Genomic DNA, 55,074 nt, shown 5'->3' with positions numbered 1-55,074 from the left:
GCGAAGTGGGTCAACCCCTTCGTGGGCACCCGGCCCGGCGGGGCCGACCACGGCACCGGGGGCGGCGCCGGCAACACGTTCCCGGGCGCGGTCGCACCGTTCGGGATGGTCCAGTGGAGTCCCGACACGGTGAAGTCCCAGCCCGGCGGGTACTTCTACGACGACAACGCCCTGACCGGGTTCAGCCTCACGCACCTTTCGGGCGCGGGCTGTTCGACCTATCAGGACATCCCGTTCATCCCTTATGTCGGTGAAGTGACGACTTCGCCCGCCACCGACCCGTCGCACTACACGTCGAAGTTCTCGCACGCCAACGAGCACGCGACCGCGGGCGCCTACGACGTCACCCTCGACAGCGGCGCGAAGGTCGAGCTGGCCGCGACCCAGCGCACCGGCTCCGCGCGGCTGACCTACCCGGCGGGCGCGTCCTCGACGCTGCTGGTCAACACCTCCGGCTCGGTCAACGGCACCGACGACGCGTCGATCACCATCGGCAAGGACACCATCAGCGGCTGGGCGACGAGCGGCCGCTTCTGCGGCGCGCAGAACAGCTACCGCGTGTACTTCTCGGCCAAGTTCGACACGCCGTTCGCGTCGATCGGCACCTGGAAGAACGGCGCCGTGACGCCGAACAAGGCCGCGGAAACCGGTGGCGCCAAGGCGAAGGTCGCGCAGCCCAACGGCGTGAACGCGTCGATCGCGCACACCGCCACGGCCAAGCAGCAGAACACCACCGTGTCGGGCCCGGGCAGCGGCGGGTACGTCACCTTCGCCAACCTCAACGGCGCGCAGGTGAACGTCCAGGTCGGACTGTCCTTTGTGTCCGTCGACGGCGCGAAGGCCAACCTCAAGGCCGAGAACACCGGCAAGTCGTTCGACAAGGTGGCCGCGGGCGCGCGGAAGGCGTGGAACGACCAGCTCGGCAAGATCGCCGTCACCGGTGGCTCGGACGCCGACCTGACGACGTTCTACACCTCGCTGTACCACTCGCTGATCCAGCCCAACGTCTTCTCCGACGTGGACGGTCAGTACCCGGGCTTCGATGGCCGGATCCACAAGGCCGACAAGGGCCACGCGATGTACACCAACTTCTCCGGCTGGGACATCTACCGCTCGGAAGCCCCGCTCCTGGCGACGATCGACCCGAAGGAGACGTCGGACATCGTCCGGTCGATGATGGCCTACGCCGAGCAGGGCGGGTCGTGGGACCGCTGGACGGTGGCCAACGACTACACCGGCGTCATGAACGGCGACCCGTACCACATCATCGTGTCGAGCGCGTACGCGTTCGGCGCCCGTGACTTCGACGCCCAGAAGGCGTTGCTGCTCATGATCAAGGGCGCCACCCAGCCGACGCAGGGCTACACCGAGCGGCCGGGCCTCGACGACTACCAGAAGCTCGGGTACGTGCCGGGCGCCGGCGCGGACACCCTCGAATACACCAGTGCCGACTTCGCCATCGCCGAGTTCGCGAAGCGGCTGGGCGACAGTGCGACGTACACGACGTTCATGAAGCGCGCGCAGAACTGGCAGAACCTCTACAACCCGGGCACCGGGCACCTGCAGCCGCGCAACGCGGACGGCTCGTTCGCCGGCACCTACGACCCCGCCAGCTCGCAGGGCTGGGTCGAGGGCAACGGCGCGCAGTACGAGTGGATGGTGCCCTACGACCTCGGCGGCGTCGTGACGGCGTTCGGCGGGAACACCGCGACCCAGTCCCGGTTGGACACCTTCTTCACCCAGCTGAACGCGGGCACGCAGGAGCCGTACGCCTTCATGGGCAACGAGCCGAACTCCAACGCGCCCTACGTGTACTCGTACGCGGGCGCGCCGGCCAAGACCCAGGCGATCGTGCACCGCTCGATGGACGAGCTGTACAACCCGCGTCCCGAAGGCCTGATCGGCAACGACGACCTCGGCCAGATGTCGGCCTGGTACGTCTGGTCGGCCCTCGGCGTCTACCCGGAGATCCCGGGCCGCGCCGAGACGCTGCTGGTGACGCCGCGCTTCGAGCACGCCGTGCTCACCACCGGGGCGGGCAAGAAGATCACCATCAACGCGCCGGGCACCGGTGACTACGTGGGCAGCCTGAAGGTCAACGGGACCGACGCCGCGAAGGCGTGGCTGCCGGAGGCGCTCATCTCCAGCGGCGGCAAGCTCGACTACACCCGGTCCGCCACGGCGACCGCGTGGGGCAGCGCCGCGGCCGACGCGCCGCCGTCGTTCCGCGAGCAGGAGAAGCCGAGCTTGTCCTTTGTGGACCCGGCGCGCGCGGTGACGCCCGCGGGGTCGACGTCGAAGGCGTCGGTGGGTGTCCAGGACCTGTCCGGCACCGCCCGGACCTGGACCTACAGCGCGGGCAGCGTCGACGGGATCACGCTGACGCCGGCGACGGGCAGCATCGCGGTGCCCGCCGCGGGCAAGGCGCAGGCGGAGCTGACGGTCAGCGTGCCCGCTGGGCTGGCCGACGGCGCCCGCCGCATCCCGGTGACGTTCTCCGCGCCGGGCGTGGGTTCGTCGCAGGCGGTCCTGACGGTGCTGGTGGCCCAGCCGAACAGCTGGCTGGCCACGGTGAACAACGCCGGCATCTCCCCGGACTCGAACTCGGGCGCGGCCAACTTCGACGGCGGCGGCTGGAGCTACTCGGCCGACGCGCTGGCCGCGGCCGGCGCCACCCCGGGTGGCACGGTCACCAGTGACGGCATCAAGTTCACCTGGCCGGCGTTCCCGGCCGGCGACCCGGACAACGTCGTCGCCGGCGGCCAGACGGTCAACGTGAGCGGCTCCGGTCGCTTGGCGCTGCTCGGCTCGGCGTCGAACGGCAACGCGTCCGGCACGCTGACCGTCACCTACACCGACGGCAGCAAGTCCACCGCGACCATCGGGTTCTCCGACTGGACCCTCGGTGGCGGCGGCGCGCAGCCGGCGTTCGGCAACCGGATCGTGCTGTCCACGCCGTACCGCAACGCTTCGGGCGGCGACCCGCAGCAGATCCGCACGATGGTGTTCGGCACCAACCCGATCACCCTCGACGCGGGCAAGACGGTGGCGAGCGTGACGTTGCCGGACAACGTCAACGGCGGCGCACTGCACGTGTTCGCGATCGGAATCGGCGCATGAAAAGCACCATCCTGGCGGGCTTTCTCACGCTGACCGCGGCCGCGACGGGGCTCACCCCCGTCGCGGCCGCGGCCGGCCGGGATACGCTCGAAGCCGTCAACACGTTCATCGGCACGCAGGACGAGGGCAACACCTTCCCGGGCGCCTCGGCGCCGTTCGGGATGACGCAGGTCAGCCCGATCACCTCGCACTACGCCGGCTACCGCTACACCGACACCGCGATCCGCGGCTTCGGCCACTTCTTCCTGTCCGGCGCGGGCTGCTGGGAGCAGGGCGGCCTCGTCTCGACGCTGCCGACGACCGGCGAAGTGGGGCCCGGCAAGGCATTCGACACCACGAAAGCGTCCACTTTCGACCAGAAGCAGTACGCCGCGCCGTTCACCCACGACGGCGAGGTCGGCAAGCCCGGCTACTACAAGGTCCACCTGACCGGCTACGGCGGCGTCGACGTCGAGACGACGGCGGCCACCCGCGCGGGCGTCGAGCGCTACACGTTCGCGAAGTCCGGTGACAACAACGTCTTCGTCAACGTCGGCCAGGCCAACGACAAGGAACCGGTCACCGGCAGCAGCATCCGCGTCGTCGACGACCGGACCGTCGAAGGCACCGTGGAGTCGCAGGCCTTCTGCGGCGGCAAGGCCTACACGACGTACTTCACCACGAAGTTCGACAAGCCGTTCAAGGCTTCGGGCACGTGGTCACCGGACGGCGGGACGCCGGGCAGCCGGTCGTCCGCGGGCGGGGCCGGCCTGCGTGGCGCCTGGCTGACGTTCGGCGGGCAGAGCCAGGTCACCGCGGCCACCGCGATCTCGCAGGTGGACGCGCAGGGTGCGCGGGTGAACCTGGCCTCGGAGCACATCCGGTCGTTCGATCAGGCCAAGGCCGACGCCCAGCGCACCTGGCGGCACGAGTTGTCCACTGTGGACATCAAGGGCGGGTCGACCGACGACCGCACGGTGTTCTACACCTCGCTCTACCACGCGCTGCTGCAGCCGTTGACCGCGAACGACGCCGACGGCCGCTACTACGGCTTCGACAAGAAGATCCACCGCGCGATCGGCTGGACGTACTACGACTTCTTCTCGCTGTGGGACACCTACCGCTCGCAGAACCAGCTCCTGGCGCTGCTGCGGCCCAGCCGCGCGAAGGACATCGCGAAGAGCATCCTGGCCATCCACGACCAGGGTGGCTGGCTGCCGCGGTGGGCGTACGCGAGCCAGGAGACGAACACGATGACCGGCGACCCGGTCACGCCGTTCCTGGTGGACCTGTGGCGCTTCGGCGCGTTGTCGGGCAACGAGATGCGCGCCTACCAGGCGTTGCTGCAGAACTCGACGCAGATCCCGCCTGCGTCGTCGCCGTTCCAGGGCCGCTCGGGCAACGCGAGCTACCAGGCCGACGGGTTCGTCCAGTACGACCCGGACTTCCCGAAGAAGGGGCAGGACACCGACCCGAACCACGGCGCGTCCGCGACGCTGGAGTACGCGCTCGGTGACTGTTCGCTGTCGGTCATGGCCGCGGCGCTCGGCAAGAAGGACGACGCGGCGGCGCTCGCCGCGAAGGGCCGGACCTACCGGACGCTGTGGGACGAAACGCAGACCGACCGCGGCTTCACCGGCTTCTTCCGGCCTAAGGTCGCGGGCGGCGACTGGTTCAGCCCCGCCGACAAGCCGTACAGCCCGCAGAGCCAGGACGGCTTCCACGAGGGCACGGCCTGGCAGTACCAGTGGCTCGTCCAGCAGGACGTGCCCGGCTTGGTGCAGCGCATGGGCGGCCCGGCGAACACCGGCAAGCGCCTCGACGACTTCTTCGCCTACGACGAACTGGTGAAGAACCCGGCGACGGCGGTCCGCGAGAACTGGGTCGTCGGGCCGTACGACTACTACGACCAGTTCCGGTACAACCCGAACAACGAGCCGGACCTGCACTCGCCGTGGATGTACGCGCTCACCGGGCAGCCGGCGAAGACGTCGACGGTCGTGCGGGCGGCGCACACGCTGTTCACCAACGCGCCCAACGGCGTCACCGGCAACGACGACCTCGGCACCATGTCGGCGTGGTACGTCTTCAGCGCGCTGGGGATGTACCCCGCCGTCCCAGGTACTGGGAACTTCGTGCTGAACGCGCCGCGGTTCGCGAAGTCCGTGCTGCACCTGGAGAACGGGCGCGACATCACGATCAAGGCGCCCGGCGCGGACGGCTCGAAGCTGCAGTACGTCTCGAGCCTCAAGGTCGGCTCTAGGCCCAGTGACAAGGTGTATGTGGGCTTCGACCAGCTGAAGCACGGCGCGACGCTGGACTTCGGCCTCACCACCGACGCCGCGTCGGCGACGTGGGCGACGTCACCGTCGTCCGCTCCGCCAGCACCCTGCGCGGGGTAGCCGGCACCGCTCACGGCCGTGGTCCAGACCACAGTGGACCACGGCCGTGAGCATCGTCACGGGCCCCGGTGTTCCCGTGAGGGCCGTCACGCCTCACACTGGTATCAGCACGTCCGACAGCGCCGTTGACGTCCACAGGCAGTCCGCCTTGGACGGTGCGTCGGACGTTTTTTGTGCCAAACAAACGTGGTGAGACCCCACAGGAGGAAGAAGTGTCCAGCAAGGCCGCTCTAGTTTTCCGCGTGGCCGCAGTCGCCGAAGCCCTGTCCTGGGCGGCGCTGCTTGTCGGGATGTTCCTCAAGTACGTCGTGCACTCCTCCGGTGAGGGCGGCGTGCCCGTCATCGGCATGGTGCACGGCGTGATCTTCGTCCTCTACGTGGTCGTCTCCCTGTCCGTGGCGAAGCCGCTCGGCTGGCGCCCGAAGACGCTGGTGCTGGCCCTGCTCGCGAGCATCCCGCCGCTGTTCACGTGGCTGTTCGAGAAGTGGGCGCTGCGCAACGGCAAGCTCGACGGCCCGCAGCGGCTGTCCCACGGCGGTGTCGGCCTGTTCCAGGTCAAGGAGCCCGTCGCCGCCTGATCCCGGCAGCTGAGAAAGGGCCCGCGCTCCGGCGCGGGCCCTTTCTGTCATTCGGTGAAGTCGCCGGCCGCGCGGCGGACCTTCGTCAGCAGGTCGGTGAGCTGCTCGGTCTGCCGGTCGGTCAGCCCGTTGAGGCCGAAGTCGATCTCCGTCACGGCCGCCGTCGCGGACTCGCGGCGCTTGCGGCCTTCGTCGGTGATCTCGACGAGCGTCGTGCGGCGGTCGGTCGGGTGCGGGACGCGCTTGACGAGCCCGTCCTTCTCCAGCCGGTCGACTATGTTGGTGACACTGGTGGGGTGCAGCTGGAGCCGCTCGCCCATCACCCGCATCGGCAGGCTGGCGCTGCGGGCGAAGGTGAGCAGCACCAGCGCTTCGTACCGGGCGAAGGTCAGGCCGTGCGGCTTGAGCGCGCCGTCCACCGCGGACTGGATGATCTGCTGGACGCGCATCACGCCGGTCACCGCGGCCATGGTGCCGGAGGGCCCGATCCGGTCCTCCCACAGCTGTGCCGCGCGGGCGATCGGGTCGAACGGCAGCGGACGGTTCATGACACGCGAAGTTACCAGCGGGTACCGGCGGGTGTCGCACGACCGGCGGAAAGAACACCGAAGAAGGGACTTCCGAGCATGATCGTCGCGTTCAGCGTGAGCCCGTCCGGCGGGGAGCCCGACGGCGGAGTCAGCGAAGCCGTCGCTCGCGCCGTCAAGGTGGTCCGTGAGTCGGGCCTGCCCAACTCGACCAACGCGATGTTCACGAACATCGAGGGCGAGTGGGACGAGGTGATGGACGTCGTCAAGCGCGCGGTCGAGGCCGCGGGGGAGGGCTCGGCCCGCGTCGGCCTGGTCCTGAAGGCCGACATCCGGCCCGGCTTCGAAGGCCAGCTCGAAGCCAAGGTGGACCGCGTCGAAGCCCACCTTCGCGAGTCCTGACCAAGCGCCCCAATGGGGTTGTTTCATCCTGATCGCTGCTGATCAGGGTGGGTTGACCGAGTCTGGTAATGCTCACCCCAGACCGAGGCGGGCACTGTCGCGGATGTTCTGCTCGTGCTGGGTGAGCACGAGCAAAGCCCGCAGCAACGTCGACGCATGACGGGCATTGAGACGGAGCCGGTCGAGGATGTGCCAGTGTTTGAGGGCGGCGAAGCCGCCCTCCACCGCGCACCGCATCGCCGCGAACGCGGCGTTGGCCTGCTTCTGCGCCTTGCTCAGCGGCCGGCGCGCCTCGGCCTTGTAAGGGGTGAGCACGACCTGCTCACATGCTCCGCCGCAGGCCGGGCAGTCGCGGGTGGTGCGGACGTCTTTGTGCCAGCCATGGAACCCTTTGTCCCCGGCCGGGGTCAGGCCGTGGGCGTGCAGCCGTTCGCGCAGGCGTAACCGGCGAGCGGCGGTGATGTCAGCGGTCTTGCCCGGCAGGGCTGCCGAGACCCACAGCAGCCGGCCCTGCTCGTCGGTCAGTCCGAGCGTGAGCAGGCCGTGCTGTTTGTGTTTGCCGCTGTAGTGGGCCCGGTTCGCTTGTCCGGTGCGGCGACGGGTCCGGATCAGGGTGCCATCCACCAGCACCACCTCACCACCCCGGGCGGCCTGGCGCCGCAGGACCCGGTTCAGGCGGGTGGCGCGGGCGGCGAGCAGGCCGATGACTTCCAGCACCCACCGCCGCACCGTGGACGCGGAGACGTTCATGCCGGCGCCGAGGTGGGCCAGTCGCGGGTCGTGACGCAGCACCGCCAGCACCGTCAGCGCCTGCCCGGCGGGGGTGGCTTTGCGCCAGCGAGACCGCAGCCGGCCTCGGTGGGCGCGGATCAGCCCGGCGACCAGCTGCAGGGTCTGACGAGACAGGGGAAGGGTGACCTGGTAGGAAAGAGCACCGAAGCCCTCGGCGGGTGATTGACTCACATCTCGATCTTGCCGAGGGCTTCACCTATGCCCAGGCTCGCCACGCCGGTCCCGCCACCACTTCCTGCCACCACAGGCAACCACAGGGACCTCAGCACCCTGACCAGCCACGTTCACGATGAAACAACCCCAATGTGGCCTTGGTTGCGTCTGACGCACCGAAGGCCACATTGGGGCGCTCGGGACTACGGAAGTGGCGGGGTGAAGGCGACCGTCCAGCGGCCGTCTTCACTCGTCACGTTCAGCGCGTAGCTGAACGGACGGCCGTCGCCGAGGGTGCCTTCGACCGTCGCGCGGGCCGGAGCCGCCGCGTCCGGGCCCAGCTCCACGCGCACGTCGTGGACACCGTGGTCGGCCAGCGCCGTCACGTAGTCCTTCGCGAAGTCGTCCCCGCCGGAGCCCGGGTAGTCGACCAGGCCGGCGAGGGCGTCCGCGTCGTGCCCGGACAGCGCCGACGCGAGCTTGTCGCGCAGCTCGCCGGGTGAGGACGCGCCTGGGTCCGGTTCGTGCACGATGAGCAGCGTCACCGCGCCGATCCACGCGAGCGCGGCCACGATGGACAGCCCCACTTTCACGTCACGCCGGATGTGCACCGGCCGAGCCTGCCCCACGCGGCGCCGTCCTGCCAAGCGATGGGCACCCGGTGAAAGCACGCGGCACGCGTGCCAGGATGGAAGCGTGACACAGCCACGCGGATCTGCAGCGAAGTCAGCGGCCCTGTCCGCCGCCCTGTCCGGCGCGGTCGACTTGTCCGCGCTCAAGGCCCGCGCCGAATCGGCGCAGAGGCAGCCGGCCCCGCCCGCCGGCCCGGCCGGCGGAGACGCTCCGCCGCCGTCCGCCCCGGGTTCGTCCGAGGCCGTGATCGACGTCACCGAGGCCACCTTCCAGCAGGAGGTCGTCGAGCGGTCCCTGCGTCAGCTGGTGATCGTCGACCTGTGGGCCGAGTGGTGCGGCCCCTGCAAGCAGCTGTCCCCGGTGCTCGAGCGGATGGCCGCCGAGTCCGGTGGCGCGTGGGTCGTGGCGAAGGTCGACGTCGACGCCAACCCGCGCATCGCGCAGCTGTTCGGCGCGCAGTCCATCCCCACGATCGTCGCCATCGGCGGCGGCCAGCCGGTCGACGCCTTCTCCGGCGCCCTGCCCGAGCCCGAGATCCGCAAGTGGATCAACGCGCTGCTCGAAGCCCTGCGAGACAAGCTGCCGGCGATCGCCGAGGCCGAGGCCAACGGCGGCGGCCCGATCGAGGAGCCCGAGGACCCGCGCTTCACCGAGGCGGAAGAGGCCTTCGAGCGGGGCGACTTCGCCGCCGCGCAGGCCGCCTACGAGCGCATCCTCGACGTCGAACCGGCCAACGAGCTGGCCAAGAACGCGCTGGCCCAGGTCAAGTTCACCGCCCGCGCGGAGAGCGCCGACCCGGACGCCCGCGCGAAGGCCGACGCCGACCCGGCCGACCTGTCGGCCCAGCTCGACGCGGCCGACCTGGAGATCGCGGAGAACGACGTCGAGGCGGGCTTCAAGCGCCTGATCGACACGGTCCGCCGCACCGCGGGCGACGACCGCAACCGGGTCCGCGAGCACCTGGTGGCGCTGTTCGACCTGTTCGACCCGGCCGACGAGCGCGTCATGAAGGCCCGCCGCAACCTGGCGAGCGCCCTCTTCTAGAACCCGCGAAAAGGCCCCCACCACGCGGTGGGGGCCTTTTTCACGCGCTCAGGCGGGGCTGCTCGCGAAGATGACGGCTCCCGGGACGTCCTCGTCCGGCCCGATGACGAGTTCGGCCTCGATCGTGAACCCCGCGTCACGCAGCCAGCCCGCGATCCGGTCCGGCGGGCGGTGGTGGCTGTCCACGTCGACCGGGCGGCCGGTGTAGCCCTCGGACGTGTGCTGCGTCCCGTCACCGACGTGAAAGCCGACCAGCAGCGGGCCTCCCGGCCGCAACACCCGGCGGAACTGCTCGAACACGCCGGGCACCGCGTGGTCGGGCACGTGGATGACGGACCAGAACGCGAGCACGCCGGCGACCGAACCGTCCGCCAGGTCGAGGTCGGTCATCGACCCGACCTCGAAGCGCAGGCCGGGGTGGTCGCGCCGCGCGATGGCGATCATCCCGGGCGAGAGGTCGATGCCGAACGCGTCCACACCGAGCTCTTGGAGGTGGCCGGTGACGTAGCCCGGCCCGCAGCCGACGTCGGCGACCGGCCCGCCTCCGGCGCTGTGCACCGCCTCGGCGAACAGCGCCAGGCTCGCGCGCAGGTAAGGCCGCTCGTCGAGCAGCCCACGCACCTTCTCGAGGTATCCGGGGGCGTCGGTGTCGTACGAGGAGCGCGTATCCGACAGCCACTTGTCAGCCATGGGCGACCTCAGGCGTACTGCTTCGAGCAGACCGACGAACCCTCGAGGTAGCCGCGCCGCAGCGACTCGACCCGGTCGAAACCGCTGTCCGGGCGCTTGCCGTTGACGTCGGCCGACACCAGGCTCTCCGGCTGCAGCAGGTCCGCGATCGCCTCGTCGAGGTCACCCGCGGACAGCCGCAGGTCGCCCGGGCGGTTCGTGAACGCCGCCCACGCGCCGACCAGGCAGGCCGTGCGCAGGCCCGCGTTCGCGTTGTCGATCGACGCGCCGACGCCCTTCTGGATGCCCAGCGCGTACCGCGAAGCGACCTCGGAGAAGGCCGCGAAGTCACCCATGCCGCCCGGGTCGTCGCCCTGCATCTCGGCCTTGCGGTCGATCGGCTGGGCCAGCGCGGACAGCTTGGCGAGGTCGATGCTCACCGTGTTGTCGTCCGGGCAGTACGACGCCGGCGGCGTGGTCTGGCAGCTGCCGCCGTCGGCGATCTCCGGCGCGGCCACCCCGGCGCCCTTGAACGCCTCGTCGAGGCTCTTCTTCAGCAGCTCGACGGCGGACTGGTTGAACTTCGTGTCGCCCTTGCCGGTGTCACCCTTGTCGAAGGGACGCTCGGTGAGCCGCGCCTTGACGTTCTCCGCGTTCATCGCCGCGCATTCCTTCGGGCCCTTCTCGAACCCGGTCTGGAAGGCGAAGGTGCGGTCGAACGCCGTGCCGTGCGCGCCGCGGTCGGCGCCGCTGGTGCCCGCGGTGTCGCGGATCAGGAACATCGCCGCCATGACCTGGTTCAGGCCCTCGGACGTCGACACGCGGTAGAACTTGCTCTTGTCCTCGGCGACCCAGCGGAAGTAGCCGCCGGCGAAGCAGTCGGCCTGCTGCTCCTTCACGACGGTCGGGGTGCTCTTGGCGATCCCGGCCTTGTCGCCCAGCCGGAACTGGACGGCGTGGCCGAACTCGTGCGCCAGCACGACGACCACGGACATCGGCCCGAACCGCTGGCGCAGCATCGGCAGCAGCACCCCGCGGTCCCAGGCCACCGAGTCGTCGGCCGAGCAGTAGAACGCGTTCACGAGCTTCTTGACGCTGCCGCAGCCGGTGGTCTCGGTGTCGGTGTCCGAGTCGTAGGACAGCAGCGACTTCACCGGCTCGAACTGCTGGCCGAAGTCGGCGGGCAGGCGTTCGTTCCAGTACGTCTGGACGTCGTCGATCGCGGCGGTGGCGAGCTTGTCGTCCTCACCGCCGTCGGCGTTCTTGACGTCGACCTTCGGCGTGGGCGCGTCCGGCTTGAGGCCGCTCTCGAAGTGGGTCACCGGCAGCCCGGCGACCGCACCGGCGCCGGGGTCCTTGGCCGGGTCGCCGGTGGCGCCGCCCTTGTCGTTGCAGCCGCTCACGGCCACCGCCGCGACGGCGAGCAGCGCGACCAGCGTGCGCCGTCCTCCCCCTGGGATCATCTCGTTCACTCGCTCTCGTGCCCACCCGGTACGGATGCGCAGGACCCTACCCAGGGCATTCGCGGGGCGTGCACGTTATCCCGGAACTGCTCCCTTGCGCACGGGCGTCCGCGGCCCGATATCGTCGCTTCCCATGCGTGCAGTCCGCCGGTTCACCGTCCGCGCCAGCCTCCCGGAATCGCTGTCGGGCCTCGGCGCGCTGGCCACCAACCTGCGTTGGACCTGGCACCCGCCGACGCGCGACCTCTTCGCGTCGATGGACGCCGAGCTGTTCAACGCGGTGCGCGACCCGCTGCGGATGCTCACCGCGCTGCCGCCGGCGCGTCTCGACGAGCTCGCCGTCGACGACGACTTCCTCGCGCGCGCCCGTGACGCGGCCGCGGACCTGGAGAACTACCTGTCGGAGCCGCGCTGGTACCAGCAGCGTGACGACGATCTCCCACCCGCGGTCGCCTACTTCTCCATGGAGTTCGGCGTCACCGAAGCGCTGCCGAACTACTCCGGCGGCCTCGGCGTGCTGGCCGGCGACCACCTCAAGGCCGCGTCCGACCTGGGCGTGCCGATGGTCGGCGTCGGACTGCTCTACCGCAACGGCTACTTCCGCCAGTCGCTCTCGCTCGACGGCTGGCAGGTCGAGCACTACCCGGTGATCGACCCCAACGCGTTCCCGCTGGAGCTGCTGACCGCGGGCGGGCGGCCGGTGCTGATCGGCGTCGCGATGCCTGGCGGGCGCGAGCTGTGCGCGCAGATCTGGCAGGCCCGCGTCGGACGCGTGCCGCTGCTGCTGCTCGACACCGACACCGAGGCCAACGACGAGGACCTGCGCGGCGTCACCGACCGGCTCTACGGCGGCGACGCCGACCACCGGCTGCGGCAGGAGATCCTGGCCGGCATCGGCGGGTTCCGCGCCGTCCGCAAGTTCTGCGAGCTGACCGGCCACCCGCAGCCGATGGTGTTTCACACGAACGAGGGACACGCGGGCTTCCTCGGCCTGGAACGCGCGCGCGAGATCGTCCAGGCCGACGGCCTGGCGTTCGACGAGGCCATGCCCGCGGTCCGGGCCGGCACGGTGTTCACCACGCACACCCCGGTCAGCGCGGGCATCGACCGGTTCCCGGTCGACCTGGTGCAGCGCTACTTCGCCGACGGCAGGCTGGTCCCGGACATCGACCCGCGGCGCGTCCTCGCGCTCGGCGCCGAGGACAACCCGGGCCTGTTCAACATGGCGCACATGGGCCTGCGGCTGGCGCAGCGCGCCAACGGCGTCTCGCAGCTGCACGGGCGCGTCACCCGCAAGATGTTCTCGCGGCTGTGGCCCGGCTTCGACCACGACGAGGTGCCGATCTCGTCGGTGACCAACGGCGTCCACGGCCCGACCTGGGTGGCGCGCGAGCTGAGCACGCTGCTCGGCCGCGAGTGGGGCCTCGACGTCGGCGAGGGGCCGCTGCGCGACGGCGTCACCGACGCCCAGCTGTGGGAGCTGCGGCGCGAGCTGCGCGAGAAGCTGGTGCACGAGGTCCGGCGGCGGGTCCGCGCGGCGTGGCTGCAGCGCGGCGCGTCACCGCTCGAGCTGGGCTGGGTGGACTCGGTGTTCGACCCGGACGTGCTGACCGTCGGGTTCGCCCGCCGGGTGCCGACCTACAAGCGCCTGACGCTGATGCTGCGCGACCCGGAGCGGCTGCGCACGCTGCTGCTCGACGAGCAGCGCCCGATCCAGGTCGTCGTGGCCGGCAAGTCGCACCCGGCCGACGAGAACGGCAAGCAGCTGATCCAGCAGATCGTCCGGTTCGTCGACGGCGCGGACGTCCGGCACCGGATCGTCTTCCTGCCGGACTACGACATGTCGATGGCGCGCTACCTGTACCGGGGCTGCGACGTCTGGCTGAACAACCCGGTGCGGCCGCTGGAAGCGTGCGGGACGTCGGGGATGAAGTCGGCGCTGAACGGCGGGCTGAACCTGTCGATCCGCGACGGCTGGTGGGACGAGTGCTACGACGGCAGCAACGGCTGGGCGATCCCGACCGCGGACGGCGTCACCGACCCGCTGCGGCGCGACGACCTCGAGGCCGCGGCGCTCTACGAGCTGCTCGGCCAGCAGATCGCGCCGCTGTACTACGACCGCTCCGCCGACGGCGTGCCGACCGGCTGGCTGTCGATGGTGTGGCACACGCTGGAGACGCTCGGGCCGCGGGTGCAGGCGTCCCGGATGGTCCGCGAGTACGTCGACAACGGCTACCTCCCGGCATCTCGCATGGTGGCGGCGGCGACGGGCGACGGCTACCGCGGCGCGCTGTCGCTGGCGGACTACCGCACGAAGCTCGAGGTGTCGTGGCCGCGCGTGCGGATCTTCGACTCGGAGCTGCTGGTGGAGGCGACCGAGCGGCTGGTGGTCGGCACCGAGGTGACGATCCGCGCCCGCATCGACCTGGCCGGCCTCGACCAGTCCGAAGTGGACATCCAGGCGGTGGTCGGCCGGGTGGGCGACGACGACGAGCTGCGCGACGCGGTGACGGTCCCGATGACCGAAGACGGCATCGGCGCGTTCGCGGCCCGGCTGAAGCTGCCGCGGCCGGGGTCGATCGGGTACACGGTGCGGGTGCTGCCGAAGCACGGGCTGCTGGCCGCGCCGGCCGAGCTGGCCCGCGTGGTGCTGGCCTGAATCACCAGTAGGGCGGCGGCGCGGCCGGGCCCGGGAAGTCCGGGGGCAGGTGGCGCGGGGTCGCCCAGTACGGCGGGAGCGGACCCGGCCCGAAGGGACGCTGCGGGGCGACGATCACGCACCGGTGCTCGTGCGCTGGCCGGCGGCGTGACCACAGTACGACGGCCAGGCTGGTCGAAGTCACGCCGGCCAGGTAGGCCAGGCCGGCGATCAGGGCCATTTCCATGGTGTCTCCAGGTTCGGGGGCAGCGTCCGTTCGCGGCCGACGGAATCGACAGTAGGCACCGTGATCGTTTTTCGGTCGCCGGCCGGCGGTTCTGGTCAGGAACCGGTCGCCGAACGCTTGTACGGTTTGTTTTGGTCATGGAATGGTCATGGCGACTTCGTGGCCAAAACGTCGACTGGTCCGCTGATTTATGTCCACAAATTGTCATAAAGCCAGGTCGCGGACGTTTTTTGAACGGCCACGCCGCGGGTAAAGGTTGCTGCACTCGGCGCGAGACAGTCCTTTATGATGCGTTTCCCACGATCAAGGAGAAAGGAGAGGTGATTGACGTCGGTGCTCGCGGGCGCGTCGCGGAAATCTGCCCTCCGTCTCCACAAGGGATGGGGAATACAACGGGCTGATCTGCGGGAACAGCTCGGTCCGGCCCTGCGTGCCCTCTGGGGCGTCGGCGACGACGATCCCGTCGATCGCGTGCGGGCGATCGTCGTGCTCCGGCTCAAGGCCGTGCTCGACGAGATCGGCGACCGTGATCTCGCGTTCGTCATCTGGACGGCGTACAACCTGGGATCCGTGCCCGTGACGGCCAACCTGGGCGAGCGGCTGGGGAACCTCAAGCTGGCGGGGCTGTCGGACCGCACCTGCCGGCGGCGGATCGAGGTGTTCCACGAGCACCTGGAGCGCAGCCTGGGGCGCGCACACCGTGAATTCGGGGACCGCGAGCTGCGAGCCGCGTCGCGGTGGCTCGAGCACAACAGTCCGCCCGACGATCTGCCGGCGGTGGTGCCCGCGCCGCGTGGCGAGGTGACCGAGCTGCTCCGCATCCTGTCCACCCCGGACGCCGAGCGGGCCCCGCTGCTGGTCTGCCGCAGCATCGAGGTGTTCCTGGCCGGGCGTGGCTTCGCGCCGGCGAGCGGGGACGGCCGCGTGCTGCCGGTCGAGCTCGGCGAATGGGGAGCCTGGCTGTGCGTGTTCACCGATGCCGCCCGCCTCGACGCGTATCGGGCGGTGGCCGGACCGCGGTGGCGGCGGACGGTCGAGGCCAGCGGCCGTGACTTCGTCCGGGATGCCTACGACCGGCCGGAGCCGACCGGGGTGTTGATCAACCCGAGTGCCCGTCGCGGCTCCGACGCCCAAACCGCGCTACCCCTGCCCCCGATCGAGATCGCCCGGCTGGCCGGCCGAGGCTGACGAGTGAGGAACCACTGCGATGAGCGGCTTCGAGGTCGCGCCGGACGAGCTGCGCGCGGCAGGCATCCGGCTGGTCGGACTCGCACGCGAGTGCGCCGAACAGCCCGCGCTGCGCTACGCCGCCAAGGCGGAGCAGGCCGGTGACCCTCTGCTGGCGGACGCGCTGAGTGATTTCCAGGGTGCTTCCGCGGACGCGGTCAAGGGACTCGTCGGTGACCTCGATGAACTCGGGAACGGGCTGCGAGAAGGCGCCGAGCGGTACGCGAAGCACGAGGATGACGTCCACTGGGAATTCCCGGCCGTGGAGACAGCCCAGCCGTCCGGGGTCATCCCGGCGGCGCTGGGCTGAGCGACGGACCGGACATGGCCGAGCAATCGACCCCTTGGTCGAAGGGGACCATCAACCTGCTTCGCGGGGAGACCGACCGCCTCCGTGGCCTCGCCCGCGCTCTCGACGACCTCGCCGAAGACCTGGCCGCGGTCGATCCGGCGCATTGGGCAGGCGGGGCGTACGACGCGTTCGCGGCCGCGCGGACGGCTCGCGCGAGACGGATCCGGTCCACGGCTGCCGCGCACGAGGTCGCCGCGAGGGCACTCGGTGACTACGTGCAGGTCCTGGCGGACCTCGCTGATCGGCGGAACTACGAGTCGGAAAGCGGGGCCCTGGCCCGGCTGGAGCAACGCCGGCTCGAAGCCGCCGGGCAGGCCGGTGCCCGGTTGCGCGAGGCAGCAGAAGAACTGCGCTCGGCCGGCGTTGTCGTGGGCGAGGAGGTCGCCGCTCCGGTCAGACCGGCCACCACGCCCGGTGCTGACCCGGTGCGAACCTTCGGCGCTCAGCCGGCGCCGGCCGCGGCGCCGCCGGAGCAGCCGCAACCACAACCCCGACCGCTGGTCGCCGCGCTCGACCCGCGGGCCATCACCGACGTAGCCGCGTTCTACCGGCGTGTCCAGGACCTGAGCGACGCCGTTCACGACCACTGGACCGGGCACTGACCTGGAGCAACTCCAGCCGGAAATCGCTGCGCACCAGGGCACCCGCGGCGTTAGGTTGGACGCATGCGCTTCGGAATGTTCGTCCCGCAGGGCTGGCGGATCGACCTCGCCGGCATCGACCCCGCGGACCACTGGAAGACCATGCTCGGCCTCGCGAAACACGCGGAGGCCGGCCCCTTCGAATCGATCTGGGTCTACGACCACTTCCACACCGTGCCGGTCCCGACCGAGGAGGCCACGCACGAGGCCTGGTCGCTGATCTCGGCGTTCGCCGCCGCGACCGACACCGTGCGGCTCGGCCAGATGTGCACCTGCATGGGGTACCGGAACCCGGCTTACCTCGCGAAGGTCGCCGCCACCGCCGACATCATCTCCGGCGGCCGCGTCGAGATGGGCATCGGCGCGGGCTGGTACGAGCACGAGTGGCGGGCCTACGGCTACGGGTTCCCCGGCGCCGGTGACCGGCTCGCCCAGCTCGACGAGGGCGTGCAGATCATGCGTGACCTCTGGACCACCGGAACGTCCACACTGGACGGTAAGCAGTATCAGACCGACGGCGCGATCCTGCGTCCGCTGCCGCCGCAGGAAGGCGGCATCCCGCTCTGGATCGCCGGTGGCGGTGAGAAGAAGACCCTCAAGATCGCCGCGAAGTACGCGAAGTACACGAACTTCGCCGGCGACCCCGAGACGTTCACCCGCAAGTCGGAGATCCTCGCGCAGCACTGCAAGGACGTCGGCACCGACTTCGACGCGATCGTCCGCTCGGTCAACCACAACTCGGTCATCGGGGAGACCGAAAAGGACGTCCAGGACAAGCTGGCCTGGCTGAAGTCCCACCTCGGCAAGTACGTGCCGGCGGACGCCGCCGAGCGCTGGCACAGCGTCTTCGTGAACAGCCCGACGACGGGCACGCCGGAGCAGGTCACCGAGAAGCTCGCCGCGCTGGGCGAGCTCGGCATGTCCTACGCGATCTTCAACTTCCCCGAAGCCGCGTACGACCGGTCCGGCATCGACCTGTTCGCCGAGAAGGTCGCGCCCGCCCTCGCCTAGGTGGTGTCCTGTGAGTCTGCTCGATGGGCTTCGTGATCCAGGTGGTTCCTGGCGGTGCGGGCGGAGCACCCTCGTACTGGGCCGTACTCGGGTGATCCGCCCGTGCCGTCAGGGGCCGCCTGGGCGCGAAGACCGCGAGCTTGACTTGCAGGACGCCGCCTAGGGCACCGCGGGGCTGCCGCCGGTCTGCACGGGCAGGCCGGCGGCGGCCCAGGCGCGGAAGCCGCCTTCGAGATCGGTCGCGCGGGCCAGGCCCAGCTGTTGCAGGTCCGCCGCCGCGAGGCTCGACGAATAGCCCTCGTTGCACAGCACGACCACCGTCGAGTCGGCCGTCACGCCGGGCAGCTTCCACTCGCTGTCCGGCGCCAGCCGCCACTCCAGGTGGATCCGCTCGACGACCACCGCGCCCGGGATCTCGCCCTCGGCTTCGCGGTTCGCCAGTGGCCGGATGTCGACGAGCAGCGCGCCCGCCTCCTGCAGCTCGTGGGCCCGGGCCGGGGCGACCCGGTCCAGGCCGGAGCGGGCCTGCTCGAGGAAGGAGTCGATGGCGCTCATCCGCCGACGATAACCGGCAGCGGCGGGATCTCGGCCGGCACGTCGGCGAGTGTCGCGTACTCCCGCGTCGGCACCAGCGGCGGCGAGTACGCGTGGACGCTCGCCGCGGGCGCGTCACCGATGCCGGTGACCTGGTGGGCGCGCCCGGCGCCGAAGCCGATGCCCTGCCCCGCGAGGTGCGTGCGCCGGCGGACCGGCCCGCCGGGATAGCGGTACTCCTCGCCGAGCTCGCCCTGCAGGACGGTGAACGAGCCCGACGCGCCGCCGTGGTCGTGCGGCTTGGTGTGCTGGCCCGGCAGCCACGACAGCAGCCACAGCTCGACGCCGTCGGTCAGCGCCAGCCGCGCCCACCAGCGGCGGTCTTCGTCGAAGCGCAGGATGTCCTTGACGCTCGAGGTCAGCTCGGTGGTGACGGTCGTGGTCAGCTCGGCCAGCTCCCGCGGCGTCCAGAGCAGCCGCGACGGGTGCAGCAGCTCGGGCAGCAGCGGGTCGGTCAGCCGCGGGTGGATTTCGACGGCGGGACGGGTCAGCGAAGTGGTCAACGCGGGGGCTCCTCGGACAGCAGGTGATCAGGACGCGAGGCAGCGCGGCACCGCACGGAAGATCAGCGAAGCCGCGCCCGCGTACACCCGGCCGAAGCGACGAGGAGCAGGTCGATCGCGCGACGGCGCCAGAACGAGCCCCGGGTCACCGGGGTCACGGGCGCGTCGGCGGACATGCGGTGATCGTGCCACAGCCGGGTCGCGGCAGGCCCGGCGTTCCACTTCGTGGACGCACTCCGACCTGCCGGTTCGCCGTCTCACCCGGGCGGGTGCGCACGCGCGCGCGACGGCAGACAGAATGGGCTTCGTGAGCGAGCCGATCCAGCCCAGCGAACTTGACGACCTCGTGGTCCGGATGGCCGGTGTCGGCGTCCGCCGGGGGACCAACGACCTCCTCGCCGGCCTCGACTGGTCCGTGGAACTCGACGAGCGCTGGGTGGTGCTCGGCCCGAACGGCGCGGGCAAGACCACCCTGCTGCGCCTCGCCGCGGCCGAACTGCACCCGACCACCGGCGAGGTCGACCTGCTCGGCGAGCGCATCGGCCGGGTCAACATCTTCGACCTGCGTCCGCGCATCGGCTTCACCTCGGCCGCCATCGCCCAGCGCGTGCCGGGCGACGAGCTGGTCAAGGACGTCGTGGTCAGCGCCGGCTACGCGGTGCTCGGGCGCTGGCGTGAGGAATACGACACCCTCGACACCGCTCGCGCGAGCGAGCTGCTCGAAGCGATGGGCATCGGGCACCTGGCCGAGCGCACGTTCGGCACGCTGTCCGAGGGCGAGCGCAAGCGCGCGCTGATCGCCCGGTCGCTGATGACCGACCCGGAGATGCTGCTGCTCGACGAGCCGGCCGCGGGCTTGGACCTGGGTGGTCGCGAGGATCTCGTCGCGCGGCTGTCCGACCTGGCCCTCGACCCGGAGGCGCCGGCCCTGGTCCTGGTCACCCACCACGTCGAGGAGATCCCGCCGGGGTTCACCCACGCGCTGCTGCTGCGCGACGGCCACGCGGTGGTGTCCGGCCTGGTCGACGACGTCATCACCAGCGAAAACCTGTCGAAGACGTTCGACCAGGACCTCGTGCTCGAGCGTTCCGGCGATCGCTTCTTCGCCCGCCGTCGCTAAGCTGACGCTACCGGCCGGTAGCCTGCTGGCAATCCGTCAACGAGGAGGAGTGACGTGGGAGAGTTCGTAACCCTCGAGGTCAAGGACGGGGTCGGCACGATCCGGCTCGACCGGCCGCCGGTCAACGCCCTGAACGCCCAGGTCACCGCCGAGCTCGCCGAGCTGGCGAAGGAGGCGACCGAGCGCGACGACGTCCGCGCGGTGATCCTCTACGGCGGCGAGAAGACTTTCGCGGGCGGCGCGGACATCAAGGAGATGGCCACCCGCACCTACCCGGAGATCGCCAAGTTCGGTGCGAACCTCACCGGCACCCTCGCGGCCATCGCGAACATCCCGAAGCCGGTCGTCGCGGCCATCACCGGCTACGCCCTCGGCGGCGGCCTCGAACTGGCGCTGACGGCCGACTGGCGCGTCGCCGGCGACAACGTCAAGGTCGGTCAGCCCGAGATCCAGCTCGGCGTCATCCCCGGCGCGGGCGGCACCCAGCGCCTGGCGCGGCTGATCGGGCCGAGCAAGACCAAGGACATCGTCTACACCGGACGGTTCGTCAAGGCCCAGGAAGCACTGGCTCTCGGGATCGTCGACCAGGTCGTCGCTCCCGACGACGTCTACGCGGCCGCGCACAAGTGGGCGGCCCAGTTCGCGAACGGCCCCGCGGTGGCGCTGCGCGCGGCGAAGGCGGCCATCGACGGCGGCCTCGACGTGGACCTCCCGAACGCGCTCAAGCTCGAATCACACCTGTTCGCCGCGCTCTGGGCGACCGAAGACCAGCGGAACGGCATGAAGTCGTTCATCGAAAACGGGCCCGGCAAGGCCACTTTCGAAGGGAAATGACGCCTTGACCGACGTGAACGACCCGGCCCCGAACCCGCACGCCACCGCGGAAGAGGTCCAGGCGGCCTACGCCGACCCCAAGCTCGCGAACGTGCTGTACCACGACTGGGAAGCCGGCACCTACGACGAGAAGTGGTCGATCTCGTACGACGAGCGCTGCATCTCCTACGCCACCGACGTGTTCAACGCCGTCGCGGGCGAGGACGGCCAGCCCTACCAGCACGCGATGGAGCTGGGCAGCGGCACCGGCTTCTTCCTGCTGAACCTCATGCAGGGCGGCGTCGCCAAGAAGGGGTCGGTCACCGACCTCTCGCCCGGCATGGTCCAGGTCGCGCTGCGCAACGCCGAGAAGCTCGGCCTCGACGTCGACGGCCGGGTCGCCGACGCCGAACGCATCCCGTACGAGGACAACACGTTCGACCTCGTGGTCGGGCACGCGGTGCTGCACCACATCCCGGACGTCCAGGCGGCGTTCCGCGAGGTGCTGCGCGTGCTCAAGCCGGGCGGCCGGTTCGTCTTCGCCGGCGAGCCGACCAAGATCGGCGACTTCTACGCCCGCAAGCTCGGCCAGTTCACCTGGTTCCTGACCACGCGCGTGACGAAGCTGCCCGCGTTGAGCGGCTGGCGGCGTCCGCAGTCCGAACTGGACGAGTCGTCCCGCGCCGCCGCGCTGGAGGCCGTGGTCGACATCCACACCTTCGACCCGTCGGAGCTGGAGTCGTGGGCCCGCGGGGCCGGCGCGCAGGACGTGCACGCGGTCACCGAGGAGTTCGCGGCCGCGCTGGCCGGCTGGCCGATCCGGACGTTCGAAGCCGCGGTGCCGCAGGAAAAGCTGACCGTGCGCTGGCGCCTGTTCGCCTACCACCTGTGGCTGCGGCTGTCCGCTGTGGACAAGAAGCTGCTGGCGAAGATCCTGCCGCGCGAGCTGTTCTACAACGTGATGATCACCGGGACCAAGCGGCCGTCCTGAGTTGGCGTATTCGTTCAGCCTCGGCGACGTCGCCTACCTGCGTTCCGACGCGGGTGTGGCGGCGCTCGCCGAGGTTTCGGCGCTGCCGCTGACCGACCACATCGCTTCGGTCGCCGCTGTTCGCCGTCTCGTGGGCGAGGAGCACGCGGCCGCGGTCCTGGAAACCGTGCTGCTGCGCCGAAAAGCCGTGTCGAAGCTGTCCTTCGAGGACGGTCTGTTCACCTCGGACGCGCTCCAGCAGGCGAGTGCCACACCGGTCGCCCGGCACCGGGCACGGCGGCTGGCCGGGCTCGACGTCCACGACGTCACGTGCTCGGTGGGGGCCGACCTCGTCGAGATCGCGCGGGTGGCGCGGCGCGCGCTCGGGTCCGATCTGGACCAGGTGCGGCTGGAGATGGCCCGGCACAACGGAATCAGCGCGGGTGTCTCCTTCGGACTCGTGCGGGCCGACGCGCTGCGCCCGGTCAGCCGGTCCGGCGTGGTCGTCGCGGATCCGGCCCGGCGTGACTCGGCCGGGCGGCGGGCATGGAAACCGGCGGACTTCGCGCCACCCCTCGACGGCCTCGTCGAGGCCTACCCGGGCCGCCCGTTGTCCGTGAAGTGCGCGCCCGGCCTCGACTTCGCGCTCACGCCGTGGGCGGAGGAGGTCGAGCTGGTGTCGCTCGACGGCCAGGTCCGGGAATCCTGTCTCTGGCGGGGGCTCGGCACCGGAGTCACGCGGCGGGCGAGCGTGCTGCGCTCGGACGGGACACAGTGGACGGTCACCGACACCGAACCGGACGAACTGCCCACCCGGGCGCCGGGGGAGTGGATCGTCGACCCCGATGGCGCCGTCGTCCGGGCCGGGCTGGTCCGTCACTACGCGGCCCGGCACGGGTTGTGGCAGCTGGACGAACGCATCGCGTACCTGACCGGCGACACCCCGCCACCGGGCGTGCGAGCCTTCCGCGTCCTGGAGCAGGGGCCCTACAGCGAGAAGGCGCTCAAAGCCGTCCTCAAGCGACACGACGTCGGGCGGCTGGAAATCCTGGTCCGCGGCCTGGACGTCGACCCGGATGTCTTGCGGCGACGGCTGAAACCACGTGGTGACGCGGAAGCGTCGGTCGTGCTCACGCGGATCGGGCGGTCGCCGGTGGCGTTCCTGTGTCGCGCCGAAAGGTGAGCGGAAACTTTCGAGGGGTGGAACTCCGGGTGAACGTGACGTAGGTTCCCCGGGGTTGGCAAGTCACCACTGGAGGGTCGCCGTGTCCGGAAAATGGTCAGGTCTCGTCAAGCTCGCCGCCGCCGCGGCCATCGGCGCCACCGTCGCCTCGGGGGCGACCGCGCTCGCCGGCTCGGACGACGCGACCGCCGCCCGCGCGAAGGAGCCGGCCAACATCGGCCAGGTCAAGAACGACGTCAAGGCCTACTACGGCGACTACCTCGACGCCGCGGGCAAGCACCACTACTCCGACACCAGCCGGTTCGCGAAGGACACCAAGAACGTCGTCGCCGACGCGAAGCGCTACCTGCAGCAGCAGCTCGGTCGCGTGAAGAACCCGGCGATCGTGCTGGACGTCGACGACACGTCCGAGATCACCTACGGCTGGGAGGCCGACAACGACTTCGGCTTCGACCCGGTCAAGCAGCAGCAGGCCATCGACAACGGCACCTTCACCGCGAACAAGCCGGTGCTGGAGCTGACGAACTGGGCCGTGCAGCACGGCGTCAAGCTGTACTTCCTGACCGGCCGCAACGAGCTGCAGGGGCCGCAGTCGCTGAAGAACCTCGCGAACGAGGGCTACCCGGCCCCGGCCGGCGCGTTCTTCAAGCCGAAGGTGACCGCGCCCGACTACTTGCCGTGCGGGCTGACCTGCAACACCGTCCAGTACAAGTCGGGCACGCGGGCGCACATCGAGGCCACCGGCGCGAAGATCGTGCTCAACGTCGGCGACCAGTTCAGCGACCTCGAGGGCGGCTACGCGCTGCGTCCGATCAAGCTGCCGAACCCGATGTACTACCTGCCATGAGCCCGTCCTGAACCTCGACTTGCTGAGGACGTTCCTGGCCGTTTACCGGGCGGGATCGCTGACCGGCGCGGCGCCGTCGCTGGGGTTGTCCCAGCCGACGGTGACCGCGCAGGTCAGAACCCTCGAAGACGAGCTGGGGCGGCAGCTGTTCGTGCGCGGCGCCCGGGGCGTCACGCCGACCCCGGCGGCCGACGAGCTGGCCGCCCGGATCGCGCCGCACATCGACGCGCTGTCTTCGGTGACGGTCGGCGACGACCCGTTCGCGTCGCCGGTGCACCTGGCCGGGCCCGCCGAGCTGACCACGCTCCGGGTGCTGCCCGCACTGGCCGGGCTGGTCGCTTCGGGCCTGCGGCTGCGGGTGACGTTCGGCCTGGCCGACGACCTCCTCGCGGGCCTCGCCCAGCGCCGGTTCGACCTCGTGGTGTCGACGATCCGGCCCCGGGGCCGCGGCTTCGCGGCGACGCCGTTGACCGACGAGGAGTTCGTGCTGGTCGGCCCGCGCGGCTTCACCGGCGACCCGCGGACCGCGCCGCTGGTCGCCTACGCCGAAGACTTGCCGATCATCCGCCGCTACTGGCGTTCGGTGCTCGGCGTCCGGCCGCCCGCCGGGCCGGCCGTGGTGGTCCCGGACCTGCGTGGCGTCCTGGCCTGCGTGCTGGCCGGGTTCGGCGTCAGTGTGCTGCCGCGGTACCTGTGCGCGGCCGAGCTGGCGTCCGGCTCGCTGGTCGCGTTGCTCGAACCGGAGGAGCCGCCGATCAACACGTTGTTCGTCGTGACCCGGACCGAGCCGTGCCGGGCGGGGCCCGCGGCGGTGCGGGACGCACTGCTCGCGGACGCCGCCCGGTGGTGACTCAGCCGGTGTAGCCCGCGAAGATCTTCGCGAACTCGTACTTCGCCTGCGGCACGTTCGTGCACTTGTAGAGCGCGCCGGTGCACGCGTTGGCGTCGCGGCCGGCCTCCCAGAACGACAGCATGCCCAGGTGGACGGTCTTCGCGAACGCCACCAGCGCCTTGGCGTCCTTCTGGTAGAAGATCTCGTTCTGCGAGTCGTTGACGCCGATCATCGGGGTGACGCCGACCTTCTTCCACGCCGCCGCGTCGCTCAGCCCGTAGAGCGACTTGAGCTGCGCCTGGGTCGCCTTGGCCGCGGAAATCGCTTTCGCGCCCTGGTCGCCGGCGCCCTGGTAGTAGTCCATCGCCATGATGTTGACCAGGTCGAGGTTCACGCCGGCGTTCTTGGCGGCCTTGACGACGTTGAGCCCGTCGGCGGTCAGGCCGTTCGGCAGCACCGGCAGGGTCAGCGAGATCTTCAGGCCGGGGTTGTTGTCCTGGAGCGTTTTCAGGGCTTGGGAGCGGCGGGTGATCGACGCCGGGTCCGCGACCGCCGCGCCCTCGATGTCGAAGTCGGCGTACTTGAGGCCGTACGCCTTGACGACGGCGTCGTACTCGGCCGCGACCTGCGCGGACGTGCTGCACGCCTGGGCCAGCTCGATGCCGGACGCGCCGCCGAAGGAGATCTTGACGTCGCCGCCGGCGTTGCGGATCTTGGTGATTTCGTCCTTCTGCCAAGCGGTGCGCGGGTCGTAGGCGCCGAACCAGCTGGCCTTGCAGCCGTAGGAGTTGACGAAGGCCAGCGTGAAGCCCTTGACGCCGCTGGCCGCGGACATCGCCGACAGGCTGGGCGTCGGCCAGGCGCCCATGTCGACGTAGGGGCCGACGGGGATCGGGGACCCGGCGGCGGCTTCGGCCGGGACGGCGAAGCCGGTGGTGGCGAGGGCCAAGCCGGCCAAAGCGGACAGGAAGGAACGGAGTCGCATGGGAAACCTCCACGACGAGGTGCGCGCGGCGGGGAATTCCGGTCATGATTGGTATAGACCATTAATGTGGTCCGGACCATAGGCCGAACGGGGTACCCCGGTCAGCGGGAACCCGCCTTCTTCCGGCTCCGCGTCAGCCACCACTCGGCGACCAGCAGCGGCAGCACCCAGCCGGTCCACGTCGTGACGCCCGCGATCGCTTGCCCCATGGCCAGCTCGCTGCCGCCGAACGTCGTGTCCAGCTGCGGCGCGAACACCATCGCCCAGACCACGCCCCAGATCCGGTTGCTGATGATGGACATGCAGAGGGCGAAGCTGCGGACCATCCAGCGCCGGTGGTCGCCGAAGCGGCGAGCCCGCGCCATCCGGTAGCCCTGCACGGTGCAGCCGAACCAGAGCGTCGCCAGCAGCACGTTCGACACCGCGCCGATCGGCCCGAACGGCGCGGCGAGCGCGATGGCGAACCCCGCGATCGACGCCGGGACCGCGCCGGCGAAGACGTACACGCGGCCGGTGCGCCGGTGCACCACCGGGTACTTCTGGCGCAGCCACGGCCAGATCTGCAGCGCGCAGGTCACCATCGCGATGGACGCGAAGCCGATGTGCGTCACCAGCACCGGGTAGTACCAGCTCATGGGCGCCTGGATCCGCGACTGCGCCGGGTCGAGCCCGAGGTAGGGCGGCAGCGAGTACACGAGGAACACCGTGACGAGCAGGCCCAGCGGGAACACCCACGGGCGGCGCCACCACGCCTGCTTCGTGTGGCGGACTCCGGGTTTTTCGATCGTGGTCATGACGGCCCCCTTGTTCGTACGGTGTATTCGCACCGTATGGACCGGCTGGTCGGCGTCACAATGCTCGCTGGCGACAATGGGGGAGTACCCTGAAACCGTTCTAGGTGGCCGGGGAAAGTGTTCTAGTACGGATCGGCGGTGTGCGTGGCCGAGCAGGCACCCTACCTGCGGATCGTGGCGGACCTGCGCCGCCGGATCAGTGCGGGCGAGCTGCGTCCCGGCGACCGCGTCCCGTCCACGCGTTCCCTGGTCCGGGAGTGGGGCGTGGCGATGGCGACGGCGGCGAAAGCGCTGTCCGCGCTGGGTGAGCAGGGCTGGGTGCGCGCGGTGCCGGGCAGCGGCACGGTCGTGGCCGAGCGGACACCGCAGAAACCCCCGCTGGGCCGGGACCGGCTGGTCCGCGCGGCGATCGCGCTGGCCGACGCCGAAGGCCGCGGCGCGCTGTCGATGCGGCGGCTCGCGGCCGAGCTCGGCGTCGGCCCGATGGCGCTGTACCGGCACGTCCCGGACAAGGAAGAGCTGATCCGCCTGATGGCGGACACGGCGTTCGGCGCCGAGTCACTCCCCGAGCCGGGGCCGGCGGAGTGGCGGCCGCGGCTGGACCTGGCGGCGCGGGCGCAGTGGCGCGCGTACCGGCGGCACCCGTGGCTGGCGCCGGTGATGCTGCACTCGCTGGTGCGGCCGCCGGTGGTCGCGAGCGGGCTGCGCCTGGTGGACTGGTCGTTGCGGGCGCTCAGCGGCACCGCCCTGCCGCGGCGCACGAAGCTGCAGGTGCTCATGACGCTCAATGGCTGGGTCGGCGGTCTCGCGGTGAGCCACGCGTTCGAGGTGGAGGCCGAACAGGACACCGGGATCACCGGAAGTCAGCGCCTCGAAGCCGACATGGCGTTGCTGATCGGCCACCTCGAGTCAGGCCGGTTCCCGGCGCTGGCGGAGGTGATCACGGGCCTGACCGACGTCGACCTGGACGAGGCGTTCGAGTTCGGCCTGCGTCGTCAGCTGGACGGAATCGGTGTGCTGCTGGCGGAACACGCCTAAACTGACGGCGGTGTCGATCACCACGAAACGACTCACGCTGCACGCGTGGTCCCAAGACTTCTTCGACGACTTGTTCGCGCTGGCCCAGCTCCCGGAGACGGTCCGCTACGTCGGCACGGGCGAGCCGTGGAGCCGCGAGTACACGGTGGCCAAGCACGAGGCAACACTCGCGCACTGGGCGTCGCACGGTTTCGGCTGGTTCGCGGTCTCGGCGTCCCAGGGCTCGTTCGATGGCGTGGTGTCGTTGGTGCGCCGAAGCCCGACGGAGTCCGGCTTGGGCCTGCCGGCGGTGGAGATGGGCTGGTGGATAGCCCCATCGGCCTGGGGCCACGGCTACGCAACGGAAGCGACGACGGCGGTCCGCGACCACGTCTTTTCGGCGGGCCACACGGACCGGCTGCTGGCGGTGTACGAGCCGGCGAACAAGGCCTCGGCGCGGGTGGTGGAGAAGCTGGGGTTTCGGCCCCACAGCCAATTCACCCTTGATGGCCGGGTGGAGCAGCGCGCGGTGCTGGACCGTCCGCGCTGACCTGTCCACAGGCTGGCCTGGATGTGGACAAGTTCGTGGCTGGACGGCCGATTCCGGGGTTTTGTCCGGGTGGTGCGTTCGACCAGGGTCGCGGCGCAGCCGGCAGGCGATCTGCTGCGGGCTCCACCGCACATCCAGCCCATCCTGGACGATGACCCGCAACACCGGATCCGCGACCAGCTTGCCTACCCTGGGCCGGGCCTCGTCGGCCAGCGACCCCCTCGTGCGCGGCATACGGCTGACAGGTCCCCTCGGATTGCTGGTTGCGGTCCAGTTCCCGGCTGATCGTCGACACCGGACAGCCCAGCTCGGCCGCGATCACCCGCAGCGAGACCCCGGGTTCACGGGCCCGGTCAGCGATCCGGATCCGCTCGTGCACGCTGACAAACCGTGCCGACACCACCGGCGGGGCCGGTGGAAATGTTGCGGCCTCGGCGCGCCAACGTTTCGCTCTCCGGTAGTCGACCCCCAACCTGCCCGGGCCGCTTCCCTGCTGCCCGTTCCTGCTTCCACCAGCGCAAAGCAGGCCACCCGCTCAGCGGCCATCGGCGGCCCCGCGGCCACCGCCGATCCGCCCGTCCCCAGGGCTCAGGTAACGCGACCACCTCCGGAGACCGCCAACGAGCGAGGGACTTTCCCGACCCACCGGTGCACCGCATCGGCCAATCCCTCATCGCCACAACCCGGAGCCCCAGCCCAGGCCACATGACCGTCAGGCCGCAGGAGCACCGCCGACAAGTCCGAAGTGGACGAACCCGCCGCAATCACCTCGACCGACGGCGACCAGTCCGCGAACGACCCCGAAAAGTCCACCAGCACCGGCCGCCCGGAACGCAACAACGCGGCCAGGTGAGTCTCGACCTCGTCCACCCGCAGCGGCACGTCCGGCGCCAGCCGCCCCAGCCACGGGTGCCCGCCCGGCTCGTAACAAGCGTCCAGCCCGGTGATGATCTCCGCCAGCGCCCGGTTCCCGGCCGGATGCGCGGCGACCCGGCGCATCAAGTCGGCCAGCGGTGCCTCGTCGTCCTCCGCCAGCGCGACCTGTGCCCGCGTGTTCGCCAGGATCCGTTCGCCCGCCGCGTGCCGCTCGTCGTGGTAGGTGTCCAAGAGGCCGTTCGGCGCTGTCCCGTGCACCGTCGCCGCCAGCTTCCAGCCCAGGTTGAACGCGTCGTCCAGCGCCACGTTCACCCCGATCGCGCCCGCCGGCGGGTGGATGTGCGCCGCGTCGCCCGCCAGGAGCACCCGGCCCTCGCGGTAGCGCGACGCCAGGCGCGCCGCGTCGCCGAAGCGGGTCAGCCAGCGCGGCGCGCGCAGCTCGACGTGCCGGCCGAGCACCGCGTCGACCTGCGCTTGCAGTCGGTCCAGCGGCACCGGTGTGTACTTGTCCGCGGGCGGGTCGTCCTCCCGGACGATGATCCGGACGTACCCGGGCCGCGGGATGACGTACACCGAGCGGCCGTCCGGGCCGGCCGAAACCCCGTACGGCAGCTCGCATTCGACGTCGCCGAGCAGTGGGAACCAGCGCGCGTCCACACCCGGGAAGCCGATCCCGGTCTGCTTGCGCACCGTGCTGCGCCCGCCGTCGCAGCCCACGAGGTAACGAGCCTCGAACGTCTGACCATTGTGGATGGTCGCGGAAACGCCGTCCGGGGACTGGGTGAACGTGCGCAGCTCGTGGCCACGCAGGATCTCGGCGCCGAGTTCGATGGCGCGCGCCTCCAGCACTTCTTCGACGCGGGTCTGTGGAATCCCCAGCGAGAACGGGTGATCGGTCGCCGCGTCCGCGAGCAGCAACGGCCCGGGCAGGCCGGTGACCGGCGCGTGCGGCACCTGGTGCCCCTCGGCGACCAGGCCCTCGGCCAGCCCGCGACGCGCAAGCAGGTCCAGCGAGCGCGAGTTGAGGTTGAAGCCGCGGCAGTGCGGGCGCTCCCGGAGGCGCTCGACCACCGTGGTGCGGACGCCGGCCAGCGCGAGTTCCGCGGCGAGCAGCAGGCCGGCGGGGCCGGCGCCGGCGATGAGGACGTCGGTTTCGTGCACAGCGTTTCCCCTCAGGAGTGGTCGGGCCAGGGCAGCGAGCCGGCGCGGATCTCGGCGGCGGTGCGGCGGGCCCAGTCGAGCTCGGCCTGCCAGGCGTGCCGGACGAACTCGACCTCGATCATGAACAGCCGCGGCGCCCCCTGGCCCACGGTGTCGGCCAGCGCCGTGTCCGCGCCTTCGACGCGTTCGGCCAGATGTCGGGCGCGTTCCTCCAGCGCGTCGGCCGCGCGCTCGGGGCCGAGCGCGCCGAGATAGGCGACCGCCGCGACGAACTTCGGGTACTCCGCGATCGGCTCGCGGACCAGCTCGTCGAGCCAGGCGACGAACTCCTGGCGGCCGAGCTCGGTGTGCGCGTAGACGGTCCGCTCCGGCCGGTTGCCGTCCCGGACCGTTTCGACCGGCTCGATCCAGCGGTGCTTCGCCAGCGACTCGACAGTGTCGTAGAGCGAACCCGGGTTGATCTTGAAGCTCGTGTCCTTGTTGCGCTCGCGCAGGGTGGACGCCATTTCGTACGGGTGCATCGGGCGTTCCAGCAGCAGGCCGAGCAAGGCGAGCGCGAGGGTGTTGCGGATCTTACGAGGTGGCACTAGTCGCTCCCTATTAGTCGGAACCGACTATACGACAGACGTCAAGACAGCCCGGTGTCTCGGCTGTGCGGCCTCGCGTCAGCGCACGTCGAGTGCGACGACTCCGGAGACGTACCGGCCGCCCTTGACGTCGCCCAGCGGGACGAGCCGGGGGAGCGCCAGCGGGACGCCGTCCTCCGCGGTGGACAGCAGGAGCGGGCGGCCGCCGGTGCGTTCTTCGGCGAGCGTGACGGCGGCGCCGTAGCCGTCGTCGCCGACCGCCACGACCGCCGTGTCCGCGCGGGGGACCACACCGGCGACCAAAAGGACCAGGGCCAGCGACGGCCCGGTCTCGGAGTGGGTCTGCTGGCCGGTGCCCGAGCCGAAGGACGCGGTCACCGTGCGGGCGGGCAGGTGCGCCAGCAACGCCGGCGGCAGCGTGACCGACCGGCGCGCGGTCGTGATCCGCACGGCCCGCCCGGCGGGTGCCGCGGCCGACACCGCGACCCGCACCTGCCGGACGTCGGCCACGAACCGACTGCGGTCCCGGTCGCCCGGGACGACCAGGTCGATCCCGTGGCGGGTCGTGAGCACCGCGGGGTGGTTGCCGAACGCCGGGTCGAGCTCCGCCAGCGCGAAGGTGACCGACCGGTGCGCCGAGCCGGTGACGGTCAGCGTCACGCGCAGGGCGGTGTTCTTCCCGGGCGGCAGCACTGGCGCGGCCGCGGCGACCAGTTCGGTCACATCGACGCCACTGGGCCCGCCGAGCGCGTCGAGCTGCGAAGCGGTGTAGGACGCCGGGGTGGTGACCGCGCCGTCGATCGTGACGGTCCGGGTCGACGCCGTCGCCGGGGCGGCGACCCCCGCCACCAGTGCGGCGGACAGTGCGAGCACACGGAGCAGCATCCGGCCTCCTCGGGTCCGCGGGTGCGGAAGAGATCGCCGGATTCTAGCCGAGCGAGCGGCTCAAAACTCCGTGTTCTTCCGCCAATGCCCGAACAGCGCGGAATCGCCGGAAATCGTCAACCGCGGGTCGTCCTCGGGGATCCGGCCGGTCAGCGCGAGGAGGAGATCGGCCGCGCGCCCCTCGACGACGACGTCCGCGTCGCCCCGCGCGTGACTCACCTCGACCGCCGACGGCGTCCGCCGGGCCAGCCAGTCGTGCTCCGGCTCGGTGGCACGGAACAGCAGCGCCTGCCCGGTGCCGCGCAGGGCCGTCCGGTCCAGCGCCGGGTGCTGTAGTCGCGAAAAGACCACGACGAGGTCGAGGCCCTCGGAAATGCCGTCCGCGGCGAGCTCGCCGTCGACGTCGTAGGGCGTCCGCGTGGCGAGCGCCGCGTCCGCCCGGTGGACGACGGTCTCGTGGGTGAGCCGCCGCGTCCAGAACCCGGCCCGGGGGTCGGGCGTCCAGGTCGACGTCGGCGTCTCCGGGCCGACGTCGGTCACCGCGGCGACGAGCCGCCGTGCGCCGTCGACGAGCCAGCCGCCGAGGGCGTCGAACGCGGGCGGGTCGTCGACGGTGACCGCCTCGAACGGCACGTACGCGGTGGGCCGGCTCTCGATGATCGCCGCGGCTTTGTAGTAGGCCAGCCCGACGTGGCAGGCGAGGTCACGCAGCGACCACGCGGGACACGTCGGGACGCGCAGGCCCGGGTCGGCGCCCGCGATCGCCGTTCCGAACCGTCGCGCCTCGGCGACCAGGGCGTCGGCCAGCCGCTCGTGGCTCAGGGACGTCACCTGGTCACCGTAAACCGGACGACGGCGGCCGTGGGGGTGTCATCGGCTGCCCCGAAGGTCACCCCCGAGGACCTGGCCCGACTGCCGGAGCCGCGCCGCGCGGGTCGTCAGGTATCGCTGCTCCGGGGTGTTCGTCGTCCGCGCGGCGGCCGCGTCGTAGTGCCGGACCGCCGCCGCGACGTCCCCGGCGAGCTCCAGCAGGTGCGCGCGGACGGCGTCGAGCCGGTGCCCGGTCAGCCGGTCGCCGAGGGTGTCGAGCAGGGCGAGGCCGGCGGCCGGGCCGTCGACCATGGCCGTCGCGATCGCGCGGTTGAGTGTCACGACCGGGTTGTCGGTCATCCGCTCCAGCAGCCGGTAGGTCCCCAGGATCTGCGGCCAGTCGGTGTCCTCGACGCGCGGCGCGATGTCGTGCGCGGCGGCGATCGCGGCCTGCAGCCGGTACTCGCCCGCGTCACCGCGCTTGAGTGCGTCGGTGACCAGCGCGACGCCCTCCCGGATCTGCCCGCGGTCCCACTTCGCCCGGTCCTGCTCGGCGAGCGGCACCAGCTCGCCGGACGGCCCGGTCCGCGCCGGGCGCCGCGCGTCGGTCAGCAGCATCAGGGCCAGGAGCCCGGCGACCTCGCCGTCGTCCGGCAGCATCCCGTGCAGGAGCCGGGCCAGCCGGATCGCCTCGCCGGACAGCTCGGCGCGGTGCAGGCGGCTGCCCGCGCTGCTCGTGTAGCCCTCGTTGAACACGAGGTAGAGCACGTGCAGGACCGACCGCAGCCGGGCTTCGCGCTCGTGGTCGTCCGGCAGCCGGAAGGGGACGTCCGACGCCTTGATCCGGCCCTTGGCGCGGCTGATCCGCTGCGCCATGGTCGCCTCCGGGACCAGGAACGCCCCGGCGATCTCGGCCGTCGTCAGGCCACCGACCGCGCGCAGCGTCAGGGCGATCGCCGACGCGGGGGTCAGCGCCGGGTGACAGCACAGGAACAGCAGGACCAGCGTGTCGTCGGTGTCCGGGACGTCCGCGGGCGGGACTTCGCGCGCCACCGCCTCCTCCCGGCGGCGCCGCGCCTGCTCGCTGCGCAGCTGGTCGGTCAGCCGGTGCACGGCCGCCTGGATCAGCCACCCGCGCGGGTTGTCCGGCAACCCGTCGGACGGCCACAGCCGCGCCGCCGCGAGCAGCGCTTCCTGCACGGCGTCCTCCGCGGCGTCGAAGTCGCGAAAACGCCGCGCGACGACGCCGAGGACCTGCGGCGCGAGCGTGCGCAACAGGTCCTCGACCCCTTCACCGGCCATCAGGCGGGCGCGCTCATCACCTGGCGGACCTCGATCGGCTGCTGGATCGGCACGCCACCCGGCCCGGGCGCGGCCGAGGCCTTCGCCGCGATCTCCAGCGCGCGCTCCTCGCTCTCGACATCGACGACCCAGTAGCCGGCCAGCAGCTCCTTGCCCTCCGGGTACGGCCCGTCGGTGACCACGGGGCTGGTCCGGCCGTCGAAGACCACCGTCTTCGCCAGGTCGGGCCCGGCCAGGCCCTGCGCGTCGACGAGCTCGCCCTTGTCCCGCAGCTCGGCGTCGAGCGCGCGCTGGAAGTCGATGTGCGCGCGGATGTCCTCCGGCGGCCACTCGCCCATCGGGAGGTCGCACGCGGCGCTTCCGGTGTAGCTCATCAGCAGCATGTACTTCGCCATGATCGGCTCCTCTCCGCGCCCCGGTGGCGCGTTCACGGGTAAGGACGGAGCCCGGCCCGCCGTCTCTACATCCCTTGCCGATTTTCGACCCAAGTTTTCGCCAGCCGTTTCGGCGCCCGGCACAACCACGCCTCGACCCCGACGTCGGGCACGTACGCGCACAGCACCGGCCCGGTCGGCGCCCGCGCGCCGAGCGCTTCGACGTCGCCTTTGCGCAACGGCCGCTCCCAGGCGAACCCCTTCTTGCCGACCTGCCAGGCCAGGTGCCCGCGCGCGCTGTCCTCGGCCACCTCGGGCAGCCCGCGCGCGATCCGGCCGACGTCGTCCCAGCTGGCCACGGAGATCAGGATAATCGCCGAGGTGACCGGGGAACTGAAACGTGCTCGCATCGGTGTCTCCATCGTCTTCGCGGTGTGCGGGGCGGCGTTCGCGACCTGGCTGGCCCGGGTGCCGGCCGTGCAGGCGCAGCTCGGGCTGACGACCGGGGAGCTGGCGACCGGGCTGTTCGGTCTCGCGATGGGATCGGTCGTGGCGCTGCTGGCCGCGGGGGCGCTGCTCACCCGGATCGGCAGCCGCGCGGCCGTCGCGCTGTGCGCCGTCGTGCTCTGCGCGGGGCTGCCGCTGGTCGCGTTCGCCTGGTCGACGCCGGTGTTCGTCGCCGCGCTCGTCGTGCTCGGGGTCGGCAACAGCCTGCTCGACGTCGCGATGAACGCCCACGCCGCCCGCGTCGAGGAGGGCTACGGACGCCCGATCTTCGCGGGCTTCCACGCCTTCTGGAACATCGGCGGCCTCGCCGGCTCCGGCGTCGACGCCCTGATGGAGGCCTTGCACGTCCCGGTGGCGGTGCACTTCCCGGTGGCCGGGGCGGTGCTGCTCGCGCTCGCGCTGTGGGGCCGGTCGCGGTTCCTGACCGGCGCCGACCGCGGCCAGGGCGAGACGGCGTTCGCGTGGCCGAGCCGCGCGCTGGTGCCGCTGGGGGTGATCGCGTTCTGCGGGTTCGTCGCCGAGGGCGCGGTCAACAGCTGGAGCGCGGTGTACCTGGCCGACGTCACGGACGCGACGCCCGCGCTCGCGTCGCTGGGCTACTTCGCGTTCTCCGGGACGATGATCGCGGTCCGGCTGGTCGCCGACCGCGTCGTGGCCCGGACGGGCGCGGTGCGGTTCGTCCGCGTCGCGACCACGGTCGCGGTCCTGGGGTTCGCCGTGGTCCTTTTCGCGCCGTGGCCGTTCGCGGGGATCGTCGGCTTCGCGGTGGTCGGGCTCGGTGTGGCCGGGATTGTGCCGATCGCGTGGAGCGTGGCCAGCCGGAAGCAGGCCGACGCGCCGGGCCGCGCGGTCGCCGCCGTCGCCGCGTGCGGGTACCTCGGCTTCCTGGTGGAGCCGGTCCTGGTCGGCGCGCTGGCCACCCGGATCGGGTTGCACTGGGCGCTGTCGTCGGCGGTCGTGGTCACTTTCGCGATCATTTTCCTCGCGCCGTCGCTGCGGGTGCGGGAAGCCACGCTCACGCGGTGAGCAGCCGCTTCAGGCCCTCGGCGGACGGCGTGCCCGGCGCGGCCGTGTAGACCAGCAGCCGGTGTTCGCGGCCCGGGACGGCGAGGATTTCGCAGTCGAGCTCCAGCGGGCCGGCGACCGGGTGGACGGTCCGCTTGGTGAGCGTCCGCTGCACGACCACCTCGCGCTCGGCCCACAGCCGGGGGAACTCCGGGCTCTCGCCGAGCAGCTCGTCGACGAGCGACCGGACCGCGGGATCGGCCGGGTACCGCCCGCTCGCCCGCAGGTCGGCGACGCAGAGCCGGGCCAGCTCGAGCCGGTTGCCGGTGATCGTGTCCCCGGTGTCGAACAGCCGACGCAGCCGGTTGCGCCGCCGCGCCGGCCACCCGGCGGGGTCGCCGATCAGCGCGACCAGCATCCGGTTCCAGGCGACCATGTCGTACCCGGCGTCGATGACCATGGCCGGCACGTCGCCGAGGCGCTCGAGCAGCCGCAGGACGTTGTCCGGCACCGGCCGCGGCGGCGGCACCGGGGCCGGGCGGGCCAGCCGCCGCAGGTACGCGTGCTCGTCGCCGCTCAGCCGCAACGCGTGCCCGAGCGCGGCGAGGACCTGCTCCGACGGCTGCGGCCCGCGGCCCTGTTCGAGCCGGACGTAGTAGTCGATGGAGATACCGGCGACCAGCGCCACTTCCGCGCGCCGCAACCCGGGCGTCTGCCGTCGCGGGCCGGGCGCCAGGCCGACGTCGGCGGCTTGCAGCCGGGCTCGCCGGCTGCGCAGGAACGCGCCCAGTTCGACCTTGTCCACGCCACCATCATCACCCCGCGCCGGGGTGGTACCGCCAGTGCCTACCCCGCGTCGCCGCTTCGCGACCAGCCTGGTCACATGACGATTCTGGTGAGCGGAGCCCGCGGGAACGTCGCCCGCGCGCTGGTGAGACTTTTGCTCGAAAACGACCACGAGGTGCGCGCGGCCGGCCGCGACCCGCGCGCGACGCGCCTGCCCGCCGGCGTCGACGTGGTGGCGGCCGACCTGGCCCACCCCGAAGGCTGGGACGTCGCCCTCGACGGGGTCACCAAGGCGTTCGTCTACGCGGGCACGGCCGGGCTCGACGGCTTCCTCTCCCGGGCGAGCGGCCTGGCCCAGGTCGTCCTGCTGTCCGCGTTGGGCGCGGACCCGACGTCGGACGACGCCATCACCCGCGCCCACGGCGAAGCCGAAGAAGCAGTGCGCGCCGCCGGGATCCCGTGGACGTTCCTGAGGCCTGGCGGATTCGCGACCAATCGCCTGATGTGGGCGGACGCGGTTCGGGCGGGCGTCGTGCGCGACCCGTTCCCGGACTCGCACTCGGCTTTGGTCCACGAAGCGGACATCGCCGAGGTCGCCGCATGTGCGCTGACCGCATCGGGGCACCTCGGAGCGGCCTACGCGCTGACCGGACCCGAATCGCTCACGGTCCGGCGCCAGGCGGCGCTGGTCGGCCAGGCGGCCAGGCGCCCGGTCCGTGTCGAGGCCCAAGACCTCGACGACTACCGGCGTGAACTGACTGCGGTGCTCGAGGCTCGCGGACTGGGTCGCGTCGGTTCCGCCGAGGTGGTCGAGGCCCGGATCCGGCGGCTGGCCGCCTTGGTCGACCGGCCGCAGCCGACGACCGAAACCGTCCGGGAGATCACCGGCCACGCGGCTCGCGGCTTCGCCGAATGGGCCGCCGACCACGTCCGGGACTTCGCCTGACTCAGCCTTCGTGGTCGCTCAGCAGCCGACGGACGGCCTCCAGGTCGCCCTCGACGGTCATCAGCTCGGCGCCGATCGCGACGTCCAGGTCCGACGGCGTTTCGAGCAGCGCGTTCAGCGTCGGCGGGTCGGTCCGGATGGTCGCGTCGGGCGCGACGGGCTCGCCCGGCTCGACGGTCAGCCGGCCCGGCTCCGTCCGGACCGTCCACACGCGGGCATCCAGCTCGACGCGGTAACAGGCGGTTCGGCGGGGCCGTGCGGCCCCGCGGAGGAACAGCAGCACGGACGTGACGCCGAGCGTCGCGGGCCGGGGGAGCGGGACGCGGGTGGCCCAAGCGCCCAGCGCCAGCACGATCGGCTCCAGCTCGCGACCCCACTCGGTCAACTCGTAGACGGTCGAGCCCGCCGGCGGCGGCAGCTTCCGCCGCGCGACCACACCGTGGCCCTCGAGCTCGCGTAGTCGATCGGTGACTAAATTCGTGCTCGCACCCGGCAGCGCGCGGCGGACGTCGGAAAACCGCTGCGGGCCGAGGAGCAGCTCACGCACGACGAGCAGCGCCCAGCGTTCGCCGACGACGTCGAGCGCGCGGGCGGTCGCGCAGGCGTCACCATAGGTCCGGCTGGTCGGCATGGTTCGAAGTTAGCATCGCATGGTTGTTTTTAACAACTACGGCAGCGTACGGTCAGGGGCCTGGATGTCCACGGGAAGGAACGGTCATGAGCCGACCGGTCGTGCACTTCGAAATCATCGGCACCGACCCCCGGCGGCTGCGCGGGTACTACGGCGAGCTGTTCGGCTGGAAGTTCGACACGTCCGGACCGGTGTCGGACCAGGTGTCGGAGGCGGGCAACTACGGCTTCGTCGAAACGGACGGCATCCCCGGCGGCGTCGGCGGCGGCGCGGGGCACGAGAGTCATGTCGTGTTTTACGTCGGAGTTCCGGACGTCGCCGCGGCGCTGGCGGAAGCCGAACGTCTCGGCGGCACGCGCCGGATGGGCCTGGACCGCGCGCCGGGGCGCGACCTCGTGGTCGCCCACTTCACCGACCCGGAGGGCAACCTGGTCGGGCTCGCCGGGCCGGCCTGAACGCGCTCATGCTTCGGCGTTGGCCCGGTCGATCGCCGCCATGTTCTCCTCAGCCCAGTTCCGCAACGCGGCCAGCGGCACCTCGAGGGACAAGCCCAGGTCCGTGAGCCGGTAGTGCACCTTCGGCGGCACCGTCGGCTCGACGCGGCGCGCGACCAGGCCGTCGTGGGTCAGCGAGCGCAGCGTCACCGAAAGCATCTTCTGGGAGACGCCCGGCATCCGTCGCTGCAAATCGGCGAAGCGCACTTCGCCCGGATCCGCCTCGGCCAGCACCTTGACGACCATCGACGTCCACTTCGTGCCGATCCGGTCGAGGAGCCGACGCGTCGGGCACGCGGGGTCGAACAGGTCACCGCGCGGGGAGGGGGTCACCTGGAGCTCACCACCTGTCGGGAAAGTGCCGTCTTGGCCGGGCGGCCGAAGTTACCTACGGTTTTCTGGTAACCAATGGTAACCGAGAGGAAGTCATGCTGCGGGTGAACGGCATCGAGATCAACGCCACGGTCACCGGGGAGGGGCCGGCCGTCCTGCTGCTGCACGGTTTCCCGCACACCTGGCGGGTGTGGGCCGAGGTGATCCCGCACCTGGCGAGGCGGCACCGGGTCATCGCCCCGGACCTGCGCGGGCTCGGCGCGTCGGCCCGCCCGGCCGGCGGCTACGACGCGGGCGCCCTGGCCGACGACGCCGAGGCCCTGCTCGACGCCCTCGGCGAACCGGCAGCCACGGTGATCGGCATCGACGCGGGCGCGCCGCCCGCGTTCCTCCTGGCCATGCGACGCCCCGAGCGCGTCCGCGGGCTGGTCGTCATGGAGTCGCTGCTGGGCCGGCTGCCCGGGGCCGAAGACTTCCTGACCGGCGGGCCGCCGTGGTGGTTCGGGTTCCACGCCGTCCCGGAGCTCGCCGAGACCGTCCTCGCGGGGCACGAAGCGGAGTACGTGGACTGGTTCCTCGACGCCGGCACCCTGGGCCGCGGCGTGCCGCGTGAAATTCGCGACCAGTTCGTCGCCGCCTACACCGGCCGCGACGCCCTGCGCAGCGCGTTCGCCCACTACCGCGCGATGCCGGTCAGCGCCCGGCAGATCGCGGACGCCGTCGCGGCCACCCGGCTGACCGTGCCGACGATAGCGATCGGCGCCCACCCGGTGGGGGACGCGCTCGCCCGCCAGCTGCGGCCGATCGCCGACGACCTCGTGGCCCACGTCGTCGAGGACTGCGGCCACATCATCCCGCTGGACCGGCCCGACGCACTGGTGCCGCTGCTGGTGGCGTTCCTTGACCTCCACCACGCTGGAGCTTCAAGACTGGTGTCATGACGATCTGGATCTGCGGGACCTGCGGGGTCGAACACCCCGACACCGACCAGCCCCCGGCGGGCGAGTGCGCGATCTGCGCCGACGACCGCCAGTGGGTCCCGGCCACGGGCCAGGAGTGGACGACGCTGGAGAAGCTTTCGGCCGACGGCCACTCCGTCGTGCACGAGGAGCTGGAACCGGGCCTGCACCGGTTCAACCGGGAACCGTCGTTCGGCATCGGCCAGTGGACGCACCTGGTCCGGACGGCCGAGGGCAACCTCCTGTGGGACCCGCCGAACCACCTCGACCCCGCGCTGGTGGCCGAGGTCGAGGAGCTCGGCGGGGCGGCGGTGATCGTGGCCAGCCACCCGCACATGTACGGCTCGCAGGTCAGCTGGAGCCACCGGCTCGGGCATATCCCGGTGCTCGTCCACGCCGCCGACCGGCAGTGGGTCCGGCGGGAGGACCCGGTGATCCGGGAGTGGTCCGGCACCGAGCGCGTCCTGCCCGGGGTGACGCTGGTCGAGGCGGGCGGGCACTTCCCGGGCGCCGCGGTCGCCCACATCGAGAACGACACCGGCGGCACGCTGCTGGTCGGCGACACGATGGTGCCGGTCGCGGCGGCGGGCTGGGTGACGTTCATGCGCAGCTACCCGAACAAGATCCCGCTGTCGGCGGCCCTGGTCCGACGCATCGTGGACCGGCTCGAGCCGTACGAGTTCGACCGCCTTTACGGCCTGCTGGGCGGCACGGTCCTCGGCGACGCCAAGGGCGCGGTCCGCCGGTCCGCGGAGCGCTACATCGCCTGGGTCAGCGGGGCGAACGACCACCTCGGCTGAGTTCGTTTGGTCGCCGGAACGACCAAACCACGGTGCGGGCCGCTCACGCCGTGGGTCGGCCGGCCCCCGCGTAGTCGTCGCCGTCCTTGCGGTACGAGTGGACCTGCACCGCCTGGCCGGTCTGCGGCGCGTCGATCATCTGCTGGTTGCCGATGTAGAGGCCCACGTGGTGGATCTTCGTCGCCGGCTCGCCGTAGAAGATCAGGTCGCCCAGCTGCGGGTCCGTCACGTGCTGGACGCTCCGGAACTGCGTGTCCGCCGTGCGCATCAGCTTGACGCCGGCGCTGGCGTACGCCGCCGTCGTCAGGCCCGAGCAGTCGAAGCCCGGGTCGTTGCCGCCGGTGCCGTTGCCGCCCCAGATGTACGGGAGCCCGATCTTGTCGATCGCGAAGTTGACCGCGCTCAGCACCGCCGCGTTCGGCGCCGCCGTGCCCTGGCCGACCGTGCCGTAGACGTTGACCGTCGCCAGCGTCCGGTGCAGGAACAGCGGCGCGGCCTGCAGCGTCGCGACCGAGTCCCACCAGACCTGGCCCTGGGAGAGGTCGTGCCCGTCGGCGCACAACGCGCGGCCGGTGGTCAGCGCCGCGTCGTCGATGTTCTGGACATCGGGCTTCCCGCCCGCGTAGCTCGCCTGGTACTTGGCCCAGTTCGCCGGCGAAACCTGCATCGGCCCGGCAGCGTTCGCCGTCGAGACGACCTTGTTGTAGAAGTCGCGCACCTCGATCGTGCCCAGTGCCTTGTCCAGGACGCCGGTGGTGCCGATCTGCCCACCCTGCGCGCGCCCGTGGTCCGTGGTCACTTTTCCGACCGCGGCCAGCGTCACCCACGACAGGTGGCAGCCCGGGACGTCCTTGGCCAGCTTCGTCGTCGCCTTCGCGTAGCCGACCATCGCACGCAACGGGACGTCGAGCCACTGGCTGGTCTTGGACGCCCAGGCGTCGAACTCGCTCGCTTCGGGCACCTTCGGCGGCGCCGACGTCCGGGGTGGCGGCGTGGTCGTTTTTTTGACAGACGGCGTCGGCGTGCCGGTCGCCGCGGCGTTCGTCGCCTCCTCCTGCTTCGGCGCGAACTGGACGCCGGCCACGAGCGCGGCGGCGACCACGACGACCGCGGCCACCACGATCGCGGGCTTCCGGCGCCGGGGCGCGGGCGTTTCCTCCGGCACGATCTCGGGCTCGTCGCTCACCGCGCGGCTCCGGTCAGCCGGTCGAGGACGAAACCACGCAGGCCGTCGAGGTCGGTGTCCATCGCGACCTCGATCGGCCGCCCGGGACTGAACTGCGGATCGTCCTCGCCGAGCCTTCGCCGGTCGACGAGCGTCTGCCCGCGCGCCGGGCCCAGCCCGCAGTCGACGTCGACGCGGTAGGTCTCGCTGTGCAGGATGCCCGGCGAGATCGCCTCGGCGACCGCGACGGCGTCGTGCATGACCATCCGGTCCTCGCCGAACACGCGCGTGTAGTGCTGGCGGTAGGTGGAGGTGAGTCCTTCCAGGACGGCGCCGATCGGGCCGGACGCCGCGAGCTTCGCCAGCCAGTCGGCGTCGACGGCGCAGCGGTGCGTGAGGTCGAGCGGCACCAGCACGACCGGGACGTCCTCCTCGACCAGCACGCGGCGAGCAGCTTCGGGGTCGCTCCAGATGTTGAACTCGGCGGCGGTGGTGCTGTTGCCGAACGTCACCCCACCGCCCATGATCACCAGCCGGCCGATCTTCGCCGCCGCGCCCGGGTGCGCCGCGAGCAGCGCGGCGATGTTCGTCAGCGGCCCGATCGGGGCGATGGTCACCGGCTCGTCGGACGCTTCCAGCAGGTCCAGCATCAGGCGCACGGCGTCGCGCTCGTCGAGCGGCCGGGTCGCCTCCGGGAGCGTGTAGGAGTGGCCCGACAGGCCGTCGCCACCGTGGACTTCCTTGGCGTCGCGCGGCTTCGAGTACACCAGCGGGCGCGCCGAGCCGGCGGCCACCGGCACGTCGGTGCGGCCGAACAGCTCCAGCAGGCGGCGGGCGTTGGACGTCGTGCGATCCAGGGGGACGTTGCCGAACACCGACGTCACGCCCAGCAGGTCGACGTCCGGCGACAGCGCCGCCAGCGCGATCGCCAGCGCGTCGTCGACGCCCGGGTCGGTGTCGATGATCAGCTTCGTGCCCATCCAGCTCCCCTGCCTGAACCCGTCTGCCTGTGAACCCGTCCCGCACACAGGTTACGGTCACGGGCATGACGTCGATGTGGGGTGCGCCGGTGCTGTCGCGGGCGCGGGCCTGGCGGCGCGCGCGGCGCGACCCGCGGCAGGCGAAGTTCCTGACCGCCGACTCGCTGCGCTGGGTGCTGCGCAACCGCGCGTACACGCCTTGGTACCTGGTCCGGTACTACCGGCTGCTGAAGTTCCGGCTCGCGAACCCGCACATCATCCTGCGCGGCATGCTCTTCCTCGGGAAGAACGTGGAGATCCACTGCCGGCCGGGCTACGGGCGGCTGGAGATCGGCCGCTGGGTGCACATCGGCGACGGCAACGCCATCCGCTGCCACGAGGGTTCGCTGCGGATCGGCGACAAGTCCGTGTTCGGCCGCCAGAACGTCATCAACTGCTACCTCGACATCGAGCTCGGCGCGGCCACGCTGGTCGCCGACTGGGTGTACATCTGTGACTTCGACCACGTCATCGCGGACATCCACGTCCCGATCAAGGACCAGGGCATCGTGAAGTCGCCGGTGCGGATCGGACCGGACACGTGGCTCGGCACCAAGGTCAGCGTGCTGAAGGGCACCCGCATCGGCCGTGGTTCGGTGCTGGGCGCGCACGCGGTCGTCCGCGGCGACATCCCGGACTACTCGATCGCGGTCGGCGCGCCGGCCCGGGTCGTCCGCAACCGCGAAGAGGACTACGCGGCCGACGCGGCGCGCCGTGAGGCTGTCGCCGACATGGCGCGGAAGGCGAACAAGGCGCTGCAGAAGACCCTGGAGCAGTAGAAGTACTCAGTCGCTTCGCCCTCGCGCCGGACATACTGACCGGATGGGGGAGATCCGGACCGCGTGGGCCTCGGTCGTGCTGGCGCTGTGCGCCGTCGGCCTGCTGCTCGTCGTGCCGTTCTTGTTCTTGCAGGGTTTCGCGGCGAGCTTCTCGGTGTTCGGCACTAGCTCGCACGCGGGCGACGGCTACCTGACCTGGGCGGCCTGGCTCGGCGCCGGGCTGCCGCTGGTGGGCGTGGTCGTTTCGGCGACCACGCGTCGGCGCGGGTGGACGTGGTTCTTCGGGATCTGCCTGGTCGTCGCCATCGCGGTTGCCGGGCTGAAGTGGGTCGACGACGTCCGGCACGCGCCGCCGCCTCCGCCGGGGCCACGCCACTGCGTCGAGCGCAGCGGCGGCGGCAACGAATGCCCGGGCGACTGACCTACTCCTCGAAGGTCATCTCCGGCGGCGGCCGGCGGAAGCCGCGGGTGATCGCCGTCAGGACGACGATGCCGATCGCCAGCCAGACCAGCCCGAAGATCAGCGCGATGCCGTCCAGGTTGACCAGCAGCCACACATCGACCACGGCGCCGATCACCGGGAAGACCACCCAGGTCAGCACGCGTTTCCCGGACCGGTCGCGCAGCCACGTCGCCAGCACGCTGACGTTGACGAACGTGAACGCGGTGAACGCCCCGAAGTTGATGAACGACGTCGATGTGCTGACGTCCAGCGACAACGCGACCAGCCCGACCAGCCCGGTGAGGACGATCCCGAACACCGGGGTCGCGAACCGCGGCTGCAGTTTGCCGAAGATCCGCGGCAGCACGCCGTCGCGGCCCATCGCGAACATCAGCCGGGACGCGCTCGCCTGCGCGGCGATCCCCGACGCGAACTGCGCCACGACGAGGCCGGCGAGGAAGAACGACGCGAAGAGGTTGCCGCCGATCGTCGTCGCGATTTCGAACGCGGCCGACGACTCGTCGGTGAAGGCGCTGCCCGGGTGGGCGAGCTGGGTGAAGTAGGCGAGCACGACGAAGATGCCGCCGCCGATCAGCGCGGTCAGCAGGATGGCGCGGGGGATCGTCTTGCGCGGTTCGGTCGTCTCCTCGGTCAACGTCGTCACGGCGTCGAACCCGAGGAAGGAGTACGTCGCGAGCGCGGCGCCGCCGGAGATCGTGCCCAGCGTGCTGCCGGGGTGGAAGAACGGCTGGGTGCTGGCCAGCGCGCCGCCGACGTGCAGGACCTGCTTGACCGAAAGAACGACGAAGAAACCGATCACCAAGATCTGGAAGGCCATGAGGACGAAGTTCGCCTTCTCGGCGATCTTGATGCCCAGGACGTTGAGGATCGTGGTCAACGCGATGAAAGTGATCAACCAGATCCAATTGGGCACCGCCGGGAACTCGGCCGACAGGTAGGCGCCGCCGATCAGCCAGATCACCATCGGCAGGAAGAAGTAGTCGAGCAGCACCGCCCAGCCGACGAGGAACCCGGCGCGGGCGTCGACGGCTTTCCGGACATAGGTGTAGGCCGAGCCGGCGACCGGGTGGGTGGCGGCCATCTTCCCGTAGCTCGCCGCGGTGAACAGCATCGCGACCAGGGCGAGCAGGTAGGCCGACGGGACGGTGCCCTCGGTCGTCGTCGCGACGATGCCGAAGGTGCCGAGCACGATCAGCGGCGCCATGTAGGCGAGCCCGAACAGGACGACGCCGGGCAGCCCGAGCCGGCGCTGCAGGGCGGCCGGGGCCGCGGCCGTGGTGGTCATCGGTCGTCTCCTTCTCGTGGGCGCCAGCGGTCCGGGTCGATCCGGCCCTGGTAGAGCGGCAGGTCGAGGGGTGTGTCGGTGGGGGTGAACTGGTCCCACACGCGGTTGGTGCCCGCGGTGCCCACGCGCCGAACGCGGGCCACCTCGTCGAGGTCGATCGTGTGGGCGAGGACGCCTTCGCCGGGACCGGGGAGCGCGGCAAGGATGTCGCCCTCGGGCCCGACGAGCAGGCTGTCGCCCATCCCGAACGGTCCCGCCGTGTTCACGCTGGCGACGAAGACCTGGTTGACGATGGCGTTCGCCCTGGCCAGGACGAGCTCCTGGGCGCGGTCGGGGGTCGTGGTCTGGACGGGGTTGAGCACGACCTCGGCGCCCATCCAGGCGAGGTGTCGCGTCACTTCGGGGAACCACGCGTCGTAGCAGATGGAGAAGCCGACGCGGCCGGCGTCGGCCAGGTCGGCGACAACGAACCGGTCACCCGGGTCGTACGGCTCGTGGGGCCGCCACGGGAAGACCTTGCGGTACCAGCCGGCCAGCTCACCTCGCGGCGAAAAGACCAGGGCGGTGTTGAACAGCTCGCCGTGGTCGCCCGCTTCGCAAACCGTCCCCGGCGCCAGCCAGATCCCCAGGTCGCCGGCCAGTTCGGCGAGCTCCTGGGTCCTGGGGCCGTGCAGGGGCTCAGCGAGGGCGCGGAGCTGCTTCGTGCGTTCTTCGCCTTCGCCCTCGACGCCGCAGAGGTGCAACTCGGGGAAGGCGGCCAAGCGCGTGTCCGAAAATCGGCCAAGGACGTCCTCGACCTCGCCGGCGAACCCGGCGGACCCGGGCCGGGGCGGCGCTTGCACCAGGGCGATCGGCAGTGGTCGCGACATGGACGAAAAATAGTCCATCTTGAACACTTAAACAAGAGTGCTCAAGATGAGCAGTTTGTGCGGTACGGTCGGTTCATGGCGACGGCAGACCTGAGCGCCCCCGCGCTGACCGGCATCCGGCGGCTGTCGGCGCTGGACACCGTCCGCGCCCGGATCGCCCTCGCCGTGGAGCTCGGCCTGCTGAAGCCGGGGGAGCGCCTGCCGGCGAACGCCGAGATCGCGCGGGCGCTCGGCGTCGCGGAGATCACCGTCCGGCGCGCGCTGGAGTCCCTGGTCGGCGACGGCCTGATCGAGCGACGTCGTGGTCGGAGCGGCGGCACGCTCGTCGCCGAAAATCCGCCGGCGGAGCGGGTCGGGGAGGTCGGCGCCTACCGCGAGTCGGCTGACGAGGTCCACGAGCTGATCGACCACCGCCTGGTGCTGGAGGCGGGTTTGGTCCAACTGGTGGCGAAGCGGTCGCCGGACCTCGCGCGGCTCCGGACGTTGGTCGCCCGGATGGACACGGCGAAGGGCTGGGCGGAGTTCCACGAGCTGGACGCGGAGTTCCACCGGACCGTCGCGGCCCCGGGCCCGGCGGCGGCGGTCGGGCAGTACGAGGTGGTGCTGGCCGAGCTGTACCGGTTCTACCTGCCGTACCCGCTGGCGAAGCTGCGCGAGTCGAACCGCGACCACGCTCGCTTGGTGAAGGCGCTCTCGGCCGGCGACGCGGACGCGGCGGCGCGGGTGACCAGGAAGCACGTGCGCGGCCTGCACCAGACGATGTTCGTCGGCCTGGGCTGACCTCGCCTGGTCGAAAAAACGACCAAAGCCGGCCGGCGGGCTTGGTCCCGGATCGACCACCGGCCGTTCGGCGGTGAGCATCGGCTCATCGGCCGATCTCCGCCCACTGCCTGCCCGACAGGCTGGGCCCCATGTCGATCACCCGGTTCGCCGTCCCGTTGCTCGCCGCCGTGGCGTTGCTCCCCGTTGTCCCCGCGGTCGCCGCCGCGGGCGGGCTGTCCTGGCAGCTCTGCTCCGCCGTCGCCCGCGGGTGGGATCCCGATGACCAGCGGACCGAATGCGCGCTCGTCCCGGTCCCGGTGGACTACGCCGATCCCGGTGGTCCGAAAATCGACCTCGCCGTCAGCCGGATCCGGGCGACCGGGGAGCGCGCCGGCGCCGTTCTGCTGAATCCCGGTGGGCCCGGCCAGTCCGGTCTGGGCATGCCGGGCAGCATCGCCGACAGTCACGCCGGGGGCATCGGTCTCCACCACGACCTCGTCGGGTTCGATCCGCGTGGGGTCGGCTACAGCGCCGACCTCCCTTGTCAGATGGAGAGCCCTGAACCGGACCCCGGCGTCCCCGACCGGGACAAAGCCCGCGAGGCCGCCGAGCGCATCGCGAAGGCGAACCGCGAGTGCGTCGACGCGCACCCGGCGTTCGTCCGAAATCTGACCACGCCGACCATCGCCCGGGACATGGATCGCATCCGGGAGGCGCTCGGCGAGGACAAGATCGGCTACTACGGCGTCTCCTGGGGCACGGCGCTCGGTGCGCAGTACCGGTCGCTCTTCGACGAGCACGTCGACAAGATGCTGCTCGACTCGGTCATGCCGCCGGACCTCAGCGTCACGACCATGGACGATGACCAGGCGACGGCCGGCGAGAACACCTTCCACGACTTCGCCTCGTGGATCGCCCGCTACGACAGCGTGTACCACTTCGGGACCACTGAGCCCCAGGTCGCGAAAGTCCTGCTGGAGCTGCGGGACAAGTACGGCGCCACCGTCAACGGCATGCTCGCCAACCCACGTCGCGAGTGGCCGGACCTCGCGAAACAGCTCGTCGCGATCCGGGCCGGCGACCAGCCCGTGGTCAAAAAGACGACACCGAGCGGCTTCGGCTGGGACGGTGAGCCGAGTGCGTTCAACCACGCCCAGCAGGCCGCCCTGCTCTGCAACGAGTCCCCGAGCCCGCGTGACTTCGACACGATCTGGCAGCACCGGCTCGACCACATGAAGCGGCTGCCGGTCGCCGGCGGCTACGGCCTCTACGAACAGCTCTGTGTCGGCTGGCCGCTGGCCGCGCGGCCGTGGGTGTTCGAAAAAGGGACGAGCCCGCTGCAGCTGGTCGGCCACCTCTACGAACCGGTCACGCCCATCGGCTGGGCGCTCGCCATGCAACACCGGATCGGCGGCGCGCTGATGACCGTCGAGGACGACGCCCACGGCTCGCTGTCCTCGCTGCCCTGCGCCGACGCCGCGGTCACTTTTTTCGACACGGGCCGGACGACGTCGGCTTCCTGCGCGGGCGCGCCCACGCCCAAGCCGTGACTCAGGCGCGCAGCTGGTCGCGGACCTCCATCAGCGCGAAGCCCAGCAGGTTCAGCCCACGCCAGTAGTCCGGTTTGGTCGCGTTCTTCTCTTCCCGGGCGAGGCCGGTGCCCCACACGAGGTCCTTCTTCGACGCCTCGACGAGCACCGCCTCGCCCGTCCCGAGCAGGAACCGGCGCAGGTCGCGGTGGGCGCGGAACTTGGCGAGGTTCCCGTCGACGACGATGTCGAACCGGTGCCGCTCCCAGGTCGCTGTGTCGAACCCGGCGACCTCGCGGCCGAGCACCTTCGCCGTCTTCGCGTCGGGCGTCGAGCGGATCAGCTCGGCCTTCTCGACGTCACCGAACAACAGCGCCTTGCCGGCCATCATGTAGTGCTCGGCGGTCGGGTACTCGACGCCGTCGGCCTCGAACGGGTCGACCCACCACTGGCTCAGGCAGCTCGCCGTCACCCGGCCGGACTTCGTGGGCGTGTGCCCGTAGAACAGCAGGTACTCGGGCTCCGCACCCTCATGGACCTTTTCGCGCAACGCCTCGACACTGCGGACCCCGTCGACCTTCACCATCCGCCTAGTGGACCACGCGCTCAGAGCAGGAAGTGGAACAGGGGGCTGCCCGGCTCGATCCGCTCCACCTGCAGCGGGCTCGCGTCCATCCGCGCCAGCAGCCCGGGCAGGTCGGACGAGCGGGCGATCTCGATGCCGACCAGCGCCGGGCCCATCTCGCGGTTGGTGCGCTTGACGTACTCGAAGCGGGTGATGTCGTCCTCCGGCCCGAGGACCTGCTCCAGGAACCGCCGCAGCGCGCCCGGCTCCTGCGGGAACCCGACCAGGAAGTAGTGCTTCAGCCCTTCGTGCATCAGCGAGCGTTCGAGGATCTCGCTGTAGCGGCTGACGTCGTTGTTGCCGCCGGAGACCACCACGACGACGGTCTGCCGCGGCTCGACCTCGACCACCGAGCCGAGCGACGCCGCCGCGAGCGCGCCCGCGGGCTCGGCGATGATCCCGTCGGACTGGTACATCGCGAGCATCTCGGTGCAGATCGCGCCCTCGGCGACCGAGGTCAGTTCGGCGCCGCTCTCGCGGACCAGCGGGTAGGTGACCGCGCCGGCCTCCCGGACCGCCGCGCCGTCGACGAACGAGTCGAGCTCGGGCAGCCGCACCGGGTGCCCGGCCGAAAGGGCGGCCGCCATGCACGCCGCGCCCGCGGGCTCGACGCCGACGATCCGCACGTCCGGGTGCCGTTCCCGCAGCCAGCTGCCGACGCCCGCGAGCAGTCCGCCGCCCCCGACCGGGACGACCACGACGTCGGGGACGAAGCCGAGCTGCTCGATCACTTCCACGGCGACCGTGCCCTGGCCGGCGACCGTCCGGACGTCGTCGAACGCGGGGACCAGCGTCGCGCCGGTGCGCTGGGCGTCTTCGTTGGCCGCGGCGAAGGCGTCTTCGTACGTTTCGCCGACGACGATGACCTCGATGTGCGCGCCGCCGAGCGTCGCGATGCGCTCGCGCTTCTGCCGCGGCGTGGTGCCCGGGACGTACACGCGCCCGTTGGCGCCCAGCCGGCGACACGCATAAGCGACGCCTTGGGCGTGGTTCCCCGCGCTCGCGCAGACGACGCCGAGCGCGCGGGTCGGCTCGTCGAGCTGGACGATGAAGTTGAACGCGCCGCGGATCTTGTACGACCGGACGGTCTGCAGGTCCTCGCGCTTCACCCAGACCTGGGCGTCCACCCGGGAGGACAGCCGCGCGCTCGGCTCCAGCGGCGTGCGGGTCACCACCCCGGCCAGCCGCTCGGCGGCCTTTTCGATGGTCGCCGCGGTCACCGTGTCGATGTCGTGCACCCCGCTGAATCTACGACTCGCGCGTCCCGGGCAACCGGCCGGGCCTCCGGGCGCATCAAAGGGGTGACGAACAGGACAGGGGGTGCCGGTGGACGACTTCACCGAGTACGTGACCACACGGACGGGCTGGTTGCGCAAGGTCGCGTACCTGCTCTGCGGCGACTGGCACCGGGCCGACGACCTGGTCCAGACGGCGATCACCCGGCTCTACGCGAACTGGTCGCGGGCCGCGCGGGCGGACAACCTCGACGGCTACGCGCGCCGCACGCTGGTCAACGCCTTCCTCGCCGAGCAGCGGACGTCGTGGTGGCGGCGGGTCGACCTGCGCGGCGCCGACCAGGAACGGCCCACGCCGGGTCCGGACGTCGAAGCGGCGCTCGACCTGCGCGCCGCGCTGGACCGGCTGCCCGCCCGGCAGCGCGCGACCGTCGTCCTCCGCTACTTCGGCGACCTGCCGGTCGCGGAAACCGCCCAGGCGCTGGGCTGCTCCGAGGGCACCGTCAAGAGCCAGACCGCGAAGGCCGTGGAAACGCTACGCGGGCTGCTGGCCGAACCCATCCGGGAGGGACGAGCATGACCGACCACGAGCTGGCCACCCAGCTGAAGGAACTCGCCGACGCGCCCGCGCCGCCGCCCCGGATCGACATCGACCGGGCCCGTCGGCTGGGCGGACGGCGTCGTCGCGCGCGGACCACGGCGCTGGTCGTCGGCTGCGCCGCGGTCGTGACGGCCGCGGGCCTGACGGCCGTGTCGGTGTTCCGGCCGACGCCGCCCGCCGCGCCCGCCGCCGAGCTGCCCAAGCCCGCGCCCGTCGCGCCGGCGCCCACCGACAACCCGCTGGTCGCGAAGGGGACCTTCGGCTGGCTGCCGGAGGAGGTCAAGGGCGTCGAGTACGCGGCCGGCGGACACGGCGACACGGTCTTGGCCATCGGCCGCGGTGACCTGGCCCCGATGATCTGGCTCTCGGTCGACGACCGCGAACCGGCCACGCCACGCGACCTGAGCGGCACGCCGAAGCAGATCCCGCAGAAGGTCGGCGGCCGCGACGGCCACTGGATCACGGCCGACGCGAGCGACCCCCTCAACCACGGCGACAGCTACCTGCGCTGGCCGACCCCGGACGGGCGCTGGGCCCAGCTGCACACGTACTACCTGGCCCGGCCCGATCTCCAGCAGGCGCTGGTCCGGGTGGCGAGCGAGGTGACCTTCGGCCCGCGGGCCGTGCCGCTGCCGCTGCACATCAGCAGCCTCCCGCCGTCGTTCCACCTGTCCGACGCCTACACCTCGCGGCGGCCCGACCAGGACGGCGTCCCGTGGCGGCTGGTGCTGCAGTACTCGGCGAACGGCGCCCTGGTGACGATCAACGTCGCCCCGCCGGGTGCCCGCGTGGACGGGCTCGGCGAGCCGCAGTGCGTGACGAAGAACGGGCTGCGGGCCTGCGTCGGGATCGACCAGCCGCAGGCCGCGGGCGTCACCGCGCAGGACCTGCTGAGCAGGATCACGCTGCTCGGGCCGGACGAGTCGAAGTGGACGACGCACGTGATCGGGTGATCAGCCCTTGGGCACCGCCGGGTAGGGGACGAAGGTGCTGGTGTTCTCGTCGACGGTGAGCTGCTTGCCGATCGTCGGGAACGCGCGCTGGGAGCAAGCCGGCCGTTCGCAGACTTTGCAGCCCATCCCGATGGGCGTCGCGGCGGCCGGCTCGTCCAGGTCGAGGCCGGTCGAGTAGACGAGCCGGCCCGCGTGCCGCAGTTCGCAGCCCAGGCCCACCGTGAACGTCTTGCCCGGGCTGCCGTAGCCGCCGATGTTGCGCGACACCGTGCGCGCGATCCAGAAGTAGCTCTTGCCGTCGGGCAGCGTCGCGATCTGCGTCAGGATCTTCCCCGGCTGGGTGAACGCCTCGTAGATGTTCCACAACGGACACGCGCCGCCCACCCGGGAGAAGTGGAAGCCCGCCGCGGACTGCCGCTTCGACATGTTCCCGGCGCGGTCCACCCGCACGAACGAGAACGGCACCGCGCGCTGCTTCGGCCGTTGCAAAGTGGACAGCCGGTGGCAGACCGTCTCGAAGCCGACGCCGAAGTGGTCGCACAGCCGCTCGATGTCGTAGCGGAAGCGCTCGGCCGCGGTGAGGAACGGTCCATAGGGGAGGATCAGCGCCCCCGCGAAGTAGTTCGCCAGCCCGACGCGGGCGAGCGAGCGCGCCGCCGGCCCGGAGAACGCCCACGAGTCGGCCAGCTCGGTGATCAGGTCGTCGTACTCGATCAACGCGATCTGCGACGCCATCCGGAACGCCTGCTGCCCGACCCGCAGGCTCGGCGCCAGCCGCAGCACGCGGGTCGCCGGTTCGTAGCGGTGCTGCTGACCAGCGGATTCGTCGATCCCGGCGCTCGTGACCTCGACGCCGTAGCGCTGCGAAAGACGTTCCTTCAGCTCGCCGAGCACCTGACCGCGCCGCAGCGGGATGTCGGCGGCCATCTTCTCGGCGCGTTCGTCCAGCTCGGCGACGTAGTTCTCACGCTCGTAGAAGAAGTCGCGGACCTCCTCGTGCGGCAGCGGCGCCGCCGCGCTCCCGTGCAGGCCCAGGCCGTTTTCCGTGGTCAGCGCCGCGGTGTTCTCGACGGCGTTGCGGTAGCTGCGGTGCAGCTTGACCAGCGCCTGCGCGATCGCCGGCAGGTTCGTGGCCAGCTCGTTGAGCTCGCCGGTGGTGACGTCGACGCCGAGGACCTCGTCGAGCAGGGCTTCCTTGACGTCGGCGACCAGCCGGGACGTGTCGTTGTTGGCGAAGAACTCCGTGTCGACGCCGAACGCCTGCGTGATCCGCAGCAGCACCGGGACGGTCAGCGGGCGCGAGTTGTGCTCGATCTGGTTGAGGTAGCTGGGTGAGATCTCCAGCACACGAGCGAGGTCGGCCTGGCTCATCGCCCGGCTTTCGCGCAAATGGCGCAACCGCGCTCCGGCGAAAGTCTTCTCCATTCGTGGCCACCTCTCCGGAAGGTTTCCGGTCCTGAACGGTTACGTGAACGGTCAAGAACGCGAATTTTCGTCCCGTTGCGAACCAGCTGATTCGCAACCTTTGCAAGAAGCCTACGGTCCCTTCGCACAAATTGGCAAATTGGACAGCTGGACCGGATTTTCGCTGCCGTGCAAGGGTCGGATCAGGCAAGGCGAGCAATCGCAAACTTCGCAACACCGGGAGAACCGATGACGGAACAGGCCAAGCAGGCGGCCGCGGAGCTGGCGGCACAGTGGGCGAGCGACCCCCGCTGGGCGGGCGTGCAGCGCTCCTACTCGGCTGAGGACGTCGTCAAGCTGCGCGGCAGCGTGGTCGAGGAGCACACGCTGGCCCGCCGCGGCGCCGAGAAGCTGTGGAAGCTCCTGCAGACCGAGGACTACATCCACGCGCTGGGCGCCCTGACCGGCAACCAGGCCGTCCAGCAGGTCCGCGCCGGCCTGCAGGCGATCTACCTGTCCGGCTGGCAGGTCGCGGCCGACGCCAACCTCTCCGGCCAGACCTACCCGGACCAGAGCCTCTACCCGGCCAACTCGGTGCCGGCCGTGGTCCGCCGCATCAACAACGCGCTGGGCCGCGCCGACCAGATCAACTGGGCGGAATCTTTCAACCAGGGCAACACCGGTGGGGACATCGACTGGTACGCCCCGATCGTCGCCGACGCCGAGGCCGGCTTCGGCGGCCCGCTCAACGCGTACGAGCTGATGAAGGGCATGATCGCGGCCGGCGCCGCGGGCGTGCACTGGGAAGACCAGCTCGCGTCCGAGAAGAAGTGCGGCCACCTCGGCGGCAAGGTCCTCATCCCGACCAAGCAGCACGAGCGCACGCTGAACGCCGCCCGCCTCGCCGCGGACGTCGCCGGTGTGCCGTCGCTGATCGTCGCCCGCACCGACGCGCAGGCCGCGACGCTGCTGACCAGCGACGTCGACGAGCGTGACCAGCAGTTCCTGACCGGCGGCCGCACCGCCGAGGGCTTCTACGAGGTCACCAACGGCATCGACCCCTGCATCGAGCGCGGCCTGGCCTACGCCCAGTACGCCGACCTGCTCTGGATGGAGACCTCGGAGCCCGACCTCGAGGTGGCGCGCAAGTACGCCGAGGCGATCAAGGCGAAGTTCCCGGACCAGATGCTGGCCTACAACTGCTCGCCGTCGTTCAACTGGAAGAAGCACCTGGACGACGCGACGATCGCGAAGTTCCAGCGCGAGCTCGGCCACATGGGCTACAAGTTCCAGTTCATCACCCTGGCCGGCTTCCACGCGCTGAACTACTCGATGTTCGACCTGGCGCACGGCTACGCCCGCGAGGGCATGACCGCCTACGTCGACCTGCAGGAGCGCGAGTTCGCTTCGGAGAGCCGCGGCTACACCGCGACCAAGCACCAGCGCGAGGTCGGCACCGGCTACTTCGACCAGGTCGCGACGGCGCTGAACCCGGAGAGCTCGACCACCGCGCTCAAGGGCTCCACCGAAGAAGCCCAGTTCCACTGATCCCGGTCGCGACCTGACGGCGGCCACCCCCCTCCGCCGTCAGGTCGCGTCCCTCCCTTCTTTCCTTCCCTGCACAGCTCGCGGAGGCACCCCATGGTTGATCGGCTGAACTACCGCATCGAGGTCACCGGCGAGGTCGACGGCCGGTTCGCGGAGATCCTGACCCCGGCGGCACTCGACTTCCTGGCCAAGCTCGACAACACGTTCGCCGGCCGCCGGCGCGAGCTGCTCGACGCCCGCCGCGTGCGCCGCGAGGAGCTGCAGTCGGGGGAGAAGCCGCTCGGCTTCCTGCCGG

The 55,074-nt window shown here is 71.2% G+C and carries 59 protein-coding genes (2 of these 59 cut by a window edge); 31 read left to right on the top strand and 28 right to left on the bottom strand.

Annotated features, from left to right (window positions below):
- The 3 genes from M8542_RS42125 to M8542_RS42115 all read left to right on the top strand — a co-directional run.
- On the top strand, positions 1–3,120 hold the 3' portion of the coding sequence (locus M8542_RS42125; protein ID WP_257925992.1) for a GH92 family glycosyl hydrolase. 111 nt of this gene lie to the left of the window's left edge; 3,120 of the gene's 3,231 nt are visible here — the last part of the coding sequence; its start codon lies beyond the left edge, outside the window; its stop codon occupies positions 3,118–3,120.
- On the top strand, positions 3,117–5,501 hold the full coding sequence (locus M8542_RS42120; protein ID WP_257925991.1) for a GH92 family glycosyl hydrolase: 2,385 nt from the start codon (positions 3,117–3,119) through the stop codon (positions 5,499–5,501). Before M8542_RS42125 ends, M8542_RS42120 begins: the two co-directional genes overlap by 4 nt.
- Positions 5,502–5,713: 212 nt before the next feature.
- Positions 5,714–6,079, top strand: a complete 366-nt coding sequence (locus M8542_RS42115) for a DUF3817 domain-containing protein (protein WP_103350428.1) — start codon at positions 5,714–5,716, stop codon at positions 6,077–6,079.
- Between the two features lie 47 nt (positions 6,080–6,126).
- Here M8542_RS42115 and M8542_RS42110 read toward each other — a convergent pair whose 3' ends face one another.
- Entirely contained in the window at positions 6,127–6,627 is a 501-nt protein-coding gene (locus M8542_RS42110) for a MarR family winged helix-turn-helix transcriptional regulator (protein ID WP_257925990.1), read from the bottom strand.
- 78 nt (positions 6,628–6,705) lie between these two features.
- Here M8542_RS42110 and M8542_RS42105 point away from each other — a divergent pair, with 78 nt between their 5' ends.
- Positions 6,706–7,008, top strand: coding sequence for a thiamine-binding protein (locus tag M8542_RS42105; protein WP_257925989.1), 303 nt, complete (start codon positions 6,706–6,708; stop codon positions 7,006–7,008).
- A gap of 72 nt (positions 7,009–7,080) precedes the next feature.
- Here the strand turns inward: M8542_RS42105 and M8542_RS42100 are convergent, their stop codons facing one another.
- Positions 7,081–7,971 (bottom strand): transposase family protein, encoded by an 891-nt coding sequence (locus M8542_RS42100; RefSeq protein ID WP_257925988.1) that lies wholly within the window; start codon positions 7,969–7,971, stop codon positions 7,081–7,083.
- A gap of 185 nt (positions 7,972–8,156) precedes the next feature.
- Positions 8,157–8,564: a hypothetical protein gene (locus tag M8542_RS42095; protein WP_257925987.1), complete on the bottom strand. Its 408-nt coding sequence runs from the start codon at positions 8,562–8,564 to the stop codon at positions 8,157–8,159.
- An 85-nt stretch (positions 8,565–8,649) separates the two neighbouring features.
- On the opposite strand from M8542_RS42095, the gene M8542_RS42090 reads away from it, so the two are divergent.
- On the top strand, positions 8,650–9,630 hold the full coding sequence (locus M8542_RS42090) for a tetratricopeptide repeat protein (RefSeq protein WP_257925986.1): 981 nt from the start codon (positions 8,650–8,652) through the stop codon (positions 9,628–9,630).
- 48 nt (positions 9,631–9,678) lie between these two features.
- On the opposite strand, the gene M8542_RS42085 is transcribed toward M8542_RS42090, so the two are convergent.
- Both M8542_RS42085 and M8542_RS42080 read right to left on the bottom strand, forming a co-directional pair.
- Positions 9,679–10,320: a class I SAM-dependent methyltransferase gene (locus M8542_RS42085; protein ID WP_257925985.1), complete on the bottom strand. Its 642-nt coding sequence runs from the start codon at positions 10,318–10,320 to the stop codon at positions 9,679–9,681.
- An 8-nt stretch (positions 10,321–10,328) separates the two neighbouring features.
- Entirely contained in the window at positions 10,329–11,762 is a 1,434-nt protein-coding gene (locus tag M8542_RS42080) for a neutral zinc metallopeptidase (RefSeq protein WP_257926015.1), read from the bottom strand.
- A gap of 133 nt (positions 11,763–11,895) precedes the next feature.
- Here M8542_RS42080 and glgP point away from each other — a divergent pair, with 133 nt between their 5' ends.
- A complete protein-coding gene (gene glgP, locus M8542_RS42075) occupies positions 11,896–14,421 on the top strand; it encodes an alpha-glucan family phosphorylase (RefSeq protein ID WP_257925984.1) in 2,526 nt (841 codons plus the stop codon).
- 1 nt (position 14,422) lies between these two features.
- Here glgP and M8542_RS42070 read toward each other — a convergent pair whose 3' ends face one another.
- Positions 14,423–14,647 carry a hypothetical protein gene (locus M8542_RS42070; RefSeq protein ID WP_257925983.1) on the bottom strand — a complete coding sequence of 75 codons (225 nt, stop codon included), beginning with the start codon at positions 14,645–14,647 and terminating at the stop codon, positions 14,423–14,425.
- A gap of 324 nt (positions 14,648–14,971) precedes the next feature.
- On the opposite strand from M8542_RS42070, the gene M8542_RS42065 reads away from it, so the two are divergent.
- The 4 genes from M8542_RS42065 to M8542_RS42050 all read left to right on the top strand — a co-directional run bounded on the left by M8542_RS42065 (position 14,972) and on the right by M8542_RS42050 (position 17,878).
- Complete coding sequence (locus tag M8542_RS42065) at positions 14,972–15,835, top strand: hypothetical protein (RefSeq protein ID WP_257925982.1); 864 nt, start codon at positions 14,972–14,974, stop codon at positions 15,833–15,835.
- A gap of 19 nt (positions 15,836–15,854) precedes the next feature.
- Positions 15,855–16,184, top strand: a complete 330-nt coding sequence (locus tag M8542_RS42060; RefSeq protein ID WP_257925981.1) for a DUF6317 family protein — start codon at positions 15,855–15,857, stop codon at positions 16,182–16,184.
- 14 nt (positions 16,185–16,198) lie between these two features.
- Positions 16,199–16,828 (top strand): putative T7SS-secreted protein, encoded by a 630-nt coding sequence (locus tag M8542_RS42055; RefSeq protein WP_257925980.1) that lies wholly within the window; start codon positions 16,199–16,201, stop codon positions 16,826–16,828.
- 63 nt (positions 16,829–16,891) lie between these two features.
- Positions 16,892–17,878: an LLM class F420-dependent oxidoreductase gene (locus M8542_RS42050; protein ID WP_257925979.1), complete on the top strand. Its 987-nt coding sequence runs from the start codon at positions 16,892–16,894 to the stop codon at positions 17,876–17,878.
- Between the two features lie 159 nt (positions 17,879–18,037).
- Here the strand turns inward: M8542_RS42050 and M8542_RS42045 are convergent, their stop codons facing one another.
- On the bottom strand, positions 18,038–18,433 hold the full coding sequence (locus M8542_RS42045) for a rhodanese-like domain-containing protein (protein WP_257925978.1): 396 nt from the start codon (positions 18,431–18,433) through the stop codon (positions 18,038–18,040).
- On the bottom strand, positions 18,430–18,975 hold the full coding sequence (locus M8542_RS42040; RefSeq protein WP_257925977.1) for a cysteine dioxygenase: 546 nt from the start codon (positions 18,973–18,975) through the stop codon (positions 18,430–18,432). Before M8542_RS42040 ends, M8542_RS42045 begins: the two co-directional genes overlap by 4 nt.
- 298 nt (positions 18,976–19,273) lie before the next feature.
- On the opposite strand from M8542_RS42040, the gene M8542_RS42035 reads away from it, so the two are divergent.
- The 6 genes from M8542_RS42035 to M8542_RS42010 all read left to right on the top strand — a co-directional run bounded on the left by M8542_RS42035 (position 19,274) and on the right by M8542_RS42010 (position 24,758).
- Positions 19,274–20,095: an ABC transporter ATP-binding protein gene (locus M8542_RS42035; protein ID WP_257925976.1), complete on the top strand. Its 822-nt coding sequence runs from the start codon at positions 19,274–19,276 to the stop codon at positions 20,093–20,095.
- Positions 20,096–20,149: 54 nt separating this feature from the next.
- Entirely contained in the window at positions 20,150–20,929 is a 780-nt protein-coding gene (locus M8542_RS42030) for an enoyl-CoA hydratase/isomerase family protein (RefSeq protein WP_257925975.1), read from the top strand.
- Between the two features lie 4 nt (positions 20,930–20,933).
- Positions 20,934–21,899 (top strand): class I SAM-dependent methyltransferase, encoded by a 966-nt coding sequence (locus M8542_RS42025; protein ID WP_257925974.1) that lies wholly within the window; start codon positions 20,934–20,936, stop codon positions 21,897–21,899.
- Between the two features lies 1 nt (position 21,900).
- Positions 21,901–23,061 carry a class I SAM-dependent methyltransferase gene (locus tag M8542_RS42020; RefSeq protein WP_257925973.1) on the top strand — a complete coding sequence of 387 codons (1,161 nt, stop codon included), beginning with the start codon at positions 21,901–21,903 and terminating at the stop codon, positions 23,059–23,061.
- An 82-nt stretch (positions 23,062–23,143) separates the two neighbouring features.
- Positions 23,144–23,908, top strand: coding sequence for an HAD family acid phosphatase (locus tag M8542_RS42015; RefSeq protein WP_257925972.1), 765 nt, complete (start codon positions 23,144–23,146; stop codon positions 23,906–23,908).
- A gap of 19 nt (positions 23,909–23,927) precedes the next feature.
- Positions 23,928–24,758 carry a LysR family transcriptional regulator gene (locus M8542_RS42010; protein ID WP_257925971.1) on the top strand — a complete coding sequence of 277 codons (831 nt, stop codon included), beginning with the start codon at positions 23,928–23,930 and terminating at the stop codon, positions 24,756–24,758.
- 1 nt (position 24,759) lies between these two features.
- Here M8542_RS42010 and M8542_RS42005 read toward each other — a convergent pair whose 3' ends face one another.
- Together M8542_RS42005 and M8542_RS42000 are read right to left on the bottom strand one after the other, a co-directional pair.
- Positions 24,760–25,725: a chitinase gene (locus M8542_RS42005; RefSeq protein ID WP_257925970.1), complete on the bottom strand. Its 966-nt coding sequence runs from the start codon at positions 25,723–25,725 to the stop codon at positions 24,760–24,762.
- 101 nt (positions 25,726–25,826) lie between these two features.
- On the bottom strand, positions 25,827–26,519 hold the full coding sequence (locus M8542_RS42000) for a DUF2306 domain-containing protein (RefSeq protein ID WP_257925969.1): 693 nt from the start codon (positions 26,517–26,519) through the stop codon (positions 25,827–25,829).
- A 144-nt stretch (positions 26,520–26,663) separates the two neighbouring features.
- On the opposite strand from M8542_RS42000, the gene M8542_RS41995 reads away from it, so the two are divergent.
- Positions 26,664–27,557 carry a TetR/AcrR family transcriptional regulator C-terminal domain-containing protein gene (locus tag M8542_RS41995; RefSeq protein WP_372508743.1) on the top strand — a complete coding sequence of 298 codons (894 nt, stop codon included), beginning with the start codon at positions 26,664–26,666 and terminating at the stop codon, positions 27,555–27,557.
- A 10-nt stretch (positions 27,558–27,567) separates the two neighbouring features.
- The gene (locus M8542_RS41990) at positions 27,568–28,086 is read left to right on the top strand and encodes a GNAT family N-acetyltransferase (protein ID WP_257925967.1); all 519 of its coding nucleotides are present in this window, start codon (positions 27,568–27,570) and stop codon (positions 28,084–28,086) included.
- Here M8542_RS41990 and M8542_RS50710 read toward each other — a convergent pair.
- The 8 genes from M8542_RS50710 to M8542_RS41955 form a co-directional block, all read right to left on the bottom strand.
- Positions 28,034–28,465 (bottom strand): helix-turn-helix domain-containing protein, encoded by a 432-nt coding sequence (locus tag M8542_RS50710; protein ID WP_372508742.1) that lies wholly within the window; start codon positions 28,463–28,465, stop codon positions 28,034–28,036. The genes M8542_RS41990 and M8542_RS50710 overlap by 53 nt on opposite strands.
- Before the next feature lie 209 nt (positions 28,466–28,674).
- A complete protein-coding gene (locus tag M8542_RS41985) occupies positions 28,675–30,123 on the bottom strand; it encodes an FAD-dependent monooxygenase (RefSeq protein WP_257925966.1) in 1,449 nt (482 codons plus the stop codon).
- A gap of 11 nt (positions 30,124–30,134) precedes the next feature.
- A complete protein-coding gene (locus M8542_RS41980; RefSeq protein WP_257925965.1) occupies positions 30,135–30,710 on the bottom strand; it encodes a PadR family transcriptional regulator in 576 nt (191 codons plus the stop codon).
- 78 nt (positions 30,711–30,788) lie between these two features.
- Positions 30,789–31,595 carry a hypothetical protein gene (locus M8542_RS41975; RefSeq protein ID WP_257925964.1) on the bottom strand — a complete coding sequence of 269 codons (807 nt, stop codon included), beginning with the start codon at positions 31,593–31,595 and terminating at the stop codon, positions 30,789–30,791.
- 60 nt (positions 31,596–31,655) lie between these two features.
- Positions 31,656–32,426, bottom strand: a complete 771-nt coding sequence (locus M8542_RS41970; RefSeq protein WP_257925963.1) for a maleylpyruvate isomerase family mycothiol-dependent enzyme — start codon at positions 32,424–32,426, stop codon at positions 31,656–31,658.
- Between the two features lie 39 nt (positions 32,427–32,465).
- Complete coding sequence (locus tag M8542_RS41965) at positions 32,466–33,707, bottom strand: RNA polymerase sigma factor (protein WP_257925962.1); 1,242 nt, start codon at positions 33,705–33,707, stop codon at positions 32,466–32,468.
- Positions 33,707–34,102 carry a YciI family protein gene (locus M8542_RS41960; protein WP_257925961.1) on the bottom strand — a complete coding sequence of 132 codons (396 nt, stop codon included), beginning with the start codon at positions 34,100–34,102 and terminating at the stop codon, positions 33,707–33,709. Before M8542_RS41960 ends, M8542_RS41965 begins: the two co-directional genes overlap by 1 nt.
- Before the next feature lie 65 nt (positions 34,103–34,167).
- Positions 34,168–34,440 (bottom strand): hypothetical protein, encoded by a 273-nt coding sequence (locus M8542_RS41955; protein ID WP_257925960.1) that lies wholly within the window; start codon positions 34,438–34,440, stop codon positions 34,168–34,170.
- Between the two features lie 22 nt (positions 34,441–34,462).
- Here M8542_RS41955 and M8542_RS41950 point away from each other — a divergent pair, with 22 nt between their 5' ends.
- Positions 34,463–35,614, top strand: a complete 1,152-nt coding sequence (locus tag M8542_RS41950) for an MFS transporter (protein ID WP_257925959.1) — start codon at positions 34,463–34,465, stop codon at positions 35,612–35,614.
- On the opposite strand, the gene M8542_RS41945 is transcribed toward M8542_RS41950, so the two are convergent.
- The gene (locus M8542_RS41945) at positions 35,604–36,398 is read right to left on the bottom strand and encodes a helix-turn-helix transcriptional regulator (RefSeq protein ID WP_257925958.1); all 795 of its coding nucleotides are present in this window, start codon (positions 36,396–36,398) and stop codon (positions 35,604–35,606) included. The genes M8542_RS41950 and M8542_RS41945 overlap by 11 nt on opposite strands.
- Positions 36,399–36,476: 78 nt before the next feature.
- Here M8542_RS41945 and M8542_RS41940 point away from each other — a divergent pair, with 78 nt between their 5' ends.
- Positions 36,477–37,325 (top strand): SDR family oxidoreductase, encoded by an 849-nt coding sequence (locus M8542_RS41940; protein ID WP_257925957.1) that lies wholly within the window; start codon positions 36,477–36,479, stop codon positions 37,323–37,325.
- Position 37,326: 1 nt separating this feature from the next.
- On the opposite strand, the gene M8542_RS41935 is transcribed toward M8542_RS41940, so the two are convergent.
- Positions 37,327–37,956: a winged helix-turn-helix transcriptional regulator gene (locus M8542_RS41935; protein ID WP_257925956.1), complete on the bottom strand. Its 630-nt coding sequence runs from the start codon at positions 37,954–37,956 to the stop codon at positions 37,327–37,329.
- Between the two features lie 86 nt (positions 37,957–38,042).
- Here M8542_RS41935 and M8542_RS41930 point away from each other — a divergent pair, with 86 nt between their 5' ends.
- Entirely contained in the window at positions 38,043–38,411 is a 369-nt protein-coding gene (locus tag M8542_RS41930) for a VOC family protein (RefSeq protein WP_257925955.1), read from the top strand.
- 6 nt (positions 38,412–38,417) lie between these two features.
- Here the strand turns inward: M8542_RS41930 and M8542_RS41925 are convergent, their stop codons facing one another.
- On the bottom strand, positions 38,418–38,783 hold the full coding sequence (locus M8542_RS41925; protein WP_257925954.1) for a winged helix-turn-helix transcriptional regulator: 366 nt from the start codon (positions 38,781–38,783) through the stop codon (positions 38,418–38,420).
- A gap of 95 nt (positions 38,784–38,878) precedes the next feature.
- Between M8542_RS41925 and M8542_RS41920 the strand changes: the two genes are divergently transcribed.
- Positions 38,879–39,724 (top strand): alpha/beta fold hydrolase, encoded by an 846-nt coding sequence (locus tag M8542_RS41920; RefSeq protein WP_257925953.1) that lies wholly within the window; start codon positions 38,879–38,881, stop codon positions 39,722–39,724.
- On the top strand, positions 39,721–40,542 hold the full coding sequence (locus tag M8542_RS41915; protein ID WP_257925952.1) for an MBL fold metallo-hydrolase: 822 nt from the start codon (positions 39,721–39,723) through the stop codon (positions 40,540–40,542). The genes M8542_RS41920 and M8542_RS41915 overlap by 4 nt, the downstream gene beginning before the upstream one ends.
- Positions 40,543–40,585: 43 nt before the next feature.
- On the opposite strand, the gene M8542_RS41910 is transcribed toward M8542_RS41915, so the two are convergent.
- Positions 40,586–41,728, bottom strand: coding sequence for a C40 family peptidase (locus M8542_RS41910; RefSeq protein ID WP_372508741.1), 1,143 nt, complete (start codon positions 41,726–41,728; stop codon positions 40,586–40,588).
- A complete protein-coding gene (locus M8542_RS41905; RefSeq protein WP_257925951.1) occupies positions 41,725–42,687 on the bottom strand; it encodes a nucleoside hydrolase in 963 nt (320 codons plus the stop codon). Before M8542_RS41905 ends, M8542_RS41910 begins: the two co-directional genes overlap by 4 nt.
- Before the next feature lie 65 nt (positions 42,688–42,752).
- Between M8542_RS41905 and M8542_RS41900 the strand changes: the two genes are divergently transcribed.
- Both M8542_RS41900 and M8542_RS41895 read left to right on the top strand, forming a co-directional pair.
- The gene (locus M8542_RS41900) at positions 42,753–43,505 is read left to right on the top strand and encodes an acyltransferase (protein ID WP_257925950.1); all 753 of its coding nucleotides are present in this window, start codon (positions 42,753–42,755) and stop codon (positions 43,503–43,505) included.
- A gap of 43 nt (positions 43,506–43,548) precedes the next feature.
- Positions 43,549–43,926 carry a DUF6234 family protein gene (locus M8542_RS41895; RefSeq protein WP_257925949.1) on the top strand — a complete coding sequence of 126 codons (378 nt, stop codon included), beginning with the start codon at positions 43,549–43,551 and terminating at the stop codon, positions 43,924–43,926.
- A 1-nt stretch (position 43,927) separates the two neighbouring features.
- Here M8542_RS41895 and M8542_RS41890 read toward each other — a convergent pair whose 3' ends face one another.
- Positions 43,928–45,253, bottom strand: a complete 1,326-nt coding sequence (locus M8542_RS41890; protein WP_257925948.1) for an APC family permease — start codon at positions 45,251–45,253, stop codon at positions 43,928–43,930.
- Positions 45,250–46,122: a carbon-nitrogen hydrolase family protein gene (locus tag M8542_RS41885; protein ID WP_257925947.1), complete on the bottom strand. Its 873-nt coding sequence runs from the start codon at positions 46,120–46,122 to the stop codon at positions 45,250–45,252. Before M8542_RS41885 ends, M8542_RS41890 begins: the two co-directional genes overlap by 4 nt.
- Before the next feature lie 75 nt (positions 46,123–46,197).
- Between M8542_RS41885 and M8542_RS41880 the strand changes: the two genes are divergently transcribed.
- The gene (locus M8542_RS41880; protein ID WP_257925946.1) at positions 46,198–46,902 is read left to right on the top strand and encodes a FadR/GntR family transcriptional regulator; all 705 of its coding nucleotides are present in this window, start codon (positions 46,198–46,200) and stop codon (positions 46,900–46,902) included.
- 131 nt (positions 46,903–47,033) lie between these two features.
- Positions 47,034–48,434: an alpha/beta fold hydrolase gene (locus M8542_RS41875; protein WP_257925945.1), complete on the top strand. Its 1,401-nt coding sequence runs from the start codon at positions 47,034–47,036 to the stop codon at positions 48,432–48,434.
- Between the two features lies 1 nt (position 48,435).
- Here the strand turns inward: M8542_RS41875 and ybiA are convergent, their stop codons facing one another.
- Positions 48,436–48,999 (bottom strand): riboflavin biosynthesis intermediates N-glycosidase, encoded by a 564-nt coding sequence (ybiA, locus tag M8542_RS41870; RefSeq protein ID WP_257925944.1) that lies wholly within the window; start codon positions 48,997–48,999, stop codon positions 48,436–48,438.
- Between the two features lie 20 nt (positions 49,000–49,019).
- Positions 49,020–50,276, bottom strand: coding sequence for a threonine ammonia-lyase IlvA (ilvA, locus tag M8542_RS41865; protein WP_257925943.1), 1,257 nt, complete (start codon positions 50,274–50,276; stop codon positions 49,020–49,022).
- A gap of 88 nt (positions 50,277–50,364) precedes the next feature.
- On the opposite strand from ilvA, the gene M8542_RS41860 reads away from it, so the two are divergent.
- Positions 50,365–50,853: a SigE family RNA polymerase sigma factor gene (locus M8542_RS41860; RefSeq protein WP_257925942.1), complete on the top strand. Its 489-nt coding sequence runs from the start codon at positions 50,365–50,367 to the stop codon at positions 50,851–50,853.
- Positions 50,850–51,827: a hypothetical protein gene (locus tag M8542_RS41855; protein WP_257925941.1), complete on the top strand. Its 978-nt coding sequence runs from the start codon at positions 50,850–50,852 to the stop codon at positions 51,825–51,827. Before M8542_RS41860 ends, M8542_RS41855 begins: the two co-directional genes overlap by 4 nt.
- On the opposite strand, the gene M8542_RS41850 is transcribed toward M8542_RS41855, so the two are convergent.
- Positions 51,828–53,252: a short-chain fatty acyl-CoA regulator family protein gene (locus tag M8542_RS41850; RefSeq protein ID WP_257925940.1), complete on the bottom strand. Its 1,425-nt coding sequence runs from the start codon at positions 53,250–53,252 to the stop codon at positions 51,828–51,830.
- Between the two features lie 228 nt (positions 53,253–53,480).
- Here M8542_RS41850 and aceA point away from each other — a divergent pair, with 228 nt between their 5' ends.
- Together aceA and aceB are read left to right on the top strand one after the other, a co-directional pair.
- Positions 53,481–54,779 carry an isocitrate lyase gene (gene aceA / locus M8542_RS41845; RefSeq protein WP_257925939.1) on the top strand — a complete coding sequence of 433 codons (1,299 nt, stop codon included), beginning with the start codon at positions 53,481–53,483 and terminating at the stop codon, positions 54,777–54,779.
- A 93-nt stretch (positions 54,780–54,872) separates the two neighbouring features.
- Positions 54,873–55,074 carry the beginning of a malate synthase A gene (gene aceB / locus M8542_RS41840; protein ID WP_257925938.1) on the top strand. The gene runs 1,406 nt beyond the window's last position, so the window shows 202 of its 1,608 coding nt (coding positions 1–202); the start codon lies at positions 54,873–54,875; its stop codon lies beyond the right edge, outside the window.

This window comes from Amycolatopsis iheyensis (assembly GCF_024703995.1).
In the GTDB taxonomy this organism is placed as follows: domain Bacteria; phylum Actinomycetota; class Actinomycetes; order Mycobacteriales; family Pseudonocardiaceae; genus Amycolatopsis; species Amycolatopsis iheyensis.
Note: the sequence above shows the minus strand (reverse complement) of the source record. Positions and strands in the feature narration are given on the sequence as shown.

Excerpts from the sequence above, each read along its gene's own strand:
- M8542_RS42120 (WP_257925991.1), top strand. The coding sequence starts at position 3,117 with ATGAAAAGCACCATCCTGGCGGGCTTTCTCACGCTGACCGCGGCCGCG.
- M8542_RS42110 (WP_257925990.1), bottom strand. The coding sequence starts at position 6,627 with ATGAACCGTCCGCTGCCGTTCGACCCGATCGCCCGCGCGGCACAGCTG.
- M8542_RS42105 (WP_257925989.1), top strand. The coding sequence starts at position 6,706 with ATGATCGTCGCGTTCAGCGTGAGCCCGTCCGGCGGGGAGCCCGACGGC.
- M8542_RS42085 (WP_257925985.1), bottom strand. The coding sequence starts at position 10,320 with ATGGCTGACAAGTGGCTGTCGGATACGCGCTCCTCGTACGACACCGAC.
- M8542_RS42080 (WP_257926015.1), bottom strand. The coding sequence starts at position 11,762 with ATGATCCCAGGGGGAGGACGGCGCACGCTGGTCGCGCTGCTCGCCGTC.
- glgP (WP_257925984.1), top strand. The coding sequence starts at position 11,896 with ATGCGTGCAGTCCGCCGGTTCACCGTCCGCGCCAGCCTCCCGGAATCG.
- M8542_RS42070 (WP_257925983.1), bottom strand. The coding sequence starts at position 14,647 with ATGGAAATGGCCCTGATCGCCGGCCTGGCCTACCTGGCCGGCGTGACT.
- M8542_RS42060 (WP_257925981.1), top strand. The coding sequence starts at position 15,855 with ATGAGCGGCTTCGAGGTCGCGCCGGACGAGCTGCGCGCGGCAGGCATC.
- M8542_RS42055 (WP_257925980.1), top strand. The coding sequence starts at position 16,199 with ATGGCCGAGCAATCGACCCCTTGGTCGAAGGGGACCATCAACCTGCTT.
- M8542_RS42050 (WP_257925979.1), top strand. The coding sequence starts at position 16,892 with ATGCGCTTCGGAATGTTCGTCCCGCAGGGCTGGCGGATCGACCTCGCC.
- M8542_RS42045 (WP_257925978.1), bottom strand. The coding sequence starts at position 18,433 with ATGAGCGCCATCGACTCCTTCCTCGAGCAGGCCCGCTCCGGCCTGGAC.
- M8542_RS42035 (WP_257925976.1), top strand. The coding sequence starts at position 19,274 with ATGGGCTTCGTGAGCGAGCCGATCCAGCCCAGCGAACTTGACGACCTC.
- M8542_RS42005 (WP_257925970.1), bottom strand. The coding sequence starts at position 25,725 with ATGCGACTCCGTTCCTTCCTGTCCGCTTTGGCCGGCTTGGCCCTCGCC.
- M8542_RS42000 (WP_257925969.1), bottom strand. The coding sequence starts at position 26,519 with ATGACCACGATCGAAAAACCCGGAGTCCGCCACACGAAGCAGGCGTGG.
- M8542_RS41975 (WP_257925964.1), bottom strand. The coding sequence starts at position 31,595 with ATGCTGCTCCGTGTGCTCGCACTGTCCGCCGCACTGGTGGCGGGGGTC.
- M8542_RS41965 (WP_257925962.1), bottom strand. The coding sequence starts at position 33,707 with ATGGCCGGTGAAGGGGTCGAGGACCTGTTGCGCACGCTCGCGCCGCAG.
- M8542_RS41960 (WP_257925961.1), bottom strand. The coding sequence starts at position 34,102 with ATGGCGAAGTACATGCTGCTGATGAGCTACACCGGAAGCGCCGCGTGC.
- M8542_RS41940 (WP_257925957.1), top strand. The coding sequence starts at position 36,477 with ATGACGATTCTGGTGAGCGGAGCCCGCGGGAACGTCGCCCGCGCGCTG.
- M8542_RS41935 (WP_257925956.1), bottom strand. The coding sequence starts at position 37,956 with ATGCCGACCAGCCGGACCTATGGTGACGCCTGCGCGACCGCCCGCGCG.
- M8542_RS41930 (WP_257925955.1), top strand. The coding sequence starts at position 38,043 with ATGAGCCGACCGGTCGTGCACTTCGAAATCATCGGCACCGACCCCCGG.
- M8542_RS41920 (WP_257925953.1), top strand. The coding sequence starts at position 38,879 with ATGCTGCGGGTGAACGGCATCGAGATCAACGCCACGGTCACCGGGGAG.
- M8542_RS41915 (WP_257925952.1), top strand. The coding sequence starts at position 39,721 with ATGACGATCTGGATCTGCGGGACCTGCGGGGTCGAACACCCCGACACC.
- M8542_RS41905 (WP_257925951.1), bottom strand. The coding sequence starts at position 42,687 with ATGGGCACGAAGCTGATCATCGACACCGACCCGGGCGTCGACGACGCG.
- M8542_RS41900 (WP_257925950.1), top strand. The coding sequence starts at position 42,753 with ATGACGTCGATGTGGGGTGCGCCGGTGCTGTCGCGGGCGCGGGCCTGG.
- M8542_RS41895 (WP_257925949.1), top strand. The coding sequence starts at position 43,549 with ATGGGGGAGATCCGGACCGCGTGGGCCTCGGTCGTGCTGGCGCTGTGC.
- M8542_RS41890 (WP_257925948.1), bottom strand. The coding sequence starts at position 45,253 with ATGACCACCACGGCCGCGGCCCCGGCCGCCCTGCAGCGCCGGCTCGGG.
- M8542_RS41885 (WP_257925947.1), bottom strand. The coding sequence starts at position 46,122 with ATGTCGCGACCACTGCCGATCGCCCTGGTGCAAGCGCCGCCCCGGCCC.
- M8542_RS41880 (WP_257925946.1), top strand. The coding sequence starts at position 46,198 with ATGGCGACGGCAGACCTGAGCGCCCCCGCGCTGACCGGCATCCGGCGG.
- M8542_RS41875 (WP_257925945.1), top strand. The coding sequence starts at position 47,034 with ATGTCGATCACCCGGTTCGCCGTCCCGTTGCTCGCCGCCGTGGCGTTG.
- ybiA (WP_257925944.1), bottom strand. The coding sequence starts at position 48,999 with ATGGTGAAGGTCGACGGGGTCCGCAGTGTCGAGGCGTTGCGCGAAAAG.
- M8542_RS41855 (WP_257925941.1), top strand. The coding sequence starts at position 50,850 with ATGACCGACCACGAGCTGGCCACCCAGCTGAAGGAACTCGCCGACGCG.
- M8542_RS41850 (WP_257925940.1), bottom strand. The coding sequence starts at position 53,252 with ATGGAGAAGACTTTCGCCGGAGCGCGGTTGCGCCATTTGCGCGAAAGC.
- aceA (WP_257925939.1), top strand. The coding sequence starts at position 53,481 with ATGACGGAACAGGCCAAGCAGGCGGCCGCGGAGCTGGCGGCACAGTGG.